Source organism: Candidatus Thiodiazotropha sp. AKIB8, assembly GCF_058244675.1.
In genome coordinates this window covers 403701-459215 of the sequence record NZ_JBSYOO010000029.1, presented here as the reverse complement: position 1 = coordinate 459215, position 55515 = coordinate 403701, and the positions used below count along the sequence as shown (strand labels likewise).

General features: G+C 45.5%; 66 protein-coding genes (2 of these 66 running past the window's edge). 51 read left to right on the top strand and 15 right to left on the bottom strand.

Features of this window, described 5'->3' with window-relative positions:
- Positions 1-122, bottom strand: partial view of an electron transport complex subunit RsxA gene (gene rsxA, locus AC4IFB_RS08620; RefSeq protein ID WP_490777174.1) — the beginning only. 457 nt of this gene lie to the left of the window's left edge; the window shows 122 of its 579 coding nt (coding positions 1-122); the start codon lies at positions 120-122; its stop codon lies beyond the left edge, outside the window.
- 338 nt (positions 123-460) lie between these two features.
- Between rsxA and nifL the strand changes: the two genes are divergently transcribed.
- From nifL to draG, 11 genes are all read left to right on the top strand, one after another.
- The gene (gene nifL, locus AC4IFB_RS08615) at positions 461-2095 is read left to right on the top strand and encodes a nitrogen fixation negative regulator NifL (protein WP_490777175.1); all 1635 of its coding nucleotides are present in this window, start codon (positions 461-463) and stop codon (positions 2093-2095) included.
- Positions 2095-3660 carry a nif-specific transcriptional activator NifA gene (gene nifA / locus AC4IFB_RS08610; RefSeq protein WP_490777176.1) on the top strand — a complete coding sequence of 522 codons (1566 nt, stop codon included), beginning with the start codon at positions 2095-2097 and terminating at the stop codon, positions 3658-3660. The genes nifL and nifA overlap by 1 nt, the downstream gene beginning before the upstream one ends.
- A 191-nt stretch (positions 3661-3851) precedes the next feature.
- Positions 3852-5360, top strand: coding sequence for a nitrogenase cofactor biosynthesis protein NifB (gene nifB, locus AC4IFB_RS08605; protein WP_490779954.1), 1509 nt, complete (start codon positions 3852-3854; stop codon positions 5358-5360).
- Positions 5361-5370: 10 nt separating this feature from the next.
- Positions 5371-5649 carry a 4Fe-4S dicluster domain-containing protein gene (locus tag AC4IFB_RS08600; RefSeq protein WP_490777177.1) on the top strand — a complete coding sequence of 93 codons (279 nt, stop codon included), beginning with the start codon at positions 5371-5373 and terminating at the stop codon, positions 5647-5649.
- Positions 5650-5660: 11 nt separating this feature from the next.
- A complete protein-coding gene (locus tag AC4IFB_RS08595) occupies positions 5661-5861 on the top strand; it encodes a hypothetical protein (protein ID WP_490777178.1) in 201 nt (66 codons plus the stop codon).
- On the top strand, positions 5854-6279 hold the full coding sequence (locus AC4IFB_RS08590) for an ArsC/Spx/MgsR family protein (RefSeq protein WP_490777179.1): 426 nt from the start codon (positions 5854-5856) through the stop codon (positions 6277-6279). The genes AC4IFB_RS08595 and AC4IFB_RS08590 overlap by 8 nt, the downstream gene beginning before the upstream one ends.
- Complete coding sequence (locus AC4IFB_RS08585; RefSeq protein ID WP_490777180.1) at positions 6276-7562, top strand: FprA family A-type flavoprotein; 1287 nt, start codon at positions 6276-6278, stop codon at positions 7560-7562. Before AC4IFB_RS08590 ends, AC4IFB_RS08585 begins: the two co-directional genes overlap by 4 nt.
- Positions 7563-7601: 39 nt before the next feature.
- Positions 7602-7886: a 2Fe-2S iron-sulfur cluster-binding protein gene (locus AC4IFB_RS08580; protein WP_490777181.1), complete on the top strand. Its 285-nt coding sequence runs from the start codon at positions 7602-7604 to the stop codon at positions 7884-7886.
- Positions 7887-7912: 26 nt separating this feature from the next.
- Positions 7913-8269: a 2Fe-2S iron-sulfur cluster-binding protein gene (locus tag AC4IFB_RS08575; RefSeq protein WP_490777182.1), complete on the top strand. Its 357-nt coding sequence runs from the start codon at positions 7913-7915 to the stop codon at positions 8267-8269.
- On the top strand, positions 8269-8850 hold the full coding sequence (locus AC4IFB_RS08570) for a nitrogen fixation protein NifQ (protein WP_490777183.1): 582 nt from the start codon (positions 8269-8271) through the stop codon (positions 8848-8850). The genes AC4IFB_RS08575 and AC4IFB_RS08570 overlap by 1 nt, the downstream gene beginning before the upstream one ends.
- Before the next feature lie 68 nt (positions 8851-8918).
- The gene (draG, locus tag AC4IFB_RS08565; RefSeq protein ID WP_490777184.1) at positions 8919-9845 is read left to right on the top strand and encodes an ADP-ribosyl-[dinitrogen reductase] hydrolase; all 927 of its coding nucleotides are present in this window, start codon (positions 8919-8921) and stop codon (positions 9843-9845) included.
- Positions 9846-10369: 524 nt separating this feature from the next.
- Here the strand turns inward: draG and AC4IFB_RS08560 are convergent.
- The gene (locus tag AC4IFB_RS08560) at positions 10370-11920 is read right to left on the bottom strand and encodes a YiiX/YebB-like N1pC/P60 family cysteine hydrolase (protein WP_490779936.1); all 1551 of its coding nucleotides are present in this window, start codon (positions 11918-11920) and stop codon (positions 10370-10372) included.
- Positions 11921-12132: 212 nt separating this feature from the next.
- On the opposite strand from AC4IFB_RS08560, the gene AC4IFB_RS08555 reads away from it, so the two are divergent.
- Positions 12133-12798 carry a hypothetical protein gene (locus AC4IFB_RS08555; RefSeq protein WP_490777186.1) on the top strand — a complete coding sequence of 222 codons (666 nt, stop codon included), beginning with the start codon at positions 12133-12135 and terminating at the stop codon, positions 12796-12798.
- A 102-nt stretch (positions 12799-12900) separates the two neighbouring features.
- Complete coding sequence (gene aqpZ, locus AC4IFB_RS08550) at positions 12901-13593, top strand: aquaporin Z (protein ID WP_490777187.1); 693 nt, start codon at positions 12901-12903, stop codon at positions 13591-13593.
- A 24-nt stretch (positions 13594-13617) separates the two neighbouring features.
- Here aqpZ and AC4IFB_RS08545 read toward each other — a convergent pair whose 3' ends face one another.
- The 3 genes from AC4IFB_RS08545 to AC4IFB_RS08535 are packed head-to-tail and all read right to left on the bottom strand — an operon-like array spanning position 13618 to position 15193.
- Entirely contained in the window at positions 13618-14016 is a 399-nt protein-coding gene (locus AC4IFB_RS08545; protein ID WP_490779935.1) for a bacteriohemerythrin, read from the bottom strand.
- Complete coding sequence (locus tag AC4IFB_RS08540; protein WP_490777189.1) at positions 14000-14257, bottom strand: hypothetical protein; 258 nt, start codon at positions 14255-14257, stop codon at positions 14000-14002. The genes AC4IFB_RS08545 and AC4IFB_RS08540 overlap by 17 nt, the downstream gene beginning before the upstream one ends.
- A gap of 36 nt (positions 14258-14293) precedes the next feature.
- Complete coding sequence (locus tag AC4IFB_RS08535; protein ID WP_490779934.1) at positions 14294-15193, bottom strand: SIR2 family protein; 900 nt, start codon at positions 15191-15193, stop codon at positions 14294-14296.
- Between the two features lie 433 nt (positions 15194-15626).
- Between AC4IFB_RS08535 and AC4IFB_RS08530 the strand changes: the two genes are divergently transcribed.
- Complete coding sequence (locus AC4IFB_RS08530) at positions 15627-15875, top strand: DUF3144 domain-containing protein (protein WP_490777191.1); 249 nt, start codon at positions 15627-15629, stop codon at positions 15873-15875.
- Between the two features lie 38 nt (positions 15876-15913).
- A complete protein-coding gene (locus AC4IFB_RS08525) occupies positions 15914-16276 on the top strand; it encodes a hypothetical protein (protein ID WP_490777192.1) in 363 nt (120 codons plus the stop codon).
- A 123-nt stretch (positions 16277-16399) separates the two neighbouring features.
- On the opposite strand, the gene AC4IFB_RS08520 is transcribed toward AC4IFB_RS08525, so the two are convergent.
- Complete coding sequence (locus AC4IFB_RS08520) at positions 16400-17242, bottom strand: NAD(+)--dinitrogen-reductase ADP-D-ribosyltransferase (RefSeq protein ID WP_490777193.1); 843 nt, start codon at positions 17240-17242, stop codon at positions 16400-16402.
- A 188-nt stretch (positions 17243-17430) separates the two neighbouring features.
- On the opposite strand from AC4IFB_RS08520, the gene nifH reads away from it, so the two are divergent.
- From nifH to AC4IFB_RS08405, 23 genes are all read left to right on the top strand, one after another.
- A complete protein-coding gene (gene nifH, locus AC4IFB_RS08515; RefSeq protein WP_490777194.1) occupies positions 17431-18306 on the top strand; it encodes a nitrogenase iron protein in 876 nt (291 codons plus the stop codon).
- 102 nt (positions 18307-18408) lie between these two features.
- Entirely contained in the window at positions 18409-19890 is a 1482-nt protein-coding gene (gene nifD, locus AC4IFB_RS08510; protein ID WP_490779933.1) for a nitrogenase molybdenum-iron protein alpha chain, read from the top strand.
- A gap of 111 nt (positions 19891-20001) precedes the next feature.
- On the top strand, positions 20002-21573 hold the full coding sequence (gene nifK, locus AC4IFB_RS08505) for a nitrogenase molybdenum-iron protein subunit beta (protein WP_490777196.1): 1572 nt from the start codon (positions 20002-20004) through the stop codon (positions 21571-21573).
- Positions 21574-21700: 127 nt separating this feature from the next.
- Positions 21701-21916 (top strand): putative nitrogen fixation protein NifT, encoded by a 216-nt coding sequence (gene nifT, locus AC4IFB_RS08500; protein ID WP_490777197.1) that lies wholly within the window; start codon positions 21701-21703, stop codon positions 21914-21916.
- A gap of 19 nt (positions 21917-21935) precedes the next feature.
- The gene (locus AC4IFB_RS08495; RefSeq protein ID WP_069005825.1) at positions 21936-22130 is read left to right on the top strand and encodes a 4Fe-4S binding protein; all 195 of its coding nucleotides are present in this window, start codon (positions 21936-21938) and stop codon (positions 22128-22130) included.
- Positions 22131-22346: 216 nt separating this feature from the next.
- The gene (locus AC4IFB_RS08490) at positions 22347-23051 is read left to right on the top strand and encodes a dinitrogenase iron-molybdenum cofactor biosynthesis protein (protein WP_490777198.1); all 705 of its coding nucleotides are present in this window, start codon (positions 22347-22349) and stop codon (positions 23049-23051) included.
- Entirely contained in the window at positions 23048-23314 is a 267-nt protein-coding gene (locus tag AC4IFB_RS08485; RefSeq protein WP_490777199.1) for a DUF6129 family protein, read from the top strand. The genes AC4IFB_RS08490 and AC4IFB_RS08485 overlap by 4 nt, the downstream gene beginning before the upstream one ends.
- An 11-nt stretch (positions 23315-23325) precedes the next feature.
- Entirely contained in the window at positions 23326-24066 is a 741-nt protein-coding gene (locus AC4IFB_RS08480) for a 4Fe4S-binding leucine-rich repeat protein (protein ID WP_490777200.1), read from the top strand.
- 5 nt (positions 24067-24071) lie between these two features.
- A complete protein-coding gene (locus AC4IFB_RS08475) occupies positions 24072-25067 on the top strand; it encodes a glycosyl transferase family protein (protein ID WP_490777201.1) in 996 nt (331 codons plus the stop codon).
- Positions 25067-26014 (top strand): hypothetical protein, encoded by a 948-nt coding sequence (locus AC4IFB_RS08470; RefSeq protein ID WP_490777202.1) that lies wholly within the window; start codon positions 25067-25069, stop codon positions 26012-26014. Before AC4IFB_RS08475 ends, AC4IFB_RS08470 begins: the two co-directional genes overlap by 1 nt.
- Before the next feature lie 310 nt (positions 26015-26324).
- Complete coding sequence (locus AC4IFB_RS08465; RefSeq protein WP_490779932.1) at positions 26325-28082, top strand: hypothetical protein; 1758 nt, start codon at positions 26325-26327, stop codon at positions 28080-28082.
- A gap of 230 nt (positions 28083-28312) precedes the next feature.
- The gene (nifE, locus tag AC4IFB_RS08460; protein WP_490777204.1) at positions 28313-29725 is read left to right on the top strand and encodes a nitrogenase iron-molybdenum cofactor biosynthesis protein NifE; all 1413 of its coding nucleotides are present in this window, start codon (positions 28313-28315) and stop codon (positions 29723-29725) included.
- Positions 29722-31143, top strand: a complete 1422-nt coding sequence (nifN, locus tag AC4IFB_RS08455; RefSeq protein WP_490779931.1) for a nitrogenase iron-molybdenum cofactor biosynthesis protein NifN — start codon at positions 29722-29724, stop codon at positions 31141-31143. The genes nifE and nifN overlap by 4 nt, the downstream gene beginning before the upstream one ends.
- Positions 31100-31585 carry a NifB/NifX family molybdenum-iron cluster-binding protein gene (locus tag AC4IFB_RS08450; RefSeq protein WP_490779930.1) on the top strand — a complete coding sequence of 162 codons (486 nt, stop codon included), beginning with the start codon at positions 31100-31102 and terminating at the stop codon, positions 31583-31585. The genes nifN and AC4IFB_RS08450 overlap by 44 nt, the downstream gene beginning before the upstream one ends.
- Positions 31586-31587: 2 nt before the next feature.
- Positions 31588-32073 carry a SoxR reducing system RseC family protein gene (locus AC4IFB_RS08445; RefSeq protein ID WP_490777207.1) on the top strand — a complete coding sequence of 162 codons (486 nt, stop codon included), beginning with the start codon at positions 31588-31590 and terminating at the stop codon, positions 32071-32073.
- Between the two features lie 4 nt (positions 32074-32077).
- Positions 32078-32551 (top strand): NifX-associated nitrogen fixation protein, encoded by a 474-nt coding sequence (locus AC4IFB_RS08440; protein ID WP_490777208.1) that lies wholly within the window; start codon positions 32078-32080, stop codon positions 32549-32551.
- A gap of 10 nt (positions 32552-32561) precedes the next feature.
- Complete coding sequence (locus AC4IFB_RS08435; RefSeq protein ID WP_490777209.1) at positions 32562-32777, top strand: CCE_0567 family metalloprotein; 216 nt, start codon at positions 32562-32564, stop codon at positions 32775-32777.
- A gap of 10 nt (positions 32778-32787) precedes the next feature.
- Positions 32788-33126: a ferredoxin III, nif-specific gene (gene fdxB / locus AC4IFB_RS08430; protein ID WP_490777210.1), complete on the top strand. Its 339-nt coding sequence runs from the start codon at positions 32788-32790 to the stop codon at positions 33124-33126.
- A gap of 26 nt (positions 33127-33152) precedes the next feature.
- Entirely contained in the window at positions 33153-33479 is a 327-nt protein-coding gene (locus AC4IFB_RS08425; protein WP_490777211.1) for a (2Fe-2S) ferredoxin domain-containing protein, read from the top strand.
- Positions 33476-34015, top strand: a complete 540-nt coding sequence (locus AC4IFB_RS08420) for a hypothetical protein (RefSeq protein ID WP_490779929.1) — start codon at positions 33476-33478, stop codon at positions 34013-34015. The genes AC4IFB_RS08425 and AC4IFB_RS08420 overlap by 4 nt, the downstream gene beginning before the upstream one ends.
- Positions 34008-34382 (top strand): hypothetical protein, encoded by a 375-nt coding sequence (locus AC4IFB_RS08415; protein WP_490777213.1) that lies wholly within the window; start codon positions 34008-34010, stop codon positions 34380-34382. The genes AC4IFB_RS08420 and AC4IFB_RS08415 overlap by 8 nt, the downstream gene beginning before the upstream one ends.
- A gap of 93 nt (positions 34383-34475) precedes the next feature.
- The gene (locus tag AC4IFB_RS08410) at positions 34476-34826 is read left to right on the top strand and encodes a hypothetical protein (RefSeq protein WP_490779928.1); all 351 of its coding nucleotides are present in this window, start codon (positions 34476-34478) and stop codon (positions 34824-34826) included.
- Between the two features lie 101 nt (positions 34827-34927).
- Positions 34928-35305: a gamma-glutamylcyclotransferase family protein gene (locus AC4IFB_RS08405; protein ID WP_490779927.1), complete on the top strand. Its 378-nt coding sequence runs from the start codon at positions 34928-34930 to the stop codon at positions 35303-35305.
- A 38-nt stretch (positions 35306-35343) separates the two neighbouring features.
- Here AC4IFB_RS08405 and AC4IFB_RS08400 read toward each other — a convergent pair whose 3' ends face one another.
- Entirely contained in the window at positions 35344-35628 is a 285-nt protein-coding gene (locus AC4IFB_RS08400; RefSeq protein WP_490777216.1) for a nitrogen fixation protein NifZ, read from the bottom strand.
- 180 nt (positions 35629-35808) lie between these two features.
- Here AC4IFB_RS08400 and AC4IFB_RS08395 point away from each other — a divergent pair, with 180 nt between their 5' ends.
- The 4 genes from AC4IFB_RS08395 to AC4IFB_RS08380 all read left to right on the top strand — a co-directional run bounded on the left by AC4IFB_RS08395 (position 35809) and on the right by AC4IFB_RS08380 (position 39579).
- Positions 35809-36132 (top strand): HesB/IscA family protein, encoded by a 324-nt coding sequence (locus AC4IFB_RS08395; protein WP_490777217.1) that lies wholly within the window; start codon positions 35809-35811, stop codon positions 36130-36132.
- Positions 36133-36151: 19 nt separating this feature from the next.
- Positions 36152-37042 carry a Fe-S cluster assembly protein NifU gene (nifU, locus tag AC4IFB_RS08390; protein WP_490777218.1) on the top strand — a complete coding sequence of 297 codons (891 nt, stop codon included), beginning with the start codon at positions 36152-36154 and terminating at the stop codon, positions 37040-37042.
- Between the two features lie 2 nt (positions 37043-37044).
- Positions 37045-38256, top strand: coding sequence for a cysteine desulfurase NifS (gene nifS / locus AC4IFB_RS08385; protein WP_490779926.1), 1212 nt, complete (start codon positions 37045-37047; stop codon positions 38254-38256).
- Between the two features lie 171 nt (positions 38257-38427).
- Entirely contained in the window at positions 38428-39579 is a 1152-nt protein-coding gene (locus AC4IFB_RS08380; RefSeq protein WP_490779925.1) for a DUF1513 domain-containing protein, read from the top strand.
- Between the two features lie 40 nt (positions 39580-39619).
- On the opposite strand, the gene AC4IFB_RS08375 is transcribed toward AC4IFB_RS08380, so the two are convergent.
- Together AC4IFB_RS08375 and AC4IFB_RS08370 are read right to left on the bottom strand one after the other, a co-directional pair.
- Positions 39620-40903, bottom strand: coding sequence for a TolB-like translocation protein (locus AC4IFB_RS08375; protein WP_490779924.1), 1284 nt, complete (start codon positions 40901-40903; stop codon positions 39620-39622).
- Between the two features lie 249 nt (positions 40904-41152).
- Positions 41153-41425, bottom strand: coding sequence for a hypothetical protein (locus AC4IFB_RS08370; RefSeq protein ID WP_490777222.1), 273 nt, complete (start codon positions 41423-41425; stop codon positions 41153-41155).
- Positions 41426-42099: 674 nt separating this feature from the next.
- On the opposite strand from AC4IFB_RS08370, the gene nifV reads away from it, so the two are divergent.
- The 8 genes from nifV (at position 42100) to AC4IFB_RS08330 (ending at position 48410) form a co-directional block, all read left to right on the top strand.
- Entirely contained in the window at positions 42100-43254 is a 1155-nt protein-coding gene (nifV, locus tag AC4IFB_RS08365; RefSeq protein WP_490777223.1) for a homocitrate synthase, read from the top strand.
- The gene (cysE, locus tag AC4IFB_RS08360) at positions 43239-44045 is read left to right on the top strand and encodes a serine O-acetyltransferase (protein ID WP_490777224.1); all 807 of its coding nucleotides are present in this window, start codon (positions 43239-43241) and stop codon (positions 44043-44045) included. Before nifV ends, cysE begins: the two co-directional genes overlap by 16 nt.
- Complete coding sequence (locus AC4IFB_RS08355) at positions 44045-44569, top strand: hypothetical protein (RefSeq protein WP_490779923.1); 525 nt, start codon at positions 44045-44047, stop codon at positions 44567-44569. Before cysE ends, AC4IFB_RS08355 begins: the two co-directional genes overlap by 1 nt.
- Positions 44570-44591: 22 nt before the next feature.
- Positions 44592-44939: a nitrogenase-stabilizing/protective protein NifW gene (gene nifW, locus AC4IFB_RS08350; protein WP_490777226.1), complete on the top strand. Its 348-nt coding sequence runs from the start codon at positions 44592-44594 to the stop codon at positions 44937-44939.
- Positions 44923-45381 carry a nitrogen fixation protein NifZ gene (locus AC4IFB_RS08345; protein WP_490777227.1) on the top strand — a complete coding sequence of 153 codons (459 nt, stop codon included), beginning with the start codon at positions 44923-44925 and terminating at the stop codon, positions 45379-45381. Before nifW ends, AC4IFB_RS08345 begins: the two co-directional genes overlap by 17 nt.
- Entirely contained in the window at positions 45378-46247 is an 870-nt protein-coding gene (gene nifM / locus AC4IFB_RS08340; protein WP_490779922.1) for a nitrogen fixation protein NifM, read from the top strand. The genes AC4IFB_RS08345 and nifM overlap by 4 nt, the downstream gene beginning before the upstream one ends.
- 18 nt (positions 46248-46265) lie before the next feature.
- Entirely contained in the window at positions 46266-47537 is a 1272-nt protein-coding gene (clpX, locus tag AC4IFB_RS08335) for an ATP-dependent Clp protease ATP-binding subunit ClpX (protein ID WP_490777229.1), read from the top strand.
- 234 nt (positions 47538-47771) lie between these two features.
- Complete coding sequence (locus AC4IFB_RS08330; RefSeq protein ID WP_490777230.1) at positions 47772-48410, top strand: DUF3047 domain-containing protein; 639 nt, start codon at positions 47772-47774, stop codon at positions 48408-48410.
- Between the two features lie 126 nt (positions 48411-48536).
- Here the strand turns inward: AC4IFB_RS08330 and AC4IFB_RS08325 are convergent, their stop codons facing one another.
- The 3 genes from AC4IFB_RS08325 to AC4IFB_RS08315 all read right to left on the bottom strand — a co-directional run bounded on the left by AC4IFB_RS08325 (position 48537) and on the right by AC4IFB_RS08315 (position 52625).
- Positions 48537-49040: a hypothetical protein gene (locus tag AC4IFB_RS08325; RefSeq protein ID WP_490779921.1), complete on the bottom strand. Its 504-nt coding sequence runs from the start codon at positions 49038-49040 to the stop codon at positions 48537-48539.
- Positions 49040-49993 carry a ribonuclease H-like domain-containing protein gene (locus AC4IFB_RS08320; protein WP_490779953.1) on the bottom strand — a complete coding sequence of 318 codons (954 nt, stop codon included), beginning with the start codon at positions 49991-49993 and terminating at the stop codon, positions 49040-49042. The genes AC4IFB_RS08325 and AC4IFB_RS08320 overlap by 1 nt, the downstream gene beginning before the upstream one ends.
- A 220-nt stretch (positions 49994-50213) precedes the next feature.
- Positions 50214-52625, bottom strand: coding sequence for a DEAD/DEAH box helicase (locus tag AC4IFB_RS08315; protein WP_490777233.1), 2412 nt, complete (start codon positions 52623-52625; stop codon positions 50214-50216).
- A gap of 68 nt (positions 52626-52693) precedes the next feature.
- Between AC4IFB_RS08315 and lexA the strand changes: the two genes are divergently transcribed.
- Positions 52694-53293, top strand: coding sequence for a transcriptional repressor LexA (lexA, locus tag AC4IFB_RS08310; protein WP_490779920.1), 600 nt, complete (start codon positions 52694-52696; stop codon positions 53291-53293).
- A 98-nt stretch (positions 53294-53391) separates the two neighbouring features.
- Here lexA and AC4IFB_RS08305 read toward each other — a convergent pair whose 3' ends face one another.
- The 3 genes from AC4IFB_RS08305 to sctU all read right to left on the bottom strand — a co-directional run.
- A complete protein-coding gene (locus tag AC4IFB_RS08305) occupies positions 53392-54441 on the bottom strand; it encodes a calcium-binding protein (protein ID WP_490777235.1) in 1050 nt (349 codons plus the stop codon).
- A gap of 191 nt (positions 54442-54632) precedes the next feature.
- A complete protein-coding gene (locus AC4IFB_RS08300; RefSeq protein ID WP_490779919.1) occupies positions 54633-54926 on the bottom strand; it encodes a FliO/MopB family protein in 294 nt (97 codons plus the stop codon).
- A 2-nt stretch (positions 54927-54928) separates the two neighbouring features.
- A protein-coding gene (gene sctU / locus AC4IFB_RS08295) for a type III secretion system export apparatus subunit SctU (RefSeq protein WP_490777237.1) crosses the window boundary here: on the bottom strand, positions 54929-55515 show its 3' portion. It continues 568 nt past the right edge of the window; only the last 587 of its 1155 coding nucleotides appear in the window; the start codon falls outside the window, past its right edge — the gene reads right to left on this strand; it ends in the stop codon at positions 54929-54931.

The window sequence follows — 55515 nt, the reverse complement described above, 5'->3', positions numbered from 1 at the left end:
CCCATACCCAGGGCAGAATCGAGCTTGTTGGATACTCCCATTAAGGGACACAAACCGAGAAACTTGACCAACACAACGTTGTTGACCAAAGCCGTAGAAAGAATGATCAGTATATAGTCCATGAATAGCATCGCTTTACTGTGATGATTATTACCCAACAAAAAATATGCCAATCATCTAAAAAATCAGATAATTAGATCATGTATGTCATGATCAGTGGCTTAGAGCGCTGTATTCATGGGTTAATTTGAATAAGCACTGTTTTAGTGCGGAAATGCACCGAAAAGGATCATCCATTGCTTTGTAGGTTTCGCAACAGATTGCGGCGGTTACTTTGTAGAGTTAGCGACAACGGGGGCTATCTAATGGTTCTCACCTCTGTAATCAGCGATGGTATGGGTTTTGCTATAACCTTAGCTATGTTCAGTTTTTCTACATTCGCATTAGGATGATCGCAGTTATGATCCAACGAAAAATAAAATCTACTAACAGCGATGTTGTCGACAGGATTAATGACTTTCTTGCCTCTCCTCCTGAAGGAACGCCGGATGAAATCCTCGAGGCATTCGGGAATCTGGACAGTAATCAGTTTTTACCACCAAAGCTCTTTTTCGAATCAGTTGAACAAGCACCCATCGCGATATCAATCACCGATCCTACGGCACGAATCCTCTATGTTAATAGCGCGTTTGAGATGCTAACCGGCTATTCCAGGGAAGAGGTGATAGGTAAGAATGAGTCGGTACTCTCAAGTAAATCGACTCCAGAATCGATCTACAGAGAGCTTTGGGAGACTATTCAGAAAAACGAGGTTTGGCACGGTACTCTTGTCAACCACCGTAAATCCAGTGAGGAGTATCTCGCTGAACTGATCATCTCTCCGGTGAACAACAGTAAAGGTAAAACTGCGTTTTTTCTTGGTATGCACCGTGATGTTACTGAGGTGCACCAGCTGGAGCAGCGTTTAAAGTTCCAAAAAAATCTTACCGAAGCAGCACTGAATGCAGCACCTATGGTGGTGGCTGTAGTGGCTGCGGATGGGAAGGTGTTACTGGATAATCATGCTTACAAAGCCTTGATGGGGGATTTTAGAGGTGTAGAACCCACAACAGTTTTTTTAGAAGCTCTAGAGCAACAGATAGGCTTTGATCTGGGTAAGGTCTGCCAAGTCGGCAATGGCTTTACAAATGTGGATGTAAGACTGGATCCGCCTGGAGGGGTTAGTCCAAGATGGTTCGCCTGTTCAGGTGTACATCTGCCTGAGTTGGACGAAGCAGCCCAACACTATTTCAAACAACAGGAGGAGACTCGGTGCTGTCTGCTGTTGATTGCCAATGAAGTTACTAGCAGTCGCAATCGTATTCAAGAAGCACGACTGAATATGATCCGTGCCAATATGGCGGAGCAGCAGATGGTACAAACCATGCGCGAAGCGATCTCCGGCGCCATATTCAAGATTCAAGCCCCATTGAATGTCATCAAGGCTGCATTGGCCATGCCTGCTGCAAGCCAGGAGGATATGGGGATGCGCATAGTATTGCAGCAAGCTTTGAAAAGTGGCGATGAGGCGATGGACAGTCTACACGAAGCTTTACCCAGTCCTGTGATGGAAGATGAGAGCTTGGTAAACATCAATGAGCTACTGCATGAGGTGTTGAAACTATCCACTGAAAGTCTTCTGTCTGCGAGCATTGTTGTGGACTGGAGGCCTGCGAATGTATTACCTGCGGTGTCGGGTCGTATCAATTCACTGCGTGGTCTATTCAAATATCTCATTGATAACGCGATTAAAGCCGTTATAGAAGCGAAGCAGGATTACCGCGAAATACGTATCCAGACAAGTGTTGAAAATCAGGAACTGGTAATAGAAATTATGGATAACGGATTAGGTGTACCCAAGACACAACGTTTGAAAGTGTTTGAACCTTTCTTTTGTGGATGGGAACAGCCAAAAGAACATGCAGGCATGGGACTGACAATGTCTCAGGAGATCGTTATCGGGCATGGAGGCAGTATGGAAATCGATCCTGACTTTTACGGCGGATGTCGCGTCTTTGTCAGACTTCCAGTTAGTGGTATGGAGGAAAAGTCTTAATGACTTCGACAGATACACAGATCGATACTTCAGTTGCAGCAAATAACAGTGCTGTACTGGAATCAGAGCTGGAGAGCCTGTATCAGGTTAGTCAGGTGTTAAGTCGATCTCTCGATTTCAGAGAGACATTGACTGAAGTTCTCAGTCGGCTCAGTGATACCGCAAAACTGAGGCATGGAATGATCTGTCTACTGGATGATACCAGTGGCGAGCTGTTTGTTACTGCTTTGCATGAAAACCCTGCACCTTTCAACACGGTTCGCTACAAGCCTGGTGAAGGTGTTGTAGGTGCGATCATGGCTAGTGGTGAACCGCTGGTTGTACGGCGAATATCAGATGAAGATCGTTTTCTTGATCGATTAGGTGTCTACGATCCCGAATTGCCATTTGTTGGTGTTCCTATCCTCATAGGGGAGCGAACAGCAGGTGTACTGGCTGCACAACCACTAGGCAGCATCGGCCTGCTGAAAATACATGAACGCTTTTTGAAGATGGTCGGGAATCTGATTGGTCAGAGTGTTCGACTTGCCAAAAAAGTGGAAGACGAACAGTTGGCCCTTAAAAATGAGCGGGACTCGCTGCGGCGTAAAGTTCGTGGCGAACATGGTTTTTCAAATATGGTCGGTCATACACCAAGTATGCGAGTGATTTTTGAGCAGGTTCGCCAGGTTGCTAAATGGAATACCACTGTATTGGTTCGTGGTGAATCCGGAACCGGAAAAGAGCTGATTGCCAATGCCATTCACTACAACTCACCCAGAAGCAACGGGCCATTTATCAAACTCAATTGTGCTGCACTACCCGATACCCTATTGGAGTCAGAACTGTTTGGGCACGAGAAAGGGGCATTTACTGGCGCAGTCAATCAACGAAAAGGGCGCTTCGAACAGGCTCATGGCGGTACCATATTTCTTGATGAAATCGGAGAGATCAGCCCTGCGTTTCAGGCAAAACTGCTTCGTGTACTACAGGAAGGTGAATTTGAGCGGGTTGGTGGTGCTAAAACTCATGTTGTTGATGTTCGAGTCGTTGCGGCTACAAACAAAGACTTGGAATCTGAAGTACAAGAGGGCAGCTTCAGAGAGGATCTCTACTATCGACTGAATGTTATGCCAATACAGATGCCGGCGCTACGTGATCGTAAAGAAGATATTAACGATCTGGCCCGATTTCTGGTTACTAAGATCTCCAAGAATCAGGGGCGCGAATTGTCTATCAATGATGGTGCCGTGCGGTTGCTGATGCACCATGACTGGCCGGGAAATGTTCGTGAACTGGAAAACTGTCTGGAACGGGCAGCTGTCATGAGCGGAGAAGGACAGATTGACGAAAAAGCAGTCAACCTCAGTGGCTTGAAACCGCTATCAGAGCAGGGTTACACACCAGTTCCCGATAACAACAAGATTGATATAGATGACCCGGATCTTGATGAGCGTGAACGGGTTATTGCCGCATTGGAGCAAGCGGGTTGGGTTCAGGCCAAGGCTGCGAGACTGCTCGGTATGACCCCAAGGCAGATTGGCTATCGAATTCAGACCCTGAATATTAAAGTGCGTCAGATGTAAGCTGGTTCTGTCGCTTGTCATACAGGGACCATTGAATGCCCTGTATGCAATGCGACAGAATCCTTAAAACAACAAAAAAATTACAATAATAACAATAAGATAGCCAGTATTAAAAACTAGGCACGCAGATTGCATTATCCCTACCAAACGTAAAAAACCACCTCATTGCGTCGCTATTGGGAGGCCGGATGATGGAATTGAAAGTGATTGGTCAAACAGCAGATACCTCAGCTGAAAGTGGGTGCAGTGCATCCGGTTGCGGCGGGAGTAACGATCAACTGTCGCATCTACCTGATAATATCAGGGAGAAGGTACACAACCACCCCTGTTATTCTGAAGAGGCGCATCACCATTTCGCCCGTATGCATGTGGCAGTTGCTCCAGCCTGTAATATTCAGTGTCACTACTGTAACCGAAAATATGATTGCGCCAATGAATCACGACCCGGTGTTGTATCTGAGCTGTTGACTCCGGATCAGGCTGTAAAAAAGGTTATGGCTGTCGCGGCCAATATCCCACAAATGACAGTTTTGGGTATTGCCGGTCCTGGTGACCCTTTGGCCAATCCTGAGCGTACATTTGATACCTTTCGTCAATTGACCGAAAAGGCTCCCGATATCAAGCTCTGTGTCTCTACCAATGGACTGACTCTTCCTGATCAAGTCGAAGAGCTGTGCAAACACAATATTGACCATGTAACCATTACCATCAACTGCGTAGATCCTGATGTCGGGGCGAAGATCTATCCCTGGATCTTCTGGAACAATCGCCGCATCAAAGGTCGCAAAGGCGCAAAAATCCTTATCGAGCAGCAACAGAAAGGACTACAGATGCTTACTGATCGTGGCATTCTGGTTAAGGTCAACTCAGTGATGATTCCTGGTGTCAATGATGAACACCTGGAAGAGGTGAGTAAGGTAGTCAAGGAGAAGGGCGCTTTTCTACATAACGTTATGCCGCTGATTGCAGAAGCTGAGCACGGTACGTTTTATGGTGTTATGGGCCAGCGAGGCCCTACCCACGACGAACTTCAGGTACTGCAGGACAAGTGTGCCGGCGACATGAATATGATGCGCCACTGTCGCCAATGCCGAGCTGATGCTGTAGGCATGCTGGGAGAAGATCGAGGCGATGAGTTCACCATGGATAAGGTTGAACTGATGGATGTTGATTATGAAGAAGCAATGAAAAAACGTGTCGATTATCAGGCTGAGGTCGAAGCCAAGCGTGAAGCACAGAAGCAAAGTTCCAATGAGACTTTTATTCCATTGACTGCCTTAACGAAACGCAAAAAAGAGACCCGTCCGGTACTGATGGCTGTAGCTAGCAGTGGTGGTGGTGTCATTAATCAGCATTTTGGTCATGCCAAAGAGTTTCTTGTCTACGAAGCCTCAACCACAGATGTTCGTTTCATCGGACACAGAAAAGTAGATCTCTATTGCTCAGGTGGAGATACCTGTGGTGATGCTGAAACTACCTTGCAGAAGATAATACGTGTTCTGGAAGGGTGCGAAGCAGTGCTCTGTTCAAAAATTGGTTATGAGCCATGGGAGATGCTGGAAGAATCCGGTATCCAACCCAATGGTGAACATGCCATGGAACCGATAGAAGATGCTGTAGCCAAGGTCTATGCAGAGATGGTTGAAAACGGCCAGCTTGATAAACCCAGTCAGGTCGGAAAACTACAGGTCGGAGCCTAAGGAGCAAGCTATGTCATTCGAAATTATAGAAAGCTGCGTTAACTGCTGGGCCTGTGAACCGCTCTGCCCAAGCAAAGCGATATTTGAGGCTAGACCTCACTTTAAGATTGATGCTAAGAAGTGTACCGAGTGTGAAGGAGATTTTTCTGATCCGCAGTGCGTCAGTATCTGTCCAATTGAAGGTGCAATTCTTGATCCCTTTTCTCAACCAGCCAATCCGCCTGGGTCACTTACCGGTATTCCACCAGAGCGGATGACAGAAGTCATGGCCGAGATACAGTCACGCTGAGGAGATTAAACATGTTTGACAAACAAACAGCTTTACAGCCAGTAATCACCGATTCAGCCAAGTCGTATAGTCATGTGATGAGATTTGTGCGCACACATTTCATCCGTCCAGCTGATTCTCTGCAGCCCAAAGGCTTTTGCCTTCCAGAACGTCTCTGGCAGCGTCAATCTGCGTTGATTATGAGCATGCAAGAGACAAGAAAAGATGACTGAACTGGTTTTTTATGAAAAACCAGGCTGTGTGGGTAATCAACAACAGAAAGCTATCCTGCGTAAATTGGGGATTACTTTAGAAGTCCGGGATATTCTCAGTGAACCCTGGACACACGAAAGTCTGCGCCCTTTTTTTGAAAACAAACCTGTATCCAGCTGGTTTAATGACAGTGCGCCTCAAGTTAAAAGTGGTGAGATTAAGATAGATCAGCTTGATGAAATTGCAGCTCTTGAGTTGATGATTGGTAACCCAATATTGATTAAGCGACCCCTGATGATTTGCCAATCTCTGAGGCAATCCGGCTTCACTCCGGGTACTGTACTCGATAAGCTTGGAGTCACTATTGAGGGAAAAAAAGATCTACAAAGCTGCCCCATGGAGACGACGGAACAACAAGTCTGTGAGGCACCACCGTGAGTAACGAAGTCGATGTATCCCGCCATAGAGAAGCTGTCGAATTCGCAGATGATGTGTATTGGATTGGCGCACTCGATCCCTCCTTGAGAACATTCGATATCATCCTCAGTACGGCTAACGGAACCAGCTACAACTCCTATCTTGTAAAGGGTGATGATGGTGTCGCTATCATTGATACAGTCAAAGAGAACTTTAGTGATGAGTTCTTTGCCCGGCTTGAGTCTGAGGTTGATTATAAGGAGATCAAAGCGATTATCCTTAACCATCTTGAACCCGATCATACTGGAGCTCTACCTGAGTTGATGCGTCGCGCTCCTCAGGCAAAACTCTATATTTCACAAAGAGCCACCTCGATGCTTAAAGCATTACTTAAACCTACAAGTGATGACGCTTTCGAGTACACCACGGTAACAACAGACGATCGCATCTCTCTTGGTGATCGGACACTACGATTTCTTCACACACCTTTTTTGCATTGGCCAGACACGCAATGTACTTACCTCGAAGAGGAGGGCATATTGTTTTCGGGCGATGTGTTCGGCTGCCACTACTGTGATAAACGATTGTTCAATGACCTGGTTGGTGATTTTCGTTTCTCTTTTGATTATTACTATGCGCACATCATGAGACCATTCAAGAATCATGTAATGGATGCGCTGAAATTGATTGAACCCCTTAAGATTAAGCAGATTGCGCCTACTCATGGCCCGATTCTAAGAGAGCGTCCGCGACGTTATGTTACACATTACCGTGAACTTTCAACTTCCAGTCTCTCAAGGGAGATCGGTGTAGACCGGCAGTCCCTGGTTATCTTCTACATGAGTTCCTATGGAAACACAGCCAGGATGGCAGAAGAGATCAATGAAGGTGCGGCATCCATTAAAGGGGTCAGAGTCTCTCTGTATGACCTTGAAGGAGGGGAGATAGGCCCCTTTGTAGATTTGATAGAAGAGGCAGATGCACTGTTATTTGGCTCTCCCACCATCAATGGTGATGCGGTTAAGCCTGTTTGGGATCTTCTCTCATCACTGGTAGTGGTCAATCTCAAGGGCAAACTGGGTGGTGCATTTGGCTCTTTTGGTTGGAGTGGTGAAGCGGTTCCAATGATCGAGGACAGAATGCGCGGTTTGAAAATGCGCATCCCCCAGCAGGGTTTAAGAATAAAATTGATTCCCACCGAAGAAGAGTTAGTGGAATGCCGAGCATTTGGCAAAGCCATTGCAGAGGAAATGGTAGGAAAAAAACAGAACAAAGGCGTGATTGATTTAGCCGATTTGGCTTAATCCGACAAATATTTAACTTTAAGCAACAGGTGAATTGAAATGGCAAAAGCGAAAATCACATTTGAAGACATTGAACAGACAGTCAATGTGCCAGCTGGTACAAGAGTTATTGAAGTCTCTGAGAAAATTGGTGCCGGTATTATCTATGGCTGCCGTGAAGGGGATTGTGGAACTTGCATGATGCATGTTGAAGATGGCTGGAATAACCTGACTGAGCCTTCAGTTTTAGAGGAGAAAGTGCTTAAGGAGAACATGGCTGGACGTCATGACCGCCTTGCATGTCAGGCGCAGATTCTGGGTGATTGCTCTGTTAAGCCTGCCTGATCAAATACTTCTTAGGAGTTCAAGATATGCCTCTGATTACATTTAGCAATCCTGAATACAAAGACAAAACCGTCTATGCGGTTGCGGGCAGTTTTACAGAAACTGTGTTAAAGATTGCCAAAACCAATAAGATCCCAATCAAATTCGATTGCGGAGACGGTGATTGCGGGAGTTGTGTTATCCGTGTCCAGTATATCGGTGACAAACAACCTATGGGTTACCACCTCGAAGAAAAAGAGAAAAAGGTTCTTAGAGAATTGGGTAAACTCAGCAAGGATGATATGGAAAAGATGATTGTTGATGACTTGCCGAGTGAGTGGCGGTTGGCCTGCCAATTTATTCCCAGGGACGAGGATGTCGTTGTCGAATATGAGGCGCTGTGATGTCTCATCCAGTTCCGGATAGTGATGGTGTAGCGCAATGTTACGCTAAACTGATCGGAGCGGCTGCGCGCCAGGAGAGCTCTGTAGAGGATATCCTGGCGCGCATTCTATCATCCTGGTCGTACGGTCAGAGTGCTTTGCCTCAATGGTTAGGTCTGGGGGAGTTGGAATTCAGACGTCTTATACAAACCCATTTCCCAAGAATACAACCACATTCCCTGCTAGGTTACGACCATCCACCAATGTGTGATAATGACGAGGAGATGGATGATTTGCGCAAACTGATCCTCGGCAATAGCACCCATCAGAGCCAATCTGAACGGTGGCTGGCTGAAATATTGGTGTTTGGCTGTTTGGGCAGCGATCATCTATGGCAGGATTTAGGACTTTGGAGCAGAGCCGATCTGTCTAAACTAATGAGTGACCACTTTACCCCTTTGGCAGATTTGAACACAAAGAATATGAAGTGGAAAAAATTTCTCTATAAACGTTTATGTGAAACAGAAGGCATATATACTTGTCGTGCTCCCAGCTGCGAAGCATGTGCAGACTATATCAACTGCTTTGCTCCAGAAGATTAACGAACCACTATTTCAGCCTCTGTTATTTGGCACTCCTGCTAAGGCTGGCACAGAGATAGCACCAATAGATGCAAGAGCAAAATAATATAGACAGGAACCTTGCTCAACGGGCGCTCTCAGCATATCTGGGGTTGGCTATTGGTGATGCTTTGGGTGCCACGACAGAATTCCTTACCCCCAATGAAATAAAGACCCAATATGGTGTTCATGACACCATTAAAGGTGGCGGATGGCTACACCTGAAGCCGGGACAGGTTACGGATGATACAGAGATGAGCCTGGCCTTGGGAGAAGCCCTGGTGAAAAGTGGTGGTGTCAGTGCAAAAGCTGTTGCCCAGGCTTTCAGCGAATGGATGCGAGGAAAACCAATAGATATTGGTAATACAGTAAGGCGTGGGGTAATTCAATTCCGCAATACAGGCAATCCCTGGGTAGAAGAGAATGAATATGATGCAGGAAATGGTGCCTGCATGCGCTGCCTACCCATCGCTATCCTTTACTGTAATAGTCCCATAGACACCTTGGTTGTTGCATCCCGCACTCAAGCTCATACCACCCACAATAACCCCCTCTCTGATGCTGGAACTGAAGCTGTCCTGGAAATGTGTGTCGCAGCCATGAAGGGCGAAGACAAAGCTACACTAAGGCAGATAGCTGACCGTTTGGTCGAACAACACCGTGAATTTCGTTTCGATAAGAAGAGAGTTGAAAATCCCAGCGGATATATCGTCGATACATTGCAGGTTGTTTTTCAGGCCCTGTTTGAGAGTGATGACTTTGAGGCAATACTAGTCGACGTAGTCAATCGTGGTGGTGATGCTGATACAACGGGTGCCATTGTTGGCATGATTGCTGGTGCTTTCTATGGTCCGAGTCAGATACCGGAAAGATGGCTTAAAAGCATAGATAAAAAGATAAAAAAATATTGTGAAAAGCAGACAAATGAGTTATTGAAATTAGCAGCTGATCATCCTGGCGTGACAGGCATAATATAGATTAATCCCGTAAAAAACTGTCGATATTTCTTACACAGTCCGTTCTATTAGATAGTACTCCATGAAAAATAAGTAGGGTATTCAAGCAGTAACCCCATGTTGGCACACTGGTTGCTGTGTTGAGATTTCAGTAGCTATGGCAATAGTAGTAATTATTCATACTGAATAGGTCACTATTGTGGAGTAGAAGTAAGTGAACGACCTCTTAATAAAGAATAATGGGCATCAAATCAGTTCTAATGCTGGCTGTTTAGATAGCAGCCATACTGTTGATCAACTATACAACTCTATACCAAGAGATATCTTTAGCAGATTCAACACTACCACCATAGATCGTTTTAAAGTTTGCATGCTTCCCAATAAATTGGGAGCGGGTAGGCATTTGATCTGGTTGTAGGCAGATTTAAACTGCCTTTCACCTTAATTAGTCCAACAACAACTCTGCATTTCACACAGCGGCAAGCTAACGCAATCTCATCAAGCAACAACTATTGCTAGTGTACCTCGTCATAGGTTTATAATATTTAAGGTGAAATATTATTTAAACCGCTATAGGCAAGGGCTACCACTTTAGGTTTGATCAAATTATTCAGTTGCTTTTGAGGATGGTTCATTATTTCATTGCCATCGTGATAGAGAACAACAACACTGAACAGGTCACCATCAACTGCTTTTTGTGCAATATTATCAGGGCTGACCACGACTCGGCCTAATTTACGTTCTGTTGGCCAATCTACATCACCATACGCATGATAGACCAGTTCCGAGCAGACTATCTTATTAGTGCTCTGGGTATCAAAGCTGAAATCATATGCTTTGCCCACTTGGCGCAGAGCTTGAAGGATCACTCTGCGACGCTGCTCTTGATTAAGAGTGCTCTGGCGCAGTACAGCCAGATCATCTACATTCATAAAGTGTTGAAGCGTGTTCATCTCCACACCTGAGCGCAGTGCTTCGACTACCCCACGCTCATCACGTATCTGCTGATGATAAGGTTTTACCACTGGGTGATTCCAGATTTCCAATTTACGCAGTTCAGATTCGGTGCCAATCCAGACGGCAGCATGCCCCCAGTGGCCTGGTATGAATGAGTCAGTTAGGCGAAAAGGGGTCTTTTCCAGAAGAACATCTCCAGCCCGCAGCTCTTTGGTTAGTCGATTATGAATCTCAGGTCGTTTATCAAGTTTGCCACGACGGGACTCTACTAAACCAATTACATTTCCGAAGATCATGCTCGACAAACTGATCCCTTCATTCTGTATGGTATACAAGGTATCTACTGATGTGGTTCCAATGAGCTCAATCAGGTTTCCAGCATAATTTAATGGCCTGATTTTTCTTACCATTGCGTAGGATGGACTCTGTTTAACCAGGGTAGCCAGATAGCGTTCACTATCATGGTCAGATTCTGACAGATATGCAGCATGTTGCTCGTACCATATCAAGCCACGCCTGACACGTGCACGATTAACTGCCGAGGTAAATGAAGCAGCAACCTTTCTAAGCTCACCCTTGGGCACAAGATATGCGGAGTCTCCTTCGTTGATATGATTCCGCAAAAAAAGGTCGTCCTGATAAAGCGCAACAGCTGTGAGATAGTTGTCATAGAGAATTAATGCTGCCGACAGGGACATGGTGATGCCAATTGCCTGGTTTCTGGCTAGTAGGGGATCGTCTGGAATGGGTTCATCTAGCCAGCATTCATGCAGGGTTGCAACATACCACAGCAGTTTGCGTTGATTGATCAGTTCTGCAGCACCAGCACTCAGCAGACGCATATCTGCCCCAAGAAGTGGCTGTTTTAACCGCTGCTTCTCCTTGACTTGAGATAGGAAGATGATCGATTCGGAGCGTAAACTGAGCGCTTCTTCAGTGAGTACCTGGAATGCGGTTATTTTTTGTTTTATGGATTCAGCTGAATAGCGTACCTTATCCTCAGTGTCACAGATTGGCTGGGTAAAAGGATTGGCTACAGCAAGGTTGCTAATACTATGTGCCAGGACCAGGCAAAGGCACAATACCAAACGGGTTGTGAAACTTCGCCATTTGGCGAAAACGATAGGAAATCTGATCATATTAATATTAAGAGAAAATCTCGTTCCGAAATGTGAATATCATTAAGTATTGAATTTAAAGGAAAAATAACCACAAAATCCTGGTATTGCTATACTAATTCCCTATTAATGCACGAACTAACGGAAAATATAAAAACTAATGCAGATGCTATTATGCATCAGCATGTTACTAAACCAGAAATAACAGCTGAAATTACGGAAAGTGATTCCTAATGACTATATCAAATAGTGATTCTGTCTATAAAACACCTGAATCAGAGCTCTTAAAGGAAGAGATAGTTCCTCAATCCTTTGTCAGGGGCAGTTTAACCACTGGAAAGCTCCTATTCCTTGCCTGGCTTACGATTTTCTATCTGATTGCAACAATTCCAGCGATTGCTATTTCATTCATGAGTGGCGTTGAGCCTGAGAATGAGTTCTATACCACCTTTGGTAATCTCTTTAATATTGTTGATAGCGCGATTTACATCTATCTGCTGATTATGTTTAAGCAGTTACTCAATATTAGATTGGAAACTCACACTGCAGATCGATATATCACTATTTTAGTAGCACTCTCTCTCATTATGGCAGTGTTAAATATATTTATGCCTGCAGATGCGGAAGAGTTTAATCTGATCTCTATCAGCTTTTTTGTGTTACTGATCCCAATGGGTATCGTATCTATTCTGTTTGGACTGCGTTTATTGAAGCTGAAGTCTAACTACAATTATTTGAAGCTCTTCTCCTGGAGTAACATAATTATGGGGGGCTTGTTAGCTTCCGTCGTGCTGTTTTTATTAGCACTACCAGCTGGACTGGTCTCCAGTTATGCTATGGCAATGATTTTCTTTACTGCAGCACGGGAGCGCAAGCAGAGTGATTTAGAGGTTCCGTAATTTGTGAAAGATTGTAAGTTTCTACAGTAGACCACTTAACGCTTGTGCACAATTCATCTATTCTCGGTTGATGACAACATCAATCTGAAATATGGAAATATTATGAATAAATATGGTGCTGAATTCTTTGGTACATTTTGGTTGGTTCTAGGGGGATGTGGCAGTGCAGTATTAGCAGCTGCGTTTCCGGAATTGGGTATTGGTCTGTTGGGCGTCTCGTTAGCCTTTGGTTTAACTGTCCTGACAATGGCATATGCCATTGGTCATATCTCCGGATGCCACCTCAATCCAGCAGTTTCCATTGGTCTATGGGCCGGTAGACGTTTTCCGGCTAAAGAGCTTCTACCTTATATCATTGCCCAGGTCTTAGGGGGGATTGTTGCGGGTGGCGTGTTGTATCTCATTGCCAGTGGCAAGGCCGGTTTTGAATTAGCTGACGGTTTTGCCTCAAATGGTTACGCTGAACACTCTCCTGGAGGTTATGGCTTACAGGCTGCTCTCATAACTGAAGTTGTTATGACCATGATGTTTCTTGTGGTTATCCTCGGAGCTACAGATAAACGGGCACCACAGGGCTTCGCACCAATAGCAATCGGCTTATGTCTGACTCTCATTCATTTGATCAGCATTCCGGTCACAAATACCTCAGTCAATCCCGCTCGTAGTACTGGTGTTGCTCTATTTGTAGGGGATTGGGCCGTTGCACAACTTTGGCTGTTTTGGGTTGCACCAATAATTGGTGGCGTGATTGGTGCAATGATCTACCGGTTTATTGGGGCAGCTGAGAATGAGTAACAACTAAAGAGCAGCTGAATAAGACTAAACCTGGTTATTTTTGAGATGAGCGGCGAGCGCACTATCCATTGTTTGAATGTGCAACTCAAACCAATTGGGTAATTGTTCACTGACATAAGCACGGGCCATAGTGGTTGAGCCGGCTGCAACACGCTTGCCAAAACGTGCCAGCTCACCCAGTATCCGCTGGTGATCAGAAATGTGTTCTGCAATAGCAGGAAAATGGGACTCCTCCATCATCTGCTGTTCACTATCAAAATGAGATTGGGTATGTTCAGCCAGGTTTTTAAAAAGAGATGCGAACTCCTCCCTGTTTGCATCCGCCAGTCGATTTACCAGATCAACGAACTCTGAGTGAGTATCGTCCATCTGTGGTAAATCGAGTATAAAACGCTGATCGAAGCCATCAATTAGCATCTGCATTGATCTCTATCGATGTGTCTGGATTTGCTCTTTGATAGTCGATCATTTTTGTAATTTTGCGTGCAACGTATTGAGTGAAATCATCTACATTCTCATAGTCATACTCGACTGCAAGTGATGTAATCTCTTTCATCAGTTCGCGCAGTTTTACAATTTCTGTCAATTCTCGGCCACATGTAAGGCAGATTGTGCCATTGTCACGGCAGGCGTTTTTTCCTTGGCAGGGTGTGAAACGGGACATCTTTCTACTCAATACTCCTCAGTAGTAAAGGTTGAATCAACAGACCACTTTACTTTCAAGGGCTGAATCATTCTTGTCTTGATTTAGTTGAACAGCAAACTCTTCACCTATAAAGGTGTCGATATCGGCTTCTACTATTTCAATATTCATTTTGTTACAGAAGCGTCGCTCTTTATCATTCGGCTCTGGGATTAAAGCCCAACCTGCAGGTTGATCAGCAGCATAAATTATATCAGAGAGGACCATGCGCTCAGTATCCCTGGTCATTCTCAAGCCAAGAAAGAGATACTGTTTACCTTTTCGATATGTTTTCAGATAGTTTGGTAAGGCGAATCCACCCATCAATTCAGTAATGTAGTCGACATAGTCAGCATCTGAGGCGATATAGGTTGCATCTGGAAGTGGGCTACCCATGGGCTTGAATAGAATTGGCAGAGAGGGATCCGCTTCAGATTGATCAATCTCTTTCTCAGAGTATTTCTCACCATTATAATGATGGATACGAAATCGGTAGTCAGTTCCACCAACCCTGGAAATTCCGCGAATCAATGTGTGTGGCATATTGCTGTAGGTCTGCTGCAGCTGAGTGTCGCGATTGATATCAACTACATAGTGAGGTTTCACTGATTCCAGCCAGGCATGCAAAGGTGATTGAGTCCATGATTGCTTTCCGTAGGTCTCATCCAGAAAACGGTTGACAGCAGAGCGGCCCCGCTTTAATTCAACGTCCATGGCAGCTCGTGCAAACTCGTACATGAGTCTTGGAGACATGGGGCGACCGTTATTCATTGCCAATATGAGGCTGTCGCTGTCTGCAGGAATGGCATCCCCTGTTTCAACATTGACCGATCCATTGAGCGCACCCGCACCAAGGTAGGGCACTATCTGGCCTGATGATATGCCAGCTTTTAGTTCCGTGATTTTCTTCTCGACCATGCTGTTCCCCCAAATAATATTAAGTATCCATAGACATTCTGCAAGACGCAGGCCAAACATTATTGAAAAGTACATATTGTTGAAAATGCGTGAGGAATCTATATGAAAACAGATGATGAGTAATTACTTAAGATAAATCATTAAGTCATTAATAGTAAAGATAAATGTATTTGATATTTTAGATTTGAAAAATCTGAAAGTAGATTCGTAAACTATTTATAAGAATCTCTTATAAGCTGTTTCCATTACAATCAGAAAATCACTTTCGATAGCAGTTGTAGGTTTTGCTACAAATTTCAGAACATCAATCAGAGGCTATGTCTGAGAAATCGTGATTAAACCCATTTAGATCGCTGATTCCATGAAAAAATAGACTTGGCACGAAATGTGTTGTTGATTGAAATGTAATTAATCAAATGAGAGTGTCATTTCAATGCAGGAATCAGATTTTCGCGAAGTTGCAGATGAATTCATCCACCTTGCTAACGATTTAAGCGAGGAGTGGGCGATGCCGTTCCTCAGCGCTGCATTTATGTATGCCGCAGCATGGTATAATACTAACTTCTTTTTTGAGTCTGACGGTGCCTCGGAAAATCAGCAAGCAGCAGTAGATTACTATTGCGATCAATACAGGAAGATGTTGATGGAGTGTATGCACGATTTTTCCACACCTGGTGAGTAACCGATTGTTAATTCGCATTGTTTGACCGGGTAGAAGATATGAAACTTCAGACAGCCATCGAAGCCCCGCATCCCGCTGCCTTATGGGCGGAAACCGCACCACTTGACCCATTGCAAATCGATTGTGTCACGGCAGTCATGCTTAAGATACTCGACAATAAATGTAAAATGGGTCCCGAAGAACAAATGGCTGTGGTAGCTATTTATACTGTAATTAAGGAACGGAAGGGATTGTTGTTTGATCCATCCATACACCAGGAGATCGATTCAGCATTGCATGCTGATTCATTGATCTCACAGGAACAGATCCATGAATTAAGGCTTTTTGCAGAGAAGACAATACCCAAGCCGGTTATGAAACACTTCAAAAGCTACTTGCGTGACTCTCTTTACGGTGTCTGAAGCTAAGAGCATCGGTTTATTGATAGAGAGTAAACAGATACAGTTCTATATATAAAGAACCATTGTGTGCGAGCTGTACAGTCTATGAATCCATTGCTTTTAGCGGTTCATTTTCGAAATGCACTATAAAATACTGATTTTTACTCTAGATACGCCACCAATAACCAGATATTCATTTTCACCTCTCAAGCTATCGGGAAGTAAACCGGGAAAGTAAAGCAATTTCACAAAGGGAATTTGTGCTTGCAGTATGTAATCACCAAATTCATCGGCACGCTCTCTATCATTAGTAAATGAGTTGAGATTGTTCAGTAATAGTATGCATTCCTGTTTGCTTATCTGATGCAGGATTTCATGCTCCTTGATGTGATTGATACCTCTATAGAGTTTCAGGTGAGATGTGGTCGAATGAATCTGTTCGATTTCATATTGGCAATAGGTATAGAGCAGATCAAGCTGAGCTTCCAGACCATTGGTGTTATATAGGCCTTGAGCACGATCACTAAGATATCGATGATAGTGTTCTGAGGAGTAATCCCCAAGTGGCCCCCGGTGGTTTATTGGCAGCAACCCGAAACGGGACTCTACCCAACTTTTCAAAACAGCAGCCTCCTTACCATCAGGATCAAACATCCAGCCACGCAGGATGCGCAGGTAATCGGCTTTCTCTCGTTTGTGGCGGGCGCGTTGCGCATCAAAACCAGCTTCATCCAAATTGTCGAGCAGAAAACAGCAACGCATGTACTCCATGAAGTGGATTGCACGCTGATCGGCGTGAACATGATCAAGATGATTAAAAAGATCAGCATGAAGTTCGGTAACTCCATCAAGCATGATCTTCACAGGATGCTCCTGGAAGGTAAGGCTACCAAGGATTACAGCGGGAAGGCTGCATCTATTGATTGGTAGACGTGCAAAAGCGGGTAGAGATGTACGCTGTGACACCGATTGTTTGTTTTCATCCATACATTTGCTGGGTGTTTGTCGTGAACCTGACCTCAATTGTAGAGCGGTATAATACTAATAATAATATAAAAATCAATATGTTATGCATATTTAGATTTTTTGGCACGCCGATTGCAAATCTCTAGTCGTCCACGTGACCACAAACGACATTAGTCACTACTGATTCAACAATAGTAAGGAGATCCAACATGGCACTGCGTCAATGTGCAATCTACGGTAAAGGCGGCATCGGCAAGTCTACCACGACCCAGAATCTGGTCGCAGGTTTAGCTGAGCTAGGTAAGAAAGTCATGATCGTCGGTTGCGATCCCAAAGCGGATTCCACCCGCCTGATTCTGCACTCTAAAGCGCAGAACACCATCATGGAGATGGCAGCGGAAGCAGGTACAGTTGAGGACCTGGAGCTGGAAGATGTACTGAAAACCGGTTATGGCGACATCAAGTGTGTTGAGTCTGGTGGCCCTGAGCCAGGTGTTGGTTGTGCTGGTCGTGGTGTAATCACCGCTATCAACTTCCTCGAAGAGGAAGGCGCTTACGAAGAAGACCTCGATTTCGTATTCTACGACGTACTCGGCGACGTGGTATGTGGTGGTTTCGCTATGCCTATTCGTGAGAACAAGGCTCAGGAAATCTACATCGTATGCTCTGGTGAGATGATGGCTATGTACGCTGCCAACAACATCTCTAAAGGTATCGTGAAATACGCTAACTCTGGTGGCGTACGTCTGGCAGGCCTGATCTGTAACAGCCGTAACACAGCTCGTGAAGACGAACTGATCATGGAACTGGCTCGTCAGCTCGGTACTCAGATGATTCACTTCGTTCCTCGTGACAACGTGGTGCAGCGTGCTGAGATTCGTCGTATGACCGTTATCGAGTACGATCCTGCCGCCAAGCAGGCCCAGGAGTACCGCGATCTTGCTCAGAAGATCATCGACAACAAGTTTATGGTTATCCCAACCCCAATCACCATGGATGCCCTGGAAGATCTGTTGATGGACTTTGGTCTGATGGACGAAGAAGACGAGAGTATCGTCGGCCAGACTGCTTCTGCAGAATCATAAGCCATAAGGTTTTGCGCCGACCCTTTGGGGTCGGTATCAATCGATCATTTTTTCATAGCCTGTGTATTCACAGATTAGTGGTGGCAGGTGAAGGAGAATTTTATGTCAGATTTGACACGCGAAGAGACAGAGGCCCTCATCCAAGAGGTGCTTGAAGTCTATCCAGAAAACGCCAAAAAGGACCGTGCGAAGCATCTTACGGTCAATGACCAAGATGTAGAGCAGTCTAAAAAGTGCATAACCTCTAACCGTAAATCACTACCAGGTGTGATGACCATTCGTGGTTGTGCCTACGCTGGTTCTAAAGGTGTGGTTTGGGGACCAATCAAGGACATGATCCATATTTCTCATGGACCTGTTGGTTGTGGACAGTACTCACGTGCTGGACGTCGTAACTACTATGTAGGTACAACTGGTATCAATACTTTCGGTACCATGAACTTCACCTCTGATTTCCAGGAAAAGGATATCGTCTTCGGCGGCGACAAGAAGTTGTCCACGATCATGACTGAGATTGAACAGCTGTTCCCACTGAACAAAGGTATTACTGTTCAGTCTGAGTGTCCAATCGGTCTGATTGGTGATGACATCGAAGCCGTAGCCAAGAAAACCACGGCTGAGATCGAGAAGCCAGTTGTTCCTGTTCGTTGTGAAGGTTTTCGTGGTGTTTCCCAATCTTTAGGTCATCACATTGCTAACGATGCCGTTCGTGATTGGGTGCTTCATAATCGTGACGGAGATAACAGCTTTGAAGGTACAGACTACGATGTAACCATTATTGGTGACTACAACATCGGTGGTGATGCCTGGTCTTCGCGTACTCTGTTGGAAGAGATGGGTCTGCGTGTTATCGCACAGTGGTCTGGAGACGGCACCCTGGCTGAGATGGAGAATACTCCAAAGGCTAAGCTGAATCTGCTTCACTGCTATCGTTCCATGAACTATATCTCTCGCCACATGGAAGAGAAATATGGTATTCCTTGGATGGAATACAACTTCTTCGGTCCTACTAAGATCGAGGAGTCCCTGCGTAAGATTGCTGGTTTCTTCGATGAGACTATCCAGGCCAATACTGAGAAAGTCATTGAGAAGTACAAGGCTGAATATGAAGCGGTAATCGCTAAGTATCGCCCACGTCTCGAAGGTAAGAGAGTCATGCTCTACGTTGGTGGTCTGCGTCCTCGTCACATTATCGGTGCTTATGAGGACCTGGGTATGGAAGTTGTCGGTACAGGTTATGAGTTTGCTCATAACGACGACTACGACCGCACAATCAAAGAGATGGGCAATGCTACCCTGATTTATGATGATGTTACCGGTTACGAGTTTGAAGAATTTGTCAAGAAGGTCAAACCTGACCTGATTGGTTCTGGCATCAAGGAAAAATATATATTCCAGAAGATGGGTATCCCTTTCCGTCAGATGCACTCATGGGATTATTCAGGTCCTTACCACGGCTATGATGGTTTCGCCATTTTCGCACGTGACATGGACATGACTTTGAACAATCCATGCTGGAATAAAATCCAGGCACCCTGGTTGAAGGGTGAAGATGAGGCCGAAGCCGCTGCGGCTGGTGCTTAACGGAAGACTTTCGGTGGTCGGTTGATTAAATCGATCACCGGAAATGAACAACCAGATTCAAACTTAACCAACCGCTTGTCCACAGATTAGTGGCGCGGTAGGAGAAATATCATGAGCCAAGTTGTCGATGACATCAAACCCAGTTATCCCTTGTTTCGTACTGACGAATACATTGAGACACTGAAAAACAAACAGGAAAATTTCGAAGAGAAACACCCTGATGAAAAAATTCAGGAGGTTTTCCAGTGGACAACCACTGAAGAGTATAAAGAGCTGAACTTCAGCCGTTCTGCCCTGACTGTTAACCCGGCCAAAGCCTGCCAACCTCTTGGCGCAGTACTTTGCGCTCTGGGTTTCGAAAAGACTCTGCCTTATGTGCATGGTTCACAGGGTTGTGTAGCCTATTTCCGTACTTACTTTAATCGTCATTTCAAAGAGCCAGTAGCTTGTGTTTCTGACTCAATGACTGAAGACGCGGCAGTATTTGGTGGACAGAAAAATATGTTCGCTGGCCTGGAAAATGCTAAAGCACTCTACAAGCCAGAGATGATTGCTGTCTCTACCACTTGTATGGCTGAGGTTATCGGTGATGACCTGAATGCTTTCATTGGTAATGCCAAGAAAGAGGGGCATATTGAGGAAGAGTTTCCAACACCATTTGCACATACTCCAAGTTTTGTTGGCTCCCATACAACGGGTTGGGACAACATGTTTGAAGGTATTCAGCGTTACTTCACGCTGAACTACATGGAAGACAAAGAAGTTGGTAGCAATGGTAAAATCAATATTGTACCTGGCTTCGAGACCTATCTCGGAAACTATCGTGTCATGAAACGCATGATGGAAGAGATGGATGTTGATTATAGCCTGCTGTGTGATCCTACAGATGTGCTTGACACACCTGCAGACGGTGAATTCCGTCTGTATGATGGCGGTACTACAATCGATGAGGTCAAGGATGCACCGAATGCTATAGATACACTCTACCTGCAGCCTTGGCAGTCAGTTAAGAGTCGTAAATTTACCAAAAACACCTGGAAGCACCCTGCCTCAGATGTTGCGATTCCGATGGGATTGGAAGCTACTGACGCTTTCTTGATGAAAATCTCTGAGCTCACTGGCAAACCGATTTCTGAGTCTTTGACTCGTGAGCGTGGGGTTCTGGTTGACATGATGACCGATAGTCATGCTTGGCTACACGGTAAGAAGTTCGGACTCTACGGTGATGCTGACTTCGTCATGGGTATGACCAAGTTCTTACTCGAATTGGGTGCTGAGCCAACTCAGGTTCTCTGTAATCATGCCAATAAGCGTTGGAAAAAGGCGATGGAAAAAATCTTGGCTGACTCTCCCTATGGGCAGAACAGCGAAGTTCACATTGGTAAGGATCTGTGGCACTTCCGTTCACTGATGTTCACCAACAAGCCTGACTTCATGATCGGTAACTCTTACGGCAAGTTCATCCAACGTGATACTTTGCACAAGGGTAAAGAGCATGAAGTACCTCTGATTCGCATTGGCTTTCCGATCTTTGATCGCCATCACATGCATCGTGACACAACCCTGGGCTATGAAGGTGCTATGTATATGTTGAAGATGTTGGTTAACTCTGTACTTGAGCGTCTTGACGAAGAGACTCGCGGTATGGGTACCACTGACTACAACTACGACCTGGTACGTTAATTCCCCTTGGGTAGCACGAGTTTTGAGTGTTACCTTCTGAGTTGAACGGCGGCGGGTGATAACCCGCCGCTCAACTCTGAACTGATATTCAAATACTCTATTTGATAAATGAAGTGAGGTAACCACCGTGCCCAATGTAATGATACGCGTGAAAGATAATGGTGCGCTTTTATTCTACATCGCGAAAAAAGATCAGGAAGATGAGATTGCGAAAGTAGAGAAAGATACTGAAACCGAGTGGGGCGGAGAGGTCGAGTTGACCGATGGTACAAAGTATTACATCGATCCAATCAGCCCACCTCCATCTTTTCCTACAACTTTACGTTTTAAACGTGCCGAATAGTAGTAATTAGGAGATTGTCATGGCTTTTCAAATAGTAAGAGATATTTGTACCGCATGTGGTGATTGTGAGCCGGTTTGTCCGACTCAGTCGATTGTGCCATTCAAAGGGGTATATAAAATTGAGGAGGAAACCTGTACTGAGTGTGATGGTGACCACGATGTTCCTCAATGTCTTGATGTCTGCATGGAAGATGACTGCATCATTCCAGTGTAAGCAGAAATAGTTTTCAGAGACAAATTGACGCTAAATGTACGCCAATCATCACAGATACAACTATTGGATGTATTGGATCTGATATGCATTAATATTGCTGGTGTTTGTGGTGATTAGCGTCATTTGCAGTTTAGTTTAGTCCTTCAGGGACGATGGACAGCAATCAAACAAGTGGATGTTCAAATTTAACATCTACGAGAAACTTAGGAGTGATATATGAGCGCTTCACCCATCTCTGAGGAGATTGCATTACGTATCGGTTTGGCTGCAAGAGAGTTGCCGGATACTGATCCAGCTCGTTTACTTCGAGTTCTCGCTGATGCCGTCGGTCTTCCTCCGACCGCTAAAAAACTATCGTCACTTAAGGTGAAAGATCTTAAGTCTGCTGCAGATGGTGAATTTGCAGATTGTGATACTGCAGCAATCAAATCAGCACTAGCATCTCTTAAAGGCGAAAATAGTATCGTCAGCGAGCCTCTGCCCGAGATAGAGGCGTACCAGGAAGGGGATATGCCGAACAGTATTCGGGTTGCTTTCGCTTCCAATAAGTCTGAAATGCTGGATGGCCATTTTGGATCATGTCGTCGATTTCTTATCTATCAGATCTCATCAGATTCAAGTCGATTAGTCGATATCAGAACAGTCGACCAAAATGCAGATGTTGAAGATAAAAATGCGTATCGTGTAAGTTTGATCGACGATTGTCAGTTACTCTTTGTCGGCTCTATTGGTGGGCCAGCAGCAGCCAAAGTTGTACGGGCTGGTCTGCATCCGATCAAAAAGCCCCAAGCAGGACCTATCAGTGATGAAATACAATCACTGCAAACTGTTATCGGTGATGATGCATCACCTTGGTTGGCAAAGGTGATGGGGCAGGATCCAGAGCAACGTATTCGCTTTGAGCAGGAACTTGAGGCATGATCACTCAAGCGCAAGTAGAGAATATTGGAAACTTATTGACACAGCGGTCAGTTGATGAGTCAGCTGTTATTGAGCTACGTCAACAGTTTCCTGAGATACACTTTACCTACTGTATGGATGATGATGTTATTGCTGCATCACCTCTACACGAGTCAGATTTATTCAATCTCTATTTGATCGATAGTCGCAATCATTGCCTAAGTTTTACTCAAGATTTGGATGCGGCTACAGGTATTGTGGTTGCTGAGATAGAAGAAGCGTGACAGAAGAATTGATGGCAAAGGAAAATGTAGGAACACCTACTGCTGATTGCAGCACCTGTCCTCACCGGGAGGACAGACTAAAGTCGGGAAGGTGTAACCCCGGCGATGTCTGCGTACGCGCAATGAGCGGAAGGCAGATCGCGCGATTCTTCCAATTCAACCCGGATCTGGCAGAAGTTTATGCTGGTGATGAATTTTGGGAAAGACGTGCAATTGCTGCTCGTTACTTATCACAGCAACGTTTGCTGCAGATGCTTGATGATCCCGATGAAGTGGTTCGTAGGGTTCTGGCATATCGAATACCAGTTGATCAACTCCAACCTTTAATCAACGATCCTGACAGAGAGGTCAGGATTACTGTTGCAGATAGACTGCCGATTGAACTGTTGGAAAATATGGTCAAGGATGAAGACTATATGGTCAGACACATGGTAGCCAAGCGAATTCTGCCTGGCAGGTTGTTTAGAATGATTCTAGACCCCGATCGGGATGTACGAAAAACAGTTGCTTCACGCCTACCTGTGGAAAGTATTGGATTGATGATGAATGACTCAGCACCTGAGGTGCGTTTGGTCGTCGCAGAACGTCATGACAAAGATGGGCTTGAACCATTACTGAGTGATAGCGATTGGCGAGTTCGTTTAGTAGCCTGTCAACGGGTACCGGTCAAACTGTTACCTCAAATGCTAGACGATGAAGATGATGATGTAAGGCATGTCGCGGAAGAGCGCCTTTCGGAACAACAGGATTAAGTCAAATGCATCCGTTTGCAAAATATATTCAGATACTAGGGAAGGGAAAGAATGGCATGCGTCCTCTGTCTCGCGAAGAGGCATACGAGGCGATGAATATGATTGCTTGCTATGATGTTGAACCAGAGCAAATCGGTGCATTTATGATGCTGATGCGTGTCAAGGAAGAGACGGCAGAAGAGGTTGCTGGATTTACACAAGCGCTAAAAGATAGTTTACCCATAGCAAATCAATCACCTGCACCAGCCGTAGACTGGGCTGCCTATGCGGGTAAAAAAAGACAACTACCCTGGTTTCTGCTTGCGGCATTGATTGTGGCAAGACGCGGCTATCCAGTGTTCATGCATGGGATGAGTCGTAGCGATGATCGAGTATATGTTCCAGAAGCACTGGATGCCCTGGATATGACGGCTGCCAACTCTATGCCAGAGGCTCAAAAACAACTCGCTGACCAGGGGTTTTCGTACCTGCCAATCAGCAAGTTATCGCCACTAGCGACACAATTGATAGCAACACGTGATCTTTTTGGTCTGCGTCCGCCTCTGCATACTGTAGTAAGAATGTTAAATCCTCTATCTGCCCCTCTTAGTCTGATGGGAGTGTTCCATCCCAATTTCGCGGCAATTCACCAACAGGCAGCACTATTACTAGAGCAGCCGAATTGCTTGATTTGCAAAGGGGAGGGCGGTGAATTTGAGCGCATTCCCGACCGTGCTGTCGAACTCAATGGAGTGACAGATGGCAAGGATTGGCTGGAGACATGGCCCTATCGTGTCAAACCAGGCCTGCAGGTCAAACAAGAGCGTCTCAATCTGAACCACTTTAGATCGGTATGGGATGGAGAAGCTGAAGATATTTACGGGAAGTTGGCAGTAACTGGTACGCTGGCGTTAGTCATCAGATCACTCAGGCTTGTCGATACCGAGACTAAAGCTCATGAGTTGGCAGACTCCTGGTGGCGTGATAGGCATCATAGTTTTGTAGCTCAGGAGGCTGTTTAATGAGTGCCCCGTTTGCTAAACCTGAAGAGCTTGCCATGCTTGTTCTCTCTTACGATATCAGTGAAGGTATTGAGGGACTGTATAGTGAGATCAACAAGTTGATGCCGGATCTTAACTTTTCTCATGTGATTACACGGGGTAACTGGTATCGATTGGGTGGTGTTGTAGACTCGGACTATCAGCCGATAGCACAGAATATTGCTCAATGGGCAGAGACAACCTCTGCAGGTGATATCGATAATCTCATCACCGACTATATTGATGCCGGCTACTTTGCTACCCGTTTGGCAGGAAAAACACACTATTTTACTGCGACCCACGGGGATGCTCCTGAACAGTTTGTGCAGTTGGAAATCGAAGAGCTGCAAGAGGTATTGGATAGACCGTTAGTTGAGAGAGACTGGTTTCCTGAAAGCCTGGAGGAGTTTCTCGACCCACTGGATTATCCTCGTCTCGAGCCAGAGCCGATCAGTAGCGCTTATCTGCAATTCCGGCGCATTACGCCTATTGAAGGTTTAGTGTCAGAGAAAGCGAAGGAAAATCGTTCTATTAAAAACCTAAAACGGTTCTTTAAAGATTGGCAGGTAAGCAGCGCTGGGGCACAGAATGTGTTTTGTAAGCATTGGATCTTGGCCCTAAGAGAGTATCAGGACAGCGATGGTGAATTTCAACTCAGTGCTAAACCCTACACTACCTTTCAGGGTAATCAGACAATTGCCAGATTGACCGATTCCCCGCATGGATCAGAATTGGCTAATGCCATTCATGGTTATGATCGTCAGGTCGGATATCCATTTGCCTGGTTTTTTAATATGTTGAGTAGTAAATCAGACAACTATACATTAGCCGAAGCTGTTTTAAAGGATCAGATGGGGGCCTTTGACTATCTGCCTCCCAGAGATTTACAAGTATTGCGCGAATGGGAAGCAAACCCCTACGGCGTATAGAAATTGCCTCTCGAATAGTGATCGAGGTGCCCTTAAAAGAGGGTGGATACCAGGGAAGATTACAGGCTAAGGAATATTACACTCCTTAAATCAGTCAAGATTGTTTAATTATCAATGGCTTGCTTTGTGCTGCTCTGGCATAGGGTAGTCAATTTTAAATGATCAACACTCTTGTCTGCACTCAATAAATATGCTGGATTGGTTTGTGCGGCATATTGTCCTGAATATTCTGATATGCTTCGGAGCCATCGAGGTAGAAAATCCATATCTAACAATGGCGTATTCGTCAGGCGTCAAACATAAGATTCCTATGATTAAGTTATTCCGAACTAGATATAGAATTGTTTTTTATAGTCCAAAATCCGAAGGCGTATCTCTGGTAATAGAGAGTCAAAACCTTACTTTACCGATGAGGTGTGATGGTCACGGATACTGGACGATAAAACACTATTTTCCATACACTGACCTGGAAAATATCTCCTACCATTTTAAGGTTGTGGAGAATGGTAAAACAAAAAAAGTAATTGACCCATCTGCAAGACGAATAGAAAAAGTCGATGGTGAATACAAGGGATATTTATCACAAATTAAGCCACGAAATGGGCATATTAAATTTCGTACACCCCCTTTTAAAGATATCGTTATATACGAAACTCATCTACCAGCCCTGACACGAGATAAAAGCACTCTCCTCTCTAATAAGAAACACAGAGGAACCTACCTAGGTGCTAAATCAGATTATGTAGTTGACTATCTTCAGAAACTTAATGTTGCGGTTGAATTTCTACCCCTGCATCTCAATGATGAGCAGCTAGGGCAGGACTGGGGCTACTATTCAATCAGCTATCATGCATTCAGGTATGATTTTGCATCAGTCAAAGAGAGTGTCAATCATGAAGTCATGCAATTGGTGGATCGATTACATGAACGAAGAATACCGGTGATCCTGGATGTTGTCTTTAATCATGGTGCAGAACTCTGGGTAAAAGCCTGGGGAGAGGATGTTGTATATAGAAAGCTGGATAATAGTAGCTTTTGTCAAGGTTCTGGGTGTGGAGCCAGTGTTAAAACAGAAGACCCACATATCAGGAAAATGATACTGGATTCACTGCTTTACTTGGTGAAACATTTTCGGTTTGATGGCTTCCGGTTCGATCTTGGCGCACTGCATGATATACAAACCATGATTGAAATTGACAGACGCCTTCCAAATAGAATTTATCTCATTGCTGAGCCCTGGGCGCTTTCTGGCTCGCAATGGGGTAAGCAGGAAATGAGCACTCTTTTTTCTAGAACCCGTTGGTCGATTTGGAATGATGATTTTCGTGAATCTGGTAGAACATTTATTAATGGCACAGGTGACTTCCATAATCGAGATCTCTTGATGAGAGGGATAGTAGGGAGTCACATTGATGATGGTGGTTGGTCCTTAAGACCACAGCAGAGTATCAACTATCTCTCCTGTCACGATGGAAAGACTCTGGCTGACATAGTCAAGGGTGATAAACATAGAGTTTTCCTTGGTATCTTTCTAGTATTGACTTCACAGGGGATACCGATGTTGGGCGAGGGCAGTGAAATGCTCTATTCGAAGCAAGGGTATGATAACAGCTACAATCGCCCCGATCTTAATCGACTCAATTGGGATAGTGCTCAACAAAACAGTGATCTTGTTAAAGCTGTCTCCGGGTTGGTTGCGTTGCGAAAGAAGTTCAATCACTTTGGATATACAGGCCATTTAAAGGCAAATGACCATAAAAAGAGTGGCTGGGATATTGATTGGATCTATCCAACAGGCTTCCCACATAACGATAATGTAAATGCAATAGGTTATCTTCTAAGGGAGCCTCGCAAATTCATAAATTTAAATAGAGACCAGCATAGGCTACTGATCTTAATGAATGGAAGTCAAAGCGGGGTAAACTTTCTGCTCCCCAATGGTAAGTGGAAGGTTCTGGTAGATGGCTTCCATATAATAACTGATATCGAAGGTATCAAAACAACCCCTCCAGCCAAGCATCACTATCATCTGCATCCTGGTACCTGTGCGATGTTGACGCCTATTTAGTAGCTTTCCAGGCATTAAAGCACTCTTTTGGTGCGGTTTGAAGAGAATTTGTCAGACAAACTGAGGCTCTACAGGCAACTTAACTGTATGAGGGTCCCTACAAACAGTACAAATTGTCGGGTTTGTTACAAAAGAACATTCAAAATAAGTATTAATAAACAATAAGATGCGTTGTGGCATATCGATTGCATAAGGCTATCTATCAAACCTTTTGGAGTCATGACCATAACATGAAACAGAAAGAGATAGCCGCTCTTCTTGATGAACCGGCATGCGCCCACAACAAGAAGTCCAAATCTGGTTGTGCCAAGCCGAAACCTGGTGCAACAGCAGGTGGATGTGCGTTTGACGGTGCACAAATTGCTCTGCTACCCATAGCTGACGTCGCTCATATCGTTCATGGGTCAATTGCCTGCGCTGGTAGTTCATGGGACAACCGAGGCACGAGATCGAGCGGTTCACGTCTTTTTCGAATTGGTATGACAACTGACCTGACGGAACAGGATGTGATTATGGGGCGTGGTGAAAAACGCCTCTTTCATGCCATCAAACAAGCTGTAGAGAGTTATTCACCATCAGCAGTTTTTGTCTACAATACTTGCGTTCCCGCGTTGGTGGGTGATGATATAGAGGCAGTTTGCAAAGCTGCTGAGACCCGTTGGGGAACACCAGTGGTGCCGGTCGATGCGGCAGGATTCTACGGTACCAAAAACCTTGGTAACCGCATCGCTGGCGAATCCATGGTCAAGTATGTTTGTGGTACCCGAGAACCTGATCCACTGCCGGAAGATGCAATTCGAGAAGGAATCAAGGTTCACGATGTTGCATTGATTGGTGAATACAATATCGCTGGAGAACTCTGGCATGTCCTGCCTCTGCTCGATGAACTCGGGCTGCGTGTGCTGTGCACCTTATCAGGAGACGCCCGCTATCGTGAGGTGCAGACCATGCACCGCTCTTCTGCCAACATGATGGTCTGCTCAAAGGCAATGATTAATGTAGCTCGTAAGTTGCAGGATGCCTTTGATACCCCTTGGTTTGAAGGCAGTTTCTATGGTGTGCGTGATGTCTCTCAAGCACTAAGGGATTTTGCTCGATTGATTGATGATGAAGATCTCAGCCAGAGAACAGAGGCATTGATCGCTCGAGAAGAGGCTAAAATCGATGCACAACTTGAGCCATGGCGAAAAAAGCTGCGTGGTCGTAGAGTCTTGCTCTATACCGGCGGTGTCAAGTCCTGGTCTGTAATAGCGGCACTACAGGATCTCGGCATGGACGTCGTTGCCACAGGTACCAAGAAGTCCACAGAAGAGGATAAAGCCCGTATCAGAGAGTTGATGGGCGAGGATGCTGTTATGTTGGAAGAAGGCAATCCCCGTGCATTGATCAATATCGTGCATGATAAGAACGTCGACGTGCTGATCGCAGGTGGACGAAATATGTACACTGCATTAAAAGCACGCATTCCCTTTCTAGATATCAACCAGGAACGTGAATTTGGATATGCCGGCTACCAGGGGATGGTTGAGCTGGCGCGTCAACTGGTGCTGACTATTGAAAGTCCGATCTGGGCGCAGGTGCGTACGCCTGCTCCCTGGTTGTCATCATCTTCCTCCTCACAAAGTCAGGAGGCCAAGTCATGACCGAGATTATCAAACGTAATAAAGCACTCTCAGTGAGTCCTTTGAAAGCTAGCCAGACCCTGGGTGCAGCTCTCGCCTTTCTAGGTTTTCGCCGCTCTATACCCATGCTGCATGGTTCTCAGGGTTGCACTGCGTTTGGCAAGGTCTTTTTTGTGCGCCACTTTCGTGAACCTATCCCGCTTCAGACTACGGCAATGGATCAGGTCACAACCATTATGGGATCAGAAGATAGTGTTGTAGAAGGACTTAAAACAATAGCTGAGAAAAACAAACCTTCTTTGTTGGGTGTGCCAACCACAGGACTCTCCGAGACACAGGGCAGCGATGTGCGCATGGCGGTTAAGATGTTTCGTGATCAAAATCCACAATTCGATAACATTCCAGTGGTGCCTGTCACCACACCTGACTATAGCGGCTGTCTCGAAAGCGGTTTTGCAAAAGCGGTTGAAGCCATCATCAAAACAATCGTTCCCTCTGCCAGTGATGCCAGTACATCTCCTGGAAGACGTCAAAGGCAGGTGAATGTACTGGTAGGTCCATCCCTGACCCCAGGTGATCTGGAGGAGCTGAAGGAGATCATTGAGTCATTCAATTTACGACCAGTTGTGATACCGGATTTATCTGATTCTTTGGATGGTCATTTAGGTGAAGATGATTTTTCACCATTAACTATTGGTGGAACAGATATCTCAGAGCTCTTGACCTTGGGAGATGCCAAGGCAACCTTAGTCATCGGAGATGCACTGAATAAAGCAGCAGACATGTTGCATGACTTGACAGGAGTGCCCGATCACCGAATTGGACATCTTATGGGGCTGGAAGCAGTTGATACCTTTATCGATACACTGCACAAGATTTCTGAAGAACCTGTCCCAGCAAAATTAGAGCGACAACGTGCCCAGCTGCAGGATGCAATGCTGGACTGTCACTTTATGCTGGGCATGTCACGGTTTGCTTTGGCCGCCGATCCTGATCACCTGGTTGCCCTGAGTCAGATGTTAGCCGGTGTTGGTGCAGAAACCGTGGCCGCTGTAGCGCCAGTAAATGCACCATCATTGAAAACAGTAGCTTCAGAAAAGGTCAAGATTGGTGATCTTGAAGACTTAGAAATAATGGCTAAAGAGGGTGGGGCAGAGATACTGATTACCAACTCACATGGTACAGAAAGTGCGCAGCGATTAGGTATACCTCTGCTACGTGCCGGCTTTCCACAATACGACTTCCTGGGTGGCTATCAAAAGACATGGATAGGATACCGGGGTAGTCGCCAAACACTCTTTGATTTAGCCAACATCATGCTCACTTTGGAAAAGGGGGAGATCTCTCCCTATCGTTCCATATACGCACAAAAGAGAGACTACCTGGAGGTGGTAAATGAGCATAACGAGACGATTGCAACTCGTGGGCTGCACCACTGAGGATGGTTGGATGGCAACAGCACTAAAAGTTGCATTTGCCACAAGTGATATGAAGCGAGTGGATCAGCACTTTGGTGCTGCCCAGTCTTTCGCTATCTATGCCCTGGATCAGGAAAAGGCCTGCTTTGTTGAAGCAGTCGAGTTCGGCATGTTGGATATGGATGGTAATGAAGACAAATTGGTAGCCAAGATCAATGCATTGGAAGGCTGTATTGCAGTGTACAGCCAAGCTGTTGGTGCATCAGCAATCAATCAGTTGAAATTAAAAGGCATACAACCGGTAAAGATTTCACCTGGGGCGTCAATCGCCTCACTGCTTGAAGCATTGCAGCAGGAACTTCGTGATGGACCAGGAAGTTGGCTGGCAAGGGCAATAAAGAGCACAGCACCAGTTGACCCTTCTCGTTTCGATGATATGGAACAGGAAGGTTGGGAGGAATAGCCATGCAGACCGAGGAGATGCTTGAAGAGCAAGGTCGTGTAGTCGAGGTGGTTGGTGAAAAAATTTTGGTGGAAACGGAAGCCAGAAGCGGATGTTCACACTGCTCAAGTTCAAACTGTACAACTGCGGTTGTTGCGCGTCTTTTTGGTGTGCAGAGAAACAGATTGAAGCTAGCTAACACGATGCAGGCGAAAGCCGGTGATCAGGTGGTAATTGGTGTGCCTGGACGATTGATAGCAAGAGCCTCGGTGTTGGCCTATCTCGTCCCCTTGGTATTTATGCTGGCCGCAACATTGCTGGGCAGCGCTATTGGAATCGATGACGGCATGCAGACTCTTTTTGCACTGGCCGGTTTGCTGGTAGGGCTGGTGGGAGTTCGCTGGTATACAAAAACGGATCTTTCGCGGCAAGCATATGGACCTCAGCTACTGAAAGTAGTTGAAAATGGTTACAAGCATGTCGTATTCCCGAAACATTTGAGGAGTTAAACTGATGAATGAGGCAGTTATGCTGATTAGCGATGACGATCCTGTCCTGGAGACTGATTTTGCCCGGGAAATGGTGCGCCAGATGCGCGCAATCGACACTTATGGCACTTACGATGATTGGTCCATAGCCAAAATACTGGAGCCCTTTGTTCTGACAAAAGAGAAAAAGCGTGAGATTCCAGTTATTGGTGATCCGGATGAGATTACCATGGCAAGACTTAAAGCTTTTTATAATGCGATATCTGCCATGATCGAAAAAGAGTGCGGCTTGATGGCTGTACCACTGCTGAACCTTAGCCATGAAGGTTTTGGGCGGGCACTTATTACAGTGGGTAAATTAGTGGTCATGGACAAAACACTGCGTGATGTCCATAGGTTTGGTTTTGCATCTCTTTCAAAAATGAAAGATGAAGCAGACAAACTGTTATCAGTGGCATTAGAAATTATTGGTCAAAATCCTAAAGTTGCAGGGATGTAAGGAGTAGGCGATGACTGAAGAAGAGCTCAAAGCCATGCTCAAGGCGACCAAAAGAGCAAAGCGCATCGCGACTGAAAAAGCCGGTGAGCTTCACGACCTGGTGGAAGACCGCTTACCAGCGGCGTTTGAAGAGATCCCAGCGATAGCACAAGCAACATACGATGCTTGTCAGGCCTGGGCAGATGCTGTAGCCGCCTACAAGGCAGCTGAAGAAGAGATGAATTGAGGATAGTTTTATGTCGATGATTACAGGTTTGACACGAGGTGGTGAAGAGTACACGCCTGCCTTTGTTATGGATATCAATCAGCAGGACTGCATTGGTTGCGGTCGTTGTTTCAAGGTTTGTCCGCGTGAAGTGTTCGACCTTATTGAACGGGAAGATGTTGAAGAACTCCTGGACGATGATGATTATGATGACGACGATTATGGTGACGATGATGATGATGGTTTTTCAGATGATACCGCGATGGTAATGAGTCTGAAAAACAGCTTGGACTGTATTGGTTGCGGATCTTGTGCGCGTATCTGTCCTAAAAACTGTTTTACACATGAACCCCAGACTGCTGTTGCATGATCTGAATCAACGGCAGGAGTAGCAATATGCCTAAACCTAAAAAACATGTCTTTGTCTGTGTACAAGATCGCCCACTAGGGCACCCAAGACCCTCATGCAGCCAAAAAAAGTGCGCTGAGGTTGCTGAGGAGTTCTTCTGGCACTTACAGGAGCGTCAACTTTTTGATCAAGTACAGGTCACCACAACAAGTTGCCTGGGACCTTGTAGCGAAGGCCCTTCTGTACTTGTCTATCCTGAAGGCGTGATGTATGGCGGAGTATCAAAAGTTGATGTGGCAGCCATATATGATGAACACCTTCAGAATGACCAGCCAATAGAGCGGTTAAAAGTTGCTAAGGAGTTCTGGGATTGAATCAGAATTCGAGTGGATCAGGGCATCCGTCTAATGTAGTCCGACTTGTCGGAAATGAGGTTCATTTCGGTTTTGATATAGAGCCTGAAGCGGACGCTCAACTACAAAAAGCGGCATCCCTGATCTCCTCGAGAGAGGCTTCTTCAGAAGCACTGAAACATGCGGAACAGATTGCACCAGAACAGATCGAAGTACTCATCGCACGATATAAGTTTCATTTCTATCAAGGCGAGACTGAGATAGCAGAAAAACTGGCAATTATAGTTCTCAAGCTTGCGGCGGAGCAGGGTGGTTTTAACCAGGATTGGCATCAACTCCATCCACATACCACAGATTGGAATGATCCTCGTAAACCAGGCAGGTGTTACCTCTACAGTCTCAAGGCACTTGCCTTCATCCGCTTACGTCAAAACGACATAGAGGAAGCGCAATCGATCTTGAATGCACTTTCTCGTCTTGATCCTATGGACCAGGTTGGTGCAGATGTTATACGTGACCTTTTAGATGCTATTAATGAGGACGAAAACGATGGATGAGTCAGTCGCAGTTCGTTTTTACAAAATTGAGAAACTTGCTTTAACTGTACACAAACGCCTCTATGAAGAGGTTACAAAACTGGGTTTCTCAGAATCTGAAATCAGCTTGAAATCTCCACAGGAGGCAAGCTATCGCCTCGAACGAGATCCCTCTAATAGTGAGTTCAGTCTGGTTGGTGACTGGCTTAATGAGCAGGGTCATAAGCTTGGTACACTATTGTTTCATGCTGATGGTACCTTTTTTGTCGAACATGATATTGTCAAACCCCATCCTACAAAATCTGATTGGTTTGTAGAGGCGGTTAATGCGTGGGGAAAAGGTAGTGAAATAAGAGCAGAACCCAGGCTTCTGGCCGTACCTGAATAATTTTAACCATATTACAGATTAAGAAAAAAACTAATGGATCATCGGGTTATTCTATACCATAAGCAGGCTACTAGTGCGCGTACGAGATTCCTCATGTTTGAGGAGCAGACTGTTTGCGCATTTGAACCTTTACCCAATCTCTCTGCGGTTGTATCAACCCGACCCGATACGGTCTTCCACCCTGCAGCGATATTGAATGAGACTGAAAAAAGGTTGGGACTGGAAAAGGATACATTGGCATTTGAGAGCGAATATCGTCAAACCGTTGAGGTACCAGGCGAGAACATCGACATCCTGTTGGTGAATATAAACACCATGGATCCGCCCTTTGATATAGTAGAAAAATCGAATGCGAAATTCATAGATCTCACCCAGGCAAGAGGATTGCCAGGGATTGAACTTGAGTTGTTGCGTTCTGCCTATGAACTGATTCTTGGTGGTTAATAGCACTTGCTTTTAATTTGAATTGGCGATGAAATGTGGCTTTTCTAAGGTCATAGCATGTTTTACTATAGTGTCACTTAGGTAGAACGCTAATCGTTAGCATGAAAACGACCTCCAAAGTATTTATCTACGGTACTCTGAGAAAAGCCCAGGTCAATCATTACCTGCTCGCTAGTGCAACCTATGTTGGTCTATATAATACCCAACCCCATTACAAGATGTTTCATTTGAGAGGTTATCCTGGTGTTGTCAAAGGTGGCGGCACCTCAATTGAGGGTGAAATCTATCAAGTGGATGCACTGACGATGAAAAAGCTTGATCGTCTTGAAGGCTATCCTCATACCTACACAAGAGAACTCATACCATCACCCTGGGGTATGGTATGGATCTATCTCTATAGAGGCCGTGTGGAGGGAAGAACAACTATCTCAACTGGCGTTTGGTGTGATGAAATATATTGGCGCCGCTGGTCGAGATAGTTGTTACCCATTCACAATTGCACAAAGCAATCTGCTCATCATTCAGTATCACTTTTTTCAAATTTTGAAGTTGTGAGTTCTTCAGGCCAACAACCTGTAGGGGGGCCAAGATTCAACTTTGAATCTTCAAACCGTACCAGGTAAAGCACTCTATCTGGTGCCTCCTCCAAATGGCCAGTTTCAATAATTACACCTTTGGTACCAGGTTCGGCCAAAAGCGCATCCATAGGGATGTCAGGAATACCACCATCATTATAGATATGGCTTGCAGCAAAAATCATGTCGCCGGGGCTAAGTTGTTCGAGTGTCATCTCTTCTTCCATTGTCGTGTTTATTACCTAAGAGGGTTTTCGTGATTGTCGCCTATGTGACATACATTTTATGAATTTAAGTGGTAAATCCTTAAAAAACAATAAGTAAGCCATAATATAAAAGCATGGCACAGGCTTTGCACACTACTTAAAAACTAAAGATGCAAGAGACTTGCCACGGAGAAAACGACCATGCTCACACTTACCGAAAATGCTCAAAAGGCGATCAGCCGGTTCATTCAAGGTTCGGAAACCCCGGTAGGGGGCTTACGAATTTCAGTTACCGGAGGTGGTTGCTCTGGAATGCAATACGGCATGGCACTGGAAGAGAGTGCCAATGATGAAGACACCGTTATCGAGGTTGATCAACTGAAAATTTTTGTCGACCCTCTGAGCGCGCCAATGTTAAACGGAGTCACTGTAGACTTCCTCGACAGCATGGACGGAAGTGGCTTTAAATTCGAAAATCCAAACGCTACCAACAGTTGTGGTTGCGGCAACTCATTTTCCGCTTAATCATTCAGGAGTCAAAGATATGTGGGACTATTCAGAAAAGGTTCAAGAGCATTTCTTTAGCCCAAGAAATGCAGGTGCTGTTGAGAACGCAAACGCTGTTGGTGATGTTGGCTCTCTCTCTTGTGGAGATGCCTTGCGACTGACATTAGAGGTCGAGCCAGAAAGTGAGGTCATACTCAATGCCGGCTTCCAAACCTTTGGTTGCGGATCTGCCATTGCATCGAGTTCTGCCTTAACAGAGATCATTAAAGGCATGAATATTGATGACGCCCTGAATGTCAGCAATCAGGATATCGCTGACTATCTCGATGGCCTGCCACCGGAAAAAATGCACTGCTCTGTAATGGGGCGTGAGGCGCTACAGGCAGCGGTAGCCAACTATCGAGGTGAAGAGTGGAAAGATGACCATGAGGAAGGTGCTCTAATCTGTAAATGTTTCGCCATTGATGAAGTCATGATTGAAGATACCGTACGTGCCAATGGCCTGCGCACGGTAGAAGAGGTCACCAATTATACGAAAGCCGGTGGTGGCTGCTCTGCCTGCCATGAAGGTATAGAAGAGATATTGACTCGTATATTGGCCGAAAAAGGTGAAACCTTTGATCCGAATGCAGTAGCTGGTGAGATCAAAAAACCAAAATCCGGACTGACCAACCTGCAGCGCATGAAACGTATTGAAGAGCTGCTGGATGAGATTCGTCCCAACCTGCAACGCGATCATGGTGATGTAGAGCTGATCGAGGTTGATGGTAAATATATTTATGTAAAGATGACTGGTGCCTGTGCCGGTTGTCAGATGGCAGCCACCACACTGGGTGGTATACAACAGCATCTTGCAGAAGGTCTTGGTGAATTCATTCAAGTCCTACCTGCTGAAGAGTTGGCTCGCCGTGCAGCGATGGAGGGTTAATCATGGTTGAAGGAATCTATCTGGATAACAATGCCACAACTATGGTGGCTCCGGAAGTGGTGGAAGAGATGCTTCCATACTTCACCGAGCAGTTCGGCAACCCTTCATCTTTGCATCAGTTCGGTGACAAAGTGGGACGTGCATTGAAAAAGGCACGTAAGCAGGTACAGACTCTGCTGGGTGCTGAGCATGATTCAGAGATCATATTTACCTCTTGTGGTACTGAATCTGACTCAACGGCCATTCTTTCTGCACTCAGGGCACAACCTGATCGTAAAGAGATTATCACTACTGTTGTTGAACACCCCGCAGTTCTGACGCTCTGTGAGCATCTTGAGAAAGAGGGCTATACAGTTCACTATCTCAAGGTCGACAGCAAAGGACGCCTAAACATTAAAGAGTACTATAAGCTCCTCTCCGACAATGTAGCCATTGTTTCCGTGATGTGGGCCAATAATGAGAGTGGTACACTCTTCCCGGTTGAAGAGATGGCTGAGCTGGCGCGTCAAGCTGGCGTTCTGTTCCACACTGATGCGGTACAGGCGGTTGGTAAACTCCCTATCAACCTGAAAGATACTTGCATCGACATGCTTTCACTCTCAGGCCACAAACTACATGCACCTAAAGGAATTGGGGTGCTCTATCTGCGAAGGGGTGTGCGCTTTCGTCCTCTTCTCAGAGGTGGGCATCAGGAGAGAGGTCGTAGGGCAGGTACAGAAAATGCCGCCTCTATTGTTGCGTTGGGTAAGGCCTGCGAGATGGCAATGGAAGCGATGGAGTATGAAAAATCCTTCGTTAAAGCCATGCGCGATCGTCTCGAGCAGGGAATCCTGGAGAAGGTCAGCCACTGTTTTGTAACCGGTGACCCAAATAACCGCCTGCCCAATACCTGTAATATCGCTTTCGAGTATATCGAGGGTGAAGCAATCCTGTTACTTCTGAATAAACTGGGTATAGCCGCTTCAAGCGGATCGGCCTGTACCTCAGGTTCATTGGAGCCATCTCACGTAATGAGAGCAATGGATATTCCATTTACCGCCGCCCATGGATCAACTCGCTTTTCCCTCTCTCGATATAACTCTATGGAAGAGGTTGAGCGTGTTATTGAAGCGGTGCCGCCTATTATTGATCAACTGCGTAAGCTATCGCCTTATTGGAGTGGTAATGGCCCAGTGGAAGAACCTGAAAAGGCATTTGCACCGAACTACGCTTGATTCTCAAAACTGTTTTCTCCTCTCCGTTCTTTTAACCGCAGCTTTGCTGCGGTTTTTTTTTGTGAGACTATTATCGAGTATTGCAGAAAAAAGATTTACAGAAGATTGCTTGCCAGTAATTAGGTATCTTCAAAGATAGCCTTAGAAGACGAATTTGAGTGGAGATTTGATATGTCACCAGTGTATGAAGCCCGCCGAAAATTTCTTTTGGATAGCACAGCTGCCGCCTCAGGACTCATACTTGGCAGTTTTTGTAGCATTGGAAGGGCAGATTCAACAGCACATTTGGGAAGGGTAGTTGGACCAGGGAAAGGTAAAAATCCAACAAATGGTGATGATCTCTATTTTATCGGCATCTATGATCTGGATGATGCGGATGGAAAAGTGAGGACGATAAATAATATCGATTTTTTTGGTCACGGCATCACCCCTCATCCTCTAGATGCCCGGCGAGCTGTCGTTTTTGAGAAACATGGCAAAGGATGCTGCGAAATTGACCTAAATGAAGCACGGATGATACGTAGAATCGAGACTACTGCCGAACGCCAGTTCTATGGACATGGTGCTTTCAGCCCCGATGGGCAACTTTTATATGCAGCTGAGACAGTGGTTACTGATGGGAGTATGCGTGGTGTTGTTGCCGTACGCGATGGAAAAAGTTTCGAACTGCTTGGTGATTTCCCGAGCTATGGTTTGGCGCCACACGATTGCCATCTCATTGATGATGGAGAGACACTGGTATTCAGTAATGGGGGAGGTTCAATAGGAACGAAAGATTATGCCTCAGTCACTTATGTGGGCGCAAAAGACCGTAAACTTAAACGCCGGGTTAGCGTCAGTGATCCAGGGTTAAATGCCGGTCATATTGCGATTAGTAGTTCAGGTAAGCTTGCCCTCGTCTCGGCTCCTAGAGATGGCATTAAAAAACAGAGCATCGATTGGCGGGGTAATATCAGCTTTTACGACCCTCAAAAAGATCAGTTGCGAGTGGCGAATGCACCTATTCGATCAAAGATGGTTGGAGAAACATTAAGTGTCGCTATTCACGAGCCAAGTATGGTTGTTGGTGCAACCAATCCAACAGGTGATTTAGTGACTTTTTGGGACTTCGATACCGGTGAATTAGTGAAAGCGATTCATGGTCGATATCGCTCTCCCAGGGGAATCTCTTTAACTTTGGATCAACGCTATTTTGTGCTGACATATGATAAGTCAACCCATCTGATCCTGTTGGATGCAGAGACATTTGAGCCTGTTGAATCCAGCTATTTACCAATCTCTTATATGGCTGGCTCACATAACCTGGTTTACGCAGCTGTGTAGGTGCTATTTTTCACGAGCCCTGTCATAAATAATATGACATCTATCGAACAACCAACTCAGCAATTAACTTATCCCGAAAAACAACTTCAGAACCATTCGATGGGTCGAGTATAAAAACACCATATCCATTGGTGAAGATGATCTTGCCATCACTCGAGAGGTTATATGAAGCCACATTGGATGCAAGAATCTGTTCTTCGCCATTTTTAGTTCGCTTTATCAGCTGCCAAGACTTAGGCACCAAAGAACGGACACCATTCACTGCGTTCTCTCGTTTTAATGCATTTTCAGCATTGATTCGTTTACCCTTGATGAGTAACTCTTTCAGGTCGGCCTCTACTTTAGGGCCTGATGCACTTGTCAATGGTTTTCGTGAGTACATCAACGAAAAGAAGTTCAGGTAGTGGAAGAGGGCACGTAGCAGACGAAATGGAAACAATAAAAAATCCAGCAGTAAATTGCCACCACTATATCGGGGTGGTTCGTAAGGGCGTCTTATAAATAAGAGATCACCCGCTGTAGTCACCTTGGGCTGTAAATAATCTGTGTTTTCATCTTCACGAACAGTTGTTAATTCTCCCTTTTGCAGATCGAGCATCTGTATACTTGATGGGCCTAAAGCTACTATGTAGCCTTCGTCATTTCTGGCAACACCGCATGACTGGAATACTATTCGGTCAGGATCATCCGGAATCCAGGCCGATGCAGAATCCAAGGTGTCTCCCCCTGTGACCTCCTGATAATTGCTCCTGTCAGTCTCCATTAAGGCAATGTTGGAAGTGCCATTACTGCTCTGCTGGGTGCAGAGCAGGCGATTGCCAAATCGATCGATTCTCAAGTCAGCAAGCAGCAGTTTTTGTTGGTGAACAAGGCGTTTTTCCTCACCGCTCTCTAAATTGTACTCAAATAGTCCACCTACCTTGTCATCACTCAAAAAATAGAGAATATTTCCATTCTGAGTAAACTCAACCGAGGTGGATTTCAGCATTTGTGAATCTGCGGGCAGATTGGATCTGTCACTTATAAACGAGGACTCGAATGCAGTACCTTCTTTCCAACTGTGACGCTTACGTGAACGCTCCATGCGATCCATAACGTTCTGGATATACGGGCTTTGTAATTCAAGCAACTCTTGATTCCCATCCTTAAGAAACATCTTACCTCGAGAGATGAAAACCAGGCATTGATCTGTGAATGAACCCTTGCAGGTGGTGGGAGATAACTCCTGCTGACTTTTGCCGATCATCTCGCTATTTGCATTAGATGGCCTTAAAAGAAAATATATAGCAATAGCAACGATTCCTAGAATGACAATTATGTGCATTCGCTTTCTCCATTAATAAAATAACTAATAACAATAATTTACAGCATTATTATGATAAAAATTCTAGATTTCTATATCTCTAATCACGTTCTGTTCTTTATAGTCCTGCTCATTTCATTTAATGCATACTGATACGAATTAAAATTCATATAGCTCTTCTTCATGCCAAAACGGAATGCCAATTTATAGGACTGTATTGCAGCTTATGTGGGTGACAGCAAGCTGCAATACTTGAACACTAGCTGCTTTTTACTGGCACTCAGTTTTAGCCTTGTTTTTAAGGTATTTGATTAAATCCTCTCCTTCAAAAGCTGTGCAGTTTCCAAGTGCTCTCTCAGAGGTATAACGCTGCTTGCATGAGTCTAATACAACCTGCTTATTGTCATCACTGAGTTGGATATACTCAATTGCTTTCCACTCTTCGCACTGCTCTTTTGAGAGGGATACATTTGAAAAATCATTGGCAATACTGGAAGTAGTAACAAACAAAGTGCCTAGAATAAGAATAAATAATCTATTCATTTATTTTCCTTTAATTATCAATAATACAATAAGTTATATAACTAATTTTATGTAAATAATAGGTTATTGTCAGGTAGCACTACTCCTTGGAAATTGTGTAGTACTGAAATTGATGGCTGGATTTACTGAAATGGGGGATGCGTTAATGGCTGTTATCAAATGGTTTCTAGAATAGAGAACCTTGCTGAACTCAAACAAACTGCCTGTTAGGTTGTTCACTTGTTCCTGATTACCTCATATCCATTTAATATAATCCTTACCTGCTTCTATCTTACCGTCCAACTAATACCTCTATAAAATTTGGTAATCTATTTCATCTGAGATTTAGTGAAGAGAGTGGATCCATTCTATTCGAGCTATATCCTTATCATTGTTTTCTGACTGAGTGGGTTCGGTTTTAATATCCTATCTGCACCTATATCATTACAAAATAGTTGCACTCCTCACTATTGTCTCGGGCTGATCCTAAAAATCTTTAGTGCCAAAACTGAAAGTAGCCTGTGTAGAACCATTTGTCGGTTACTCTATGTCCAAGGCATCATTGTCACATTCCCTACAATTCACTCAACTGCTACATACACTAAAACAGCCGCACCATTATAACTAGTTAATAAATAACATAAAAATATCATGGCACAGTGATTGCTTTTACTCCTGTTAACAAGGAGACAGTCATGCAACACAAGCCAACTACTGCCACTATCAACGACACAACCTTGAGGGATGGGGAGCAATCTGCCGGGGTCTCTTTTACCCTGCACGAGAAGCTAGCCATTGCCAGATCATTGGATGAGTTGGGTGTGCCTGAGTTAGAGGTAGGGATTCCTGCCATGGGCGAAGCGGAGCGTGATGCGATACGTGCAGTTGCTGCTACTGTCGAGAACGCACGTTTGATGGTCTGGGGTCGCATGCACAGCGAGGATATCAAACATTGTCGTGACCTGGGTGTACAGATGGTTGATCTCTCCATGCCTGTCTCCGATCAGCAGATCAGTAAAAAGCTGGGTCGCTCCCGTGAATGGGTACTCGAGCAGATTGCACCTTGTGTAAGTGAAGCTCTTAATCTTGGCCTGGAAGTCTGTGTAGGTGGTGAAGACGCTTCACGAGCAGATCCAGAGTTTCTTTGGCAAGTTGTTGAGATCGCAGAACAGGCCGGGGCCCGCCGTTTTCGCTTTGCAGATACGGTAGGCATCATGGAACCCTTCCAGGTATATGAGGCAATCCGTGATTTAAGAGCCATTTCTGATATTGAGATCGAGATGCACGCTCATGATGATCTCGGTCTGGCAACTGCCAATACCCTTGCAGCTATTCGTGGTGGTGCAACACATGCCAACACAACCGTACATGGACTTGGTGAGCGGGCAGGCAATGCGCCACTTGAAGAGGTGGTAATGGGATTGCGTCGCTTCCATGATCAAGGTCATGAGATCGATATGACTCGATATTCTTCTCTTTCTGAACTGGTTGAATCTGCCTCTGGCCGGAATGTCGGTTGGCAGAAGAGTCTGGTTGGGGCAGGTGTCTTCACCCATGAGGCGGGTATTCATGTTGATGGTCTGATGAAAGACAGACTCAACTACCAGGGTGTTGATCCCGCTGACTTGGGTCGAGATCATCAATTTGTATTGGGTAAACACTCAGGCAGTCATGCAGTGATCCAGGCCTATGCCGATATGGGTATGGCTCTGAATCGTGAGCAGGCTGAATCGTTGCTGATGAGAGTTCGACTTCATGCCATGCAGAATAAACGACCACCAGCGTCTCATGATTTGCGACGCTTTTATCTCGAAATTAACACGGAGTCTCAGGAATGGATTCGTCAATGATGAACAGTGAGGTCATCGCTGAAGTAGAGAGATCCACCAAGCCAAAATCAGTGTGGCAGATGGTGGGTGAAGATATAAGTTGTGTATTTGAGCGAGATCCTGCGGCACGCACTCGAATCGAGATCATGACCACCTATCCGGGGGTCCACGCTATCATGCTCTACCGCATGGCCAATCGACTGTGGGGTAGAGGTTGGCGTTATCTGCCGCGACTGATCTCTTATATTGGACGAATCTGGACCAGTATCGATATTCATCCTGGTGCAACCATCGGACACCGTTTCTTCATTGATCATGGCGCTGGTGTGGTAATCGGTGAAACCGCTGTGGTCGGCAACGATGTAACACTTTATCACGGTGTCACACTTGGTGGCGTTTCCTGGAACAAGGGTAAACGACATCCAACCTTAGGGGATCGTGTCGTGGTTGGGGCAGGCGCCAAAATACTTGGTCCTATCGAAATTGGTGAAGAGGTCAGGGTAGGTGCCAATTCAGTTGTTGTTTCAGAGGTGCCTGCAAATAAGACTGTGGTCGGTATACCCGCCAAAGTAGTTCAATCGAATCGTTCCAGCGATGACCATGGCATCGACCTGAATCATCACTTAATTCCTGATCCGGTGGCTGAGGCCATTAACTGTCTACTGGAACGCATACGTATTTTAGAGGGAGAAGTCGGAGTCTATGGGTGCTTGCCAGGTGGTGAGAAACCTGAGGATGAATGCCGACAATGCGATGCCAAACTGGTTTGCGAACCCGCTAAACCTGAAACTGCAGTAACGGAGTATCAGTAATGACTGTGGATCTTCTCGAATTTGATAGTGAGGACCTCTATTTCGATGAAGCCTTGAACGATGAGGCAAAAGCGTGCCTGGAAGGCGCGGCAGAGAATTATGGTGACGCAAAAGCTGAAACTGAGCTGCTCAGGGCCTATTTTCTGGAACCAGAGCATCCCATGATTCTTGTTGCCCTCTATCGCTATTTCTACTATCAGCATCGCTTGGAAGATGCGTTGATTGTAGCAAAAAGAGTCTTGGTAGTGATTGCCAAACGTTTAGAGTTACCAGCAGATTGGCGTGATCTTTCAGAAGGCCGGTTGGGTAGTGGTGTAATGATCTCAATGACACTGATACGCTTCTACATGTTGGCTCTCAAAGGAGCTGGATATCTGGAGCTAAGATTGGGCAACTATGATTCTGCCCTGGAGCGTCTGGAAAAGGTAGCAGAACTCGATTCCAAGGATCGCCTTGGTGCTCAAGCTTTGCTGGAAGTTGTGCGTAAGGCGCTAGACAATCAACCCGACACTGCGTCGGCGTAATATTAATTACAGGAGCGGAAATATGAGTGACAGTGAATTTGATCTGGATATGGATGAACTCAGCAGTGCTGAGGATTTCCTTGAATATTTCAATATTGATTTTGATGCTTCGGTTGTTCATGTCAATCGTTTGCACATATTGCAACGGTTTCATGACTATCTGGATGGGGTTGAACAACTGCCTGAGAGCGATGTTGAAAAGTATGAGCTATATGCAGGCATGCTTAAAAGCGCTTACAGTGACTTTGTTGAATCAAATGCTTTGACCGAGAAAGTTTTTAAAGTTTTCCATATGCACGAACCGGTTACTGTAAAAGTTCCGCTTATGGATCTTAGCCAGCAGGTAGATAGTTTTGCGTCCAAAGTATGAATATGGTGAAGCAGTCCGAGTCGTTCGGAATCTGCGCAATGATGGCACCTATCCTGGAGAAGCCACTGGACGGCTGTTAGTCCGCCGGGGAAGTGTCGGTTATGTGCGTGATGTAGGTACATTCCTGCAGGATCAATTGATCTATCACGTGGATTTTATTGATCAAAACCGACGCGTTGGTTGCCGGGAACAGGAGTTGCAGCTCGAAAGTGATCCCTGGATCCCAACAAAATTCGAATTCAGGGATAAGATCACACCTAAAATACCTCTTGGTTTAAAAGGTGAAATAATTGCCCAACCGGGCGATGAGGGTGAGATCGAAAAGAGTTTAAAGGATTATCCTGATGGGCCGGCTTATCATGCCCGCTTCAACGGCAGGACACTACTGGTGCCCGAAACCGCACTGGAATTCCTACATCCCGAAATTGAGGAGGATGCATGAATTTGGCTGAAAAAAATACAGATAGTTCGCCAGTATTCAACTATCACATGCTGCGTAATGCATTGAGCAAGTATCAAAAGAACTCGTCTCAACTAGATCCAACAGAAAGTAAAGCTGTTTACAATAGCGCAACTAAAAGTTTTGATCTTGAATCTTTAGTCATCTCTTCAAATGAAGCAGAGGGGCTGATTATTTCAGACCAACAACTTGAAAAATCAGTCCAGGAAGTCGCATCAAGATATGAATCTCAGGCAGATTTTGAAGCAGACCTGGAAAGCAACGGACTTGATGTGGATGGTTTACGAAGCGCCCTCTATAGAGAGCTGCTGTTTGACAGTGTTATGCATTTGGTTGCTTCTCGAGGTGCAGATATAAATGAGCTTGATATTAACCTCTTTTATGAGATGCATCATGATCGCTTTCAGACTCCAGAAACTCGTGTAGCGAGGCACATCCTCATAACAATCAATCCGGATTACCCCGAAAATACTCGTGAAGCAGCATATGGTCGCATGGAAGAGTTGATTCAAAAGCTTGCAGGGCGGGTCAATCGCTTTGATCAGTTTGCCAGGCGATACTCTGAGTGCCCAACTGCCATGGAAGGGGGGAAGCTGGGGGAAATCTCAAGGGGACAGCTGTATGAGTCCTTGGATGCAGAACTATTCAATATGCAAGAGGATGAAATCAGCCCCATTATCGAATCTGATATGGGCTTGCACATTCTCTACTGCGAAAAGATCAAACAGGCTAAACGGGTGCCATTATCCAAGGCAGCACCTCGAATACGGGAAATTTTAATTGAGCGTCAACGTCGAAATTGTCAAAAGGCTTGGCTGAATAGTCTACAACAGAATCATCAAGCCTGATTACCAAAGTGGAATTCAATGACTGATAGCAAGAAACACTGTTCGTTCTGTGGTGAAGAGCAGACACCGGAAATCCCTCTGATTGCAGGGATCGAAGGTCACATTTGCGAGGAGTGTGTACGCTTGGCTGCACAAGTAGTGGCCAGTTGGGGCAGAAGACGCTCTGCAAGTAAGCCTTTCGAAAACATGCTCAAACCGACTCAACTCAAAGAGCAGTTGGATCGTTATGTTGTTGGACAGGAGTTGGCAAAAGAGACTCTCGCTGTTGCTGTTTATAATCACTATAAGCGGTTGAGTATGGAAAATAGTGACATGCACATGCCGGTCAATGGTGATCAGGATGTGGAGATAGAGAAGTCGAATATTCTTTTACTGGGACCATCAGGTACTGGTAAAACCTTGTTGGCAAGCACCTTGGCACGAATTGTCGGTGTTCCCTTCGTTATTGCTGATGCAACGACCCTCACTCAGGCTGGATATGTGGGGGAAGATGTCGAAAGTATAATTGTTCGCCTGCTGGACAGTGCTGATGGCAATAAAGAACTGGCTGAAGGGGGCATAATATATATCGATGAAATTGATAAACTTGCGCGTTCCAGCGAATCATCCCATGGCACACGGGATGTATCTGGAGAGGGTGTACAACAAGCACTATTGAAACTCGTTGAAGGCACCCGGGTAAAGCTGGGACAAAAAGGGCGGAAAGATAGTGCCGATGATGTTTTTGTTGATACACGGAATATATTGTTTATCGCTGGTGGCGCATTCTCTGGTCTGGAACGCTTGCTCGAGAAGCGGATGAATAAGGATAAGGGTGGCATCGGATTTCATGTCGATCCCAGCGATTCGAATGAGGCTTATGATCAATTACGGCTGTTTGAGGAGGTACAATCAGAAGATTTGCGTCACTTCGGCCTGATCCCTGAATTTATTGGTCGTTTTCCTGTAATTACAGCTTTACATAACCTCGATGAGAATGCATTGGTACAGATATTGACCGAACCAAGAAATGCATTGAAGCGCCAATATCAGAGACTGTTTGAATTTGAAGGCGTGAAACTCGATTTTTCTGATGAAGCACTAATAGCCATTGCCAGGCAGGCTCTGGAGCGTGGAACAGGTGCAAGAGGGCTGCGTGGTGTAATGGAAGGGTTGTTACGAAAGGTTATGTATGAAATGCCATCAATTCAGGGAGCAAAACATTGTCAGGTGGAAGAAAAAAACGTCAATCAGGAGATACCCGTAGCTATTTCATGTGAAAAAGAGACAAAAAACCTCCAGACAGGTTAATCCTATCTCTTCAACTGAAGGTCTCCTTTCCTGGAAGCAGATCTCTCAAATCTAAGCTTCTGCCTCTAGTGGGCCGCGCAGCCCACTAGGCAAGCCTCAGACCGACATCTTGCCGCCAATCTGAATCCTAATCAGTGGTTTTACAGTATATAAACTGTGCACTATCATCAAATATGACTCATTAATAAAACAATTCGATGACTGGTGCCATAAACCTTTGAATAGGAATACCTAATGTATATTCAACCCGGTATCGGTATAACTCTCTCTCTGTTGCCATTTTTAGCATTTTCTCAGTCGATAACAAAAGTCGATGTGTTACCTGTCGAAGGGTGGGAAGAGGTTAGTTTCAAAGGCAATACAACTTATAGCGCCAGTAAAGATAGTAAGGGACAACCTAGTCTGGTTGCGATCAGCAGAGGCACTGCATCTGCGTTGGCAAAGCGGATCAGGATTAATCTGGACGAGACGCCTTATTTAAACTGGCGCTGGCGAATTCAGCACATTTTAGATAAACCGGATGAACAGAGTAAAGGAGGGGATGACTATCCAGCCAGGATATATGTGGTTAAAGAGGGCGGTTGGGCGCCGTGGAGAACGCGTTCATTGAATTATGTCTGGTCAAGCAGTCAGGCTGTAGGGACTGTTTGGCCTAGCGCATATACTGATCAATCAATGATGGTTTCAGTAAACTCAGGTGACAGTGAGGCCGGTCAGTGGCAATCAGAGCGACGCAATATAAAGAAGGATTTCAAAGCATATTTTGGTGAGGATATTACAGAGATTGATGTGGTTGCAATCATGACCGATACAGATAATACCGATTCCACAGCAACTGCTTGGTATAGTGATATCTATTTCTCATCGAAATAATCAACGTCAGAACAGTGCCACGACAATGAGGAGTATTATATCCATTAGACTACTCAGCTTTATAGACGATCGTGTCTGGATGAAAGGTATACCAGGCAAACCAAAAATCTAAAAGCCCCTCTCCCTTTACGGGAGAGGGGTTGGGGAGAGGGTGTACGCGAAGCGTTTCATGTGGTTGAAAGAGAAAAACTGTATTGATCGTTCATATTTATCTTGCTGATTGTTGGGGAAAATAGGGTGTTCATTCTCCCCCCCCCACCAATTTAAGATGCTGATGACTGGTAAGTTTTTTCTAGCTGTGACCCTCTGCTTTACATGGAGAGTTTTGGTAGTTGCGCGAATACCCGGTTTCATCTGACAAAACCAGTGTCTCTGGATATTGCCTTTGCCAGTCCATCCAACTATACCCAATATACGATCATCAGGGCTGAGAAAATCGGCATCTTCAGCTGAAACGAATTCTGGTTGATCGATTGCAAGTATACCATCACGGGGCGGACCGCCAGGAAAGACCTCTGATGCATTAATTAATGAATCAGACAGGTCAAAACCATCGTCAGGCAGAGACATGAATAGAGTGAGAGAGGATAATGCCCCCCGTTGAATCGATAAGTTCAATATGGAGGTCACTATCTGAGGCCTGCTTTTCGATTCAGACGTTGCAAACGATGTGTTCGGGCGTGACAGTCCGGTAGTTGAAGGCAGTAATAGTGTGCTGCTCCAATATCTTTGCTGATATGCTCATGATATTTTGCCAGTCGCTCTATTGCATGGGGGCAACCGGCTTTTGCCAACTCTTTCCAGAGGGTATTAGCGCTATTCCAGTCCCCATTTTTTTGTAAGAGATGAGCAAGAAGTCTTTTACTCTGTTCATCAAGCTCTGATTTTCTGCCCCTTAATAGTTCGCAAGCCATAACAGTATCGTGGTCTGCCATCCAACGCGCCAATCCATATAAATCAGTCCCGTAGTGTTCAGGGTTTTCAATTGCATTGGCAAGTTGAGTATGGGCTGCGACCAGAGAAACAATATCACTCTGGTTATGATCTACAACTCTAATCAGGTTTTCACAACGACCTTGTTGCAGATAGTCAAACCAGGCTGCTGGAGCCTCTGAGCCAGGCAGATCATCGAAACGTCTATAACCCAAAAGCCGATTTTCCAAGCTGGTCAGGCGACAATCAGGCCAACTGCTACGAAAAAGCCGTCTTGTAGGGTGTAGCAGATCAAGGTGGGGAAGCTGAGCGAAAAGGTGTTTTTGCGATTGCATGCGGTAACGACTGATTAGCAATGGCAAGTCATAGCTTTTACCGTTGTAGCTGACCAGGCGTTGATCGCTCTGAAAGGATTCTGCAAAGCGGACAAGCATGTCAGATTCACTCGAAAAACGAGTGATCAACAACTGTGTCAGTTGAATAGCCGATAGTTCAAGTCGAGCAAATCCAATCAGAAAAGCGAGCGTTCCACTACCGCCGGAAAGTCCAGTGGTTTCTGTATCGATATAGACGTTTGTTAATTTGTAATCATCGTCACCAGGTAACTGCGGATGGGACTTTAATGTACTCAGTTTGATGCGACCAAGCATTGATGACAAAGGAACTCTTTTGCGAATTATTATTAACCCGTCAGCAATCAACTCACCTCGCAAACGTTTTGCGAGTGTCACTTCTGAAGTTCTGAGGTTTTTTGAAGGCAAGTGTCGTCTGCCAACTCTGTGAGCTATTTTTAAAGGTTTATGCTGGTCAGACAGGAGAGGAGAGACATTGTGTCCCCCCGCCTGTGTCTGTAGTTTGTTCAGTTTGGATTTAAGGTTCATAGCTGGAGAGCAACCGTAGCAGTAATAGTGCCGACTGCTTGGGTGATTCAACTTGTGCTTCATCCCCAGGCAGGATCGGACCGATACATCCTGGGCATCCCTGAACACAATCACAGGACTCAATCAACGCTCTGGCATCAGTCACAATTGTCGACCGCAGACGATATAGCGGAGAAGTAATACCAATACCGCCCGGATAGTTGTCATAAAGGAATAGGGTTGGTGTAAATTGTGCTAATTTTGCGGGATCAAGGTTTTTTCCTGAGTCATCACTGAGTTGTCCTCGGCCACTATTCTCTAAAGTTGCGTGCCATCGCGCATCACCATCCCCAACTGCACGTCCGATATCGCGACTCTCTGAGAGCATACGCATTGTCGCGATGATATGCATCGCGTAACCCGCACCTAAAAAACCCTCCAGTGCCGTCTGTCGTGTCTCAAAGGCTTCATCTAAGGCCCTTGGATTGACCTGCCACCAGACTGCAGTGGTGTGCATCTCCTGGTCGGGTAGATCTATCTTTCCGTAACCTATGTTTTCATGGGTGTAATAGCGGATCTTTTTATAGCCGGCAACGCGGGTGACTAAATGAACCTCCCCCTGTGTAACACTGAAGCGATCCGTCTCCTCTGAGTCGAAACTTTCCAGAATCTTTAGCCGTGTGTAGTCTATTGCATCAGTGTAATAGTCGGCTCGAGTTTGGGTGACAAATGCTTTGCGACCCTCCCAATCCAATTTTTCCACTTGATAAGGCATCGACTGAATCATATAGATGGCACCTTCGTATAGTGTCATCGGAGCAGAGTTATAATCGACTTCAGCAATCACCCGTTTTTCACCGGCTGTTGTATCGATCACAACAAAATTACCCTCGGCGACCGAACGAAGACTGACATTGTTGGCTGGATAGCTGTCGGTCATCCAGTGCCATTGGTTCTCTTCTCGATAGAGAACGCCATGCTCCTCCAGATAAGCAAGCATTTCAGATAAATCCTGATTTCCGAATGACTCTCCCTGCTTGAATGGCAGTTCAAAGGCAGCACAGCGTATGTGATCAAGCAGAATGAGTAGTTGATCAGGATCTATTCGGGCCTGTTCGGGGGATGCCCCGAGAAAAAACTCCGGATTTCGGATGATATATTGATCCAGAGCTAAACTACTGGCGACCAATACACCAATTGCGGTTCGCTGTCGTCGACCAGCTCGACCCAGGCGCTGCCAAGTGCCAGCTATGGACCCCGGGTAACCATTGAGGATGGAGAGATCCAATGATCCGATATCCACGCCCAATTCAAGGGCGGAGGTAGAAACCACGCAATCGATCTCTCCCCGGCGAAGGCGCTTTTCCATTGACCTGCGTTCGGTAGGTAGATAACCACCACGATAGGCTATAACCCGGGCAGGATATCTTGGGTCGTGATCAAAGGTATCCTTCAGATATTTGGTCAGCACCTCGACCATCAGTCTGGATTGTGCGAAAACGATACTTTGCAGACCATTTTTTACAGCCATTTTGGCGATGCGGGTAGTCTGTGATCTGGCCGAAGCACGAATACCTAAATCTGGATTGATCACAGGCGGATTCCAAAGCAGCAAGTGCCGGGCACCCTGTGGAGCGCCACTCTCAGTGATGGCTTTGACCTGCTGCTGGATCAATTCTCTGGCCAATTCTGCTGGATTTGCAATGGTCGCGGAACAGAGTATGAACTGGGGGGTTGAGCCATAGAAATTACATATTCTTTGAAGACGGCGCATAAGGTTTGCCACATGGGAACCAAATACTCCTCGGTAGGTATGCATCTCATCGATAACCACAAACCGCAGGTTCTCGAAAAACTTCGCCCATTTCGTGTGGTGGGGCAATATGCCCTGATGCAGCATGTCGGGGTTTGAAACCACAATATCCCCTCGAGATCTAACAGCTTTACGAGCATCACCAGGGGTGTCGCCATCGAATGTAAAAGCGCGAATACCAAGGGATGCCGCTCTGTTTATTTCGTTCAGTTCAGCGACCTGGTCCTGGGCCAATGCCTTGGTGGGAAAAAGGTAGAGCGACTTAGTCTGATTAACCAGGGCTGCTTGGATAACCGGTAGGTTATAGCAGAGGGTTTTACCCGAAGCGGTGGGGGTCACCACTACGGTATGCTGCCCGGCAAGGACACTGCTCCATGCCGCTGCCTGATGGGAATAGAGTTGTTCGATACCTCGTCCCAATAGAGCCGCAGCTAACCGAGGGTCTAGTTCAGCAGGTAGAGGAGCATAACACCCGGATTTTGCCGGGATGGTCAATTCGCCTGTGATCTGGCCAGCGTACCGTTTACGCAGCTGATCAGCGAATTGATCAGCGATATGTGGCACCTCAGTTGAGCGCGAAGGGTATAGTGACTCGGCTGGTCTGTTCATCGGGACTGTTCTCCAACTGTTCTCTAGTCTAGAATAGAGAACAACTGGAGAACAAATCAAGTCTGAAAATGAATTTAACTCGAAGACAGCAACAGATTTACGATATTCTGCGCTCTGATTCCGATCTTTTAGAGCTGCCTCCTACCTATGAAGAACTCTGCACTCGGTTAGGCCTTAGCTCACGGGGGTCTCTGCATAAGCACATCAAAGCGTTGATTGATGCGGGGCTGATAGAGCCCATGGCAGGCAGGCAAAGAGGGATTCGTTTGTCAGAGTCAGCGAGAGCGGAAGAGGGCATCCCACTTCTCGGGAGCATTGCCGCCGGTCGTCCCATCGAGGCAATCACTCAGTCTGAAATGATGAGAGTTCCAGAAGATATGCTAAACAGCAAACCTAGCTATGTTTTGCAGGTTTCCGGGGCCTCTATGATCGATGAAGGTATATTTGATGGTGACTATGTTGTTATTGAGAGCTCTGATACCGCAAGCAATGGCGATATCGTGGTCGCATTGATAAATGGCGAGGAGGTCACTTTAAAGCGCATCGAACAGCTGCCAGGCAAAGTAATTCTTTATCCGGCAAATTCCAATATGTCTGAGATGGTGTTTGAACCTGATGAAGTTCAGATACAGGGAATCTTAATAGGTTTATTAAGATATTACAGATAACTAACAGATTAATAAGATATTAATAAATTTTATTTGTTCGCGTGTAACTGAAAGCGGATTAAAAAGGGTGGAGTCCGAAGACTCCTCCCAATACTGATTTATCTGGCAGAAATAAGATTCAGTGGAAACCCACCACCGCCAAGCAGGCTTGCTCCACCACCACCTAGTAGACTGGATAGATGGGATAGTGGGTTAAAGATACCACCCATATCCCCACCGATCTTATCGTTGCCTGGTCCACCAGAAATGTCATCGCAACCTCTACCACCTTTGATGTTGTCATCTCCGCAACCACCATAAATAGTATCGTTACCCCTGCCGCCGTTGATGCGATCATCTCCACGACCACCCCAAATGGTGTCATCTCCACGGCCGCCACGAATATTATCGTTGCCACAGCCGCCCGAGATCATATCATCACCTCTGCCTCCACTGATCCGGTCATTTCCCGCACCGCCCCAAATGGAATCATTACCTCTGCCGCCACGAATACAGTCATCACCAGCACCACCAACGAGTCTATCGTTGCCGCTACCTCCACTGATTCGGTCATTGCCTGCACCACCCCATACTGAATCATTGCCAGCACCACCACGAATACAGTCATCGCCAGCGCCGCCAACGAGTGTATCGTTGCCGCCACCTCCACTGATCCGGTCATTGCCTGCACCACCCCATACTGAGTCGTTGCCAGCACCACCACGAATGCAGTCATCACCGCTACCGCCAAGGATGGTATCGTCACCGTTACCGCCACTAATCTTATCGTTACCAGCACCACCATTGATGTAGTCGTTGCCGTTACCACCGATAAGGGTTTCATTACCTGAACCACCCTGAAGGGTGTCATTTCCATTACCACCTTCGATGGTGACATTATTTTTAGGCCCGCAAAGCTGCTGACCTGTCATCGTAATGCTGTCATTACCGTTTCCGCCACGGATGACAAGGTTTTGTGCTTCTTCTGCGCTGAAGTGATAATTGTCACCATTCACACACACATCGACCGATCCATCAAAGTTGGTATGGGCATTGATTTTGTCATTTCCATTCCCTGCATCAAGAACGGTTTGATTACAGTTGCTTGTAACCGTAGTGTCATTATTAGGGTTTGGGCATCCACACTGAGTGGCATTCATTGATGTCATTTTACTTTCTCCATGTAAAAAAACTTTTAAAACAATGATTAATTCTGATCTCAGAACAGAATTACTCACAAGTTATTCAACATGAATGAAGCGATGTTAGCTAGCTATGAATTACCCTAGCTAGGGTTTGTATATATACTAGACAACTGTTACCGTTTTCTAGCAATTAACAACTAGCTGACAGATGGGGTTTACTCTAGATCTGGCCCTGATTGGGATGAATCGGTAGCCTCTTGTTTTGGTAACTTATCCAATAAACTCATACCACCAGCAGTAATCCCCACCAAGTATTCACTGTCTCTATAGGAGAGCACAACTACTCTCTCACGAGAACCAACAGGAAGAGTGAGCATAAGATTGATTCTATTGCCATCACTTTGATTATTATGGAGGCTCTTTAAAGCCTTTATGAATAGCCATGCTAAAGCGATAACTACAATTAAGGCCATGAGTGTAAAAAGAAGATCTTGTGTATAACTTTCCATCTTTATGTAAATTTTTCATCCGGGTAGCGGGTTAAATCCTCACCAGGTGGATCTAATGACGTAGAGTTTTCATCAGCCTCTGAATCTTTTTTGATCTGCTCTCTTACCTGTTTCGCCCACAATATAACCTCAGCCATGACATCGAAGAGATCACTGGGAATAATATCTCCCTCATTGGTATCTGAATATAGTGCACGAGCTAATTCAACATTGCGTAATATCGGAACATGGGCTTCTTCTGCTGCTTCGCGCATAGCTTTTGCAACAAGATCCTCACCTTTGGCTGCTATGGTTGGGACTGGTGTTTTTTCTCTATCATAATCAAGTGCAATAGCTAAGTGTGTTGGATTGACCAGAATTACATTTGCAGACCTGGCTGCTTCTGATGCACTTTGCTGGGACCACTCTTGATGGGCTTGCCGCCGTTGTTGCTTGATCATGGGGTCACCTTCATTCTCTTTATGCTCCTGTTTGATATCCCTCATGCTCATGCGTAACTTCTTGATATATGAGTAGCGTTGGTAACCCGCATCAAGAATGGCAATAAAGGTAAAAATACCCACAGACCAAATTAAGAGACTCAAGAGCA

Bases quoted from the DNA above. Each gene is read 5' to 3' on its own strand.
- AC4IFB_RS08540 (WP_490777189.1), bottom strand. From the start codon at position 14,257: ATGTCCCGTTTCACACCCTGCCAAGGAAAAAACGCCTGCCGTGACAAT.
- nifU (WP_490777218.1), top strand. From the start codon at position 36,152: ATGTGGGACTATTCAGAAAAGGTTCAAGAGCATTTCTTTAGCCCAAGA.
- nifW (WP_490777226.1), top strand. From the start codon at position 44,592: ATGAGTGACAGTGAATTTGATCTGGATATGGATGAACTCAGCAGTGCT.
- AC4IFB_RS08300 (WP_490779919.1), bottom strand. From the start codon at position 54,926: ATGGAAAGTTATACACAAGATCTTCTTTTTACACTCATGGCCTTAATT.
- AC4IFB_RS08575 (WP_490777182.1), top strand. From the start codon at position 7,913: ATGCCTCTGATTACATTTAGCAATCCTGAATACAAAGACAAAACCGTC.
- AC4IFB_RS08375 (WP_490779924.1), bottom strand. From the start codon at position 40,903: ATGCACATAATTGTCATTCTAGGAATCGTTGCTATTGCTATATATTTT.
- AC4IFB_RS08415 (WP_490777213.1), top strand. From the start codon at position 34,008: ATGGATGAGTCAGTCGCAGTTCGTTTTTACAAAATTGAGAAACTTGCT.
- AC4IFB_RS08525 (WP_490777192.1), top strand. From the start codon at position 15,914: ATGAAACTTCAGACAGCCATCGAAGCCCCGCATCCCGCTGCCTTATGG.
- AC4IFB_RS08595 (WP_490777178.1), top strand. From the start codon at position 5,661: ATGTTTGACAAACAAACAGCTTTACAGCCAGTAATCACCGATTCAGCC.
- nifE (WP_490777204.1), top strand. From the start codon at position 28,313: ATGAAACAGAAAGAGATAGCCGCTCTTCTTGATGAACCGGCATGCGCC.
- AC4IFB_RS08590 (WP_490777179.1), top strand. From the start codon at position 5,854: ATGACTGAACTGGTTTTTTATGAAAAACCAGGCTGTGTGGGTAATCAA.
- AC4IFB_RS08470 (WP_490777202.1), top strand. From the start codon at position 25,067: ATGAGTGCCCCGTTTGCTAAACCTGAAGAGCTTGCCATGCTTGTTCTC.
- clpX (WP_490777229.1), top strand. From the start codon at position 46,266: ATGACTGATAGCAAGAAACACTGTTCGTTCTGTGGTGAAGAGCAGACA.
- nifV (WP_490777223.1), top strand. From the start codon at position 42,100: ATGCAACACAAGCCAACTACTGCCACTATCAACGACACAACCTTGAGG.
- nifK (WP_490777196.1), top strand. From the start codon at position 20,002: ATGAGCCAAGTTGTCGATGACATCAAACCCAGTTATCCCTTGTTTCGT.
- nifH (WP_490777194.1), top strand. From the start codon at position 17,431: ATGGCACTGCGTCAATGTGCAATCTACGGTAAAGGCGGCATCGGCAAG.
- AC4IFB_RS08410 (WP_490779928.1), top strand. From the start codon at position 34,476: ATGTTTGAGGAGCAGACTGTTTGCGCATTTGAACCTTTACCCAATCTC.
- AC4IFB_RS08465 (WP_490779932.1), top strand. From the start codon at position 26,325: ATGATTAAGTTATTCCGAACTAGATATAGAATTGTTTTTTATAGTCCA.
- AC4IFB_RS08400 (WP_490777216.1), bottom strand. From the start codon at position 35,628: ATGGAAGAAGAGATGACACTCGAACAACTTAGCCCCGGCGACATGATT.
- aqpZ (WP_490777187.1), top strand. From the start codon at position 12,901: ATGAATAAATATGGTGCTGAATTCTTTGGTACATTTTGGTTGGTTCTA.
- AC4IFB_RS08380 (WP_490779925.1), top strand. From the start codon at position 38,428: ATGTCACCAGTGTATGAAGCCCGCCGAAAATTTCTTTTGGATAGCACA.
- AC4IFB_RS08580 (WP_490777181.1), top strand. From the start codon at position 7,602: ATGGCAAAAGCGAAAATCACATTTGAAGACATTGAACAGACAGTCAAT.
- AC4IFB_RS08320 (WP_490779953.1), bottom strand. From the start codon at position 49,993: ATGCTTGGTCGCATCAAACTGAGTACATTAAAGTCCCATCCGCAGTTA.
- AC4IFB_RS08315 (WP_490777233.1), bottom strand. From the start codon at position 52,625: ATGAACAGACCAGCCGAGTCACTATACCCTTCGCGCTCAACTGAGGTG.
- AC4IFB_RS08475 (WP_490777201.1), top strand. From the start codon at position 24,072: ATGCATCCGTTTGCAAAATATATTCAGATACTAGGGAAGGGAAAGAAT.
- AC4IFB_RS08560 (WP_490779936.1), bottom strand. From the start codon at position 11,920: ATGATCAGATTTCCTATCGTTTTCGCCAAATGGCGAAGTTTCACAACC.
- AC4IFB_RS08435 (WP_490777209.1), top strand. From the start codon at position 32,562: ATGACTGAAGAAGAGCTCAAAGCCATGCTCAAGGCGACCAAAAGAGCA.
- AC4IFB_RS08555 (WP_490777186.1), top strand. From the start codon at position 12,133: ATGACTATATCAAATAGTGATTCTGTCTATAAAACACCTGAATCAGAG.
- AC4IFB_RS08395 (WP_490777217.1), top strand. From the start codon at position 35,809: ATGCTCACACTTACCGAAAATGCTCAAAAGGCGATCAGCCGGTTCATT.
- draG (WP_490777184.1), top strand. From the start codon at position 8,919: ATGCAAGAGCAAAATAATATAGACAGGAACCTTGCTCAACGGGCGCTC.
- cysE (WP_490777224.1), top strand. From the start codon at position 43,239: ATGGATTCGTCAATGATGAACAGTGAGGTCATCGCTGAAGTAGAGAGA.
- AC4IFB_RS08440 (WP_490777208.1), top strand. From the start codon at position 32,078: ATGAATGAGGCAGTTATGCTGATTAGCGATGACGATCCTGTCCTGGAG.
- AC4IFB_RS08600 (WP_490777177.1), top strand. From the start codon at position 5,371: ATGTCATTCGAAATTATAGAAAGCTGCGTTAACTGCTGGGCCTGTGAA.
- AC4IFB_RS08570 (WP_490777183.1), top strand. From the start codon at position 8,269: ATGTCTCATCCAGTTCCGGATAGTGATGGTGTAGCGCAATGTTACGCT.
- nifB (WP_490779954.1), top strand. From the start codon at position 3,852: ATGGAATTGAAAGTGATTGGTCAAACAGCAGATACCTCAGCTGAAAGT.
- AC4IFB_RS08405 (WP_490779927.1), top strand. From the start codon at position 34,928: ATGAAAACGACCTCCAAAGTATTTATCTACGGTACTCTGAGAAAAGCC.
- nifA (WP_490777176.1), top strand. From the start codon at position 2,095: ATGACTTCGACAGATACACAGATCGATACTTCAGTTGCAGCAAATAAC.
- AC4IFB_RS08305 (WP_490777235.1), bottom strand. From the start codon at position 54,441: ATGACATCAATGAATGCCACTCAGTGTGGATGCCCAAACCCTAATAAT.
- AC4IFB_RS08370 (WP_490777222.1), bottom strand. From the start codon at position 41,425: ATGAATAGATTATTTATTCTTATTCTAGGCACTTTGTTTGTTACTACT.
- nifN (WP_490779931.1), top strand. From the start codon at position 29,722: ATGACCGAGATTATCAAACGTAATAAAGCACTCTCAGTGAGTCCTTTG.
- AC4IFB_RS08355 (WP_490779923.1), top strand. From the start codon at position 44,045: ATGACTGTGGATCTTCTCGAATTTGATAGTGAGGACCTCTATTTCGAT.
- nifS (WP_490779926.1), top strand. From the start codon at position 37,045: ATGGTTGAAGGAATCTATCTGGATAACAATGCCACAACTATGGTGGCT.
- AC4IFB_RS08450 (WP_490779930.1), top strand. From the start codon at position 31,100: ATGAGCATAACGAGACGATTGCAACTCGTGGGCTGCACCACTGAGGAT.
- AC4IFB_RS08545 (WP_490779935.1), bottom strand. From the start codon at position 14,016: ATGCAGATGCTAATTGATGGCTTCGATCAGCGTTTTATACTCGATTTA.
- AC4IFB_RS08330 (WP_490777230.1), top strand. From the start codon at position 47,772: ATGTATATTCAACCCGGTATCGGTATAACTCTCTCTCTGTTGCCATTT.
- AC4IFB_RS08530 (WP_490777191.1), top strand. From the start codon at position 15,627: ATGCAGGAATCAGATTTTCGCGAAGTTGCAGATGAATTCATCCACCTT.
- AC4IFB_RS08445 (WP_490777207.1), top strand. From the start codon at position 31,588: ATGCAGACCGAGGAGATGCTTGAAGAGCAAGGTCGTGTAGTCGAGGTG.
- AC4IFB_RS08490 (WP_490777198.1), top strand. From the start codon at position 22,347: ATGAGCGCTTCACCCATCTCTGAGGAGATTGCATTACGTATCGGTTTG.
- nifM (WP_490779922.1), top strand. From the start codon at position 45,378: ATGAATTTGGCTGAAAAAAATACAGATAGTTCGCCAGTATTCAACTAT.
- AC4IFB_RS08535 (WP_490779934.1), bottom strand. From the start codon at position 15,193: ATGGTCGAGAAGAAAATCACGGAACTAAAAGCTGGCATATCATCAGGC.
- nifL (WP_490777175.1), top strand. From the start codon at position 461: ATGATCCAACGAAAAATAAAATCTACTAACAGCGATGTTGTCGACAGG.
- AC4IFB_RS08520 (WP_490777193.1), bottom strand. From the start codon at position 17,242: ATGGATGAAAACAAACAATCGGTGTCACAGCGTACATCTCTACCCGCT.
- nifD (WP_490779933.1), top strand. From the start codon at position 18,409: ATGTCAGATTTGACACGCGAAGAGACAGAGGCCCTCATCCAAGAGGTG.
- AC4IFB_RS08495 (WP_069005825.1), top strand. From the start codon at position 21,936: ATGGCTTTTCAAATAGTAAGAGATATTTGTACCGCATGTGGTGATTGT.
- fdxB (WP_490777210.1), top strand. From the start codon at position 32,788: ATGTCGATGATTACAGGTTTGACACGAGGTGGTGAAGAGTACACGCCT.
- AC4IFB_RS08480 (WP_490777200.1), top strand. From the start codon at position 23,326: ATGGCAAAGGAAAATGTAGGAACACCTACTGCTGATTGCAGCACCTGT.
- AC4IFB_RS08425 (WP_490777211.1), top strand. From the start codon at position 33,153: ATGCCTAAACCTAAAAAACATGTCTTTGTCTGTGTACAAGATCGCCCA.
- lexA (WP_490779920.1), top strand. From the start codon at position 52,694: ATGAATTTAACTCGAAGACAGCAACAGATTTACGATATTCTGCGCTCT.
- AC4IFB_RS08485 (WP_490777199.1), top strand. From the start codon at position 23,048: ATGATCACTCAAGCGCAAGTAGAGAATATTGGAAACTTATTGACACAG.